52 protein-coding genes and 1 pseudogene are annotated in these 56,304 nt (G+C 64.7%); 33 read left to right on the top strand and 20 right to left on the bottom strand.

The genetic code is table 11. From position 1 onward, the window contains the following. Positions 1–68: 68 nt before the first annotated feature. A pseudogene (locus IVA81_RS31705) lies at positions 69–532 on the bottom strand (nuclear transport factor 2 family protein). Between the two features lie 118 nt (positions 533–650). Beyond that, positions 651–1,565, bottom strand: coding sequence for an alpha/beta hydrolase (locus tag IVA81_RS31700; RefSeq protein WP_247325348.1), 915 nt, complete (start codon positions 1,563–1,565; stop codon positions 651–653). 165 nt (positions 1,566–1,730) lie between these two features. Here IVA81_RS31700 and IVA81_RS31695 point away from each other — a divergent pair, with 165 nt between their 5' ends. The 16 genes from IVA81_RS31695 to IVA81_RS31620 all read left to right on the top strand — a co-directional run bounded on the left by IVA81_RS31695 (position 1,731) and on the right by IVA81_RS31620 (position 15,792). Next, a complete protein-coding gene (locus tag IVA81_RS31695) occupies positions 1,731–2,114 on the top strand; it encodes a hypothetical protein (RefSeq protein WP_247325347.1) in 384 nt (127 codons plus the stop codon). Continuing rightward, positions 2,111–3,193 (top strand): alpha/beta fold hydrolase, encoded by a 1,083-nt coding sequence (locus tag IVA81_RS31690; protein WP_247325346.1) that lies wholly within the window; start codon positions 2,111–2,113, stop codon positions 3,191–3,193. Before IVA81_RS31695 ends, IVA81_RS31690 begins: the two co-directional genes overlap by 4 nt. Further along, positions 3,190–3,783 (top strand): GNAT family N-acetyltransferase, encoded by a 594-nt coding sequence (locus IVA81_RS31685; RefSeq protein WP_247325345.1) that lies wholly within the window; start codon positions 3,190–3,192, stop codon positions 3,781–3,783. The genes IVA81_RS31690 and IVA81_RS31685 overlap by 4 nt, the downstream gene beginning before the upstream one ends. Before the next feature lie 201 nt (positions 3,784–3,984). Continuing rightward, the gene (locus tag IVA81_RS31680; RefSeq protein WP_247325344.1) at positions 3,985–4,440 is read left to right on the top strand and encodes a phasin; all 456 of its coding nucleotides are present in this window, start codon (positions 3,985–3,987) and stop codon (positions 4,438–4,440) included. 228 nt (positions 4,441–4,668) lie between these two features. Next, positions 4,669–5,955: a DUF445 domain-containing protein gene (locus IVA81_RS31675; protein ID WP_247325342.1), complete on the top strand. Its 1,287-nt coding sequence runs from the start codon at positions 4,669–4,671 to the stop codon at positions 5,953–5,955. 200 nt (positions 5,956–6,155) lie between these two features. Continuing rightward, entirely contained in the window at positions 6,156–6,926 is a 771-nt protein-coding gene (locus tag IVA81_RS31670) for an alpha/beta hydrolase (protein ID WP_247325340.1), read from the top strand. Positions 6,927–7,143: 217 nt separating this feature from the next. After that, positions 7,144–8,010 carry a phenylacetic acid degradation operon negative regulatory protein PaaX gene (gene paaX / locus IVA81_RS31665; protein ID WP_247325338.1) on the top strand — a complete coding sequence of 289 codons (867 nt, stop codon included), beginning with the start codon at positions 7,144–7,146 and terminating at the stop codon, positions 8,008–8,010. A 76-nt stretch (positions 8,011–8,086) separates the two neighbouring features. Beyond that, positions 8,087–9,079 (top strand): 1,2-phenylacetyl-CoA epoxidase subunit PaaA, encoded by a 993-nt coding sequence (gene paaA / locus IVA81_RS31660; protein WP_247325333.1) that lies wholly within the window; start codon positions 8,087–8,089, stop codon positions 9,077–9,079. Positions 9,080–9,089: 10 nt separating this feature from the next. Then, complete coding sequence (gene paaB, locus IVA81_RS31655; RefSeq protein WP_092186062.1) at positions 9,090–9,377, top strand: 1,2-phenylacetyl-CoA epoxidase subunit PaaB; 288 nt, start codon at positions 9,090–9,092, stop codon at positions 9,375–9,377. Further along, a complete protein-coding gene (gene paaC, locus IVA81_RS31650) occupies positions 9,377–10,153 on the top strand; it encodes a 1,2-phenylacetyl-CoA epoxidase subunit PaaC (RefSeq protein WP_247325331.1) in 777 nt (258 codons plus the stop codon). The genes paaB and paaC overlap by 1 nt, the downstream gene beginning before the upstream one ends. Next, positions 10,147–10,650, top strand: coding sequence for a 1,2-phenylacetyl-CoA epoxidase subunit PaaD (gene paaD, locus IVA81_RS31645; protein ID WP_247325330.1), 504 nt, complete (start codon positions 10,147–10,149; stop codon positions 10,648–10,650). The genes paaC and paaD overlap by 7 nt, the downstream gene beginning before the upstream one ends. Before the next feature lie 2 nt (positions 10,651–10,652). Then, entirely contained in the window at positions 10,653–11,735 is a 1,083-nt protein-coding gene (paaE, locus tag IVA81_RS31640) for a 1,2-phenylacetyl-CoA epoxidase subunit PaaE (RefSeq protein WP_247325329.1), read from the top strand. 100 nt (positions 11,736–11,835) lie between these two features. After that, positions 11,836–12,285 carry a hydroxyphenylacetyl-CoA thioesterase PaaI gene (gene paaI / locus IVA81_RS31635; protein WP_247325328.1) on the top strand — a complete coding sequence of 150 codons (450 nt, stop codon included), beginning with the start codon at positions 11,836–11,838 and terminating at the stop codon, positions 12,283–12,285. A gap of 46 nt (positions 12,286–12,331) precedes the next feature. Further along, on the top strand, positions 12,332–13,663 hold the full coding sequence (gene paaK, locus IVA81_RS31630; protein WP_247325326.1) for a phenylacetate--CoA ligase PaaK: 1,332 nt from the start codon (positions 12,332–12,334) through the stop codon (positions 13,661–13,663). A 63-nt stretch (positions 13,664–13,726) separates the two neighbouring features. Further along, complete coding sequence (locus IVA81_RS31625) at positions 13,727–14,731, top strand: zinc-binding alcohol dehydrogenase family protein (protein ID WP_247325324.1); 1,005 nt, start codon at positions 13,727–13,729, stop codon at positions 14,729–14,731. A gap of 2 nt (positions 14,732–14,733) precedes the next feature. Continuing rightward, complete coding sequence (locus tag IVA81_RS31620) at positions 14,734–15,792, top strand: YeeE/YedE family protein (protein ID WP_247325323.1); 1,059 nt, start codon at positions 14,734–14,736, stop codon at positions 15,790–15,792. Here the strand turns inward: IVA81_RS31620 and IVA81_RS31615 are convergent. Next, a complete protein-coding gene (locus IVA81_RS31615) occupies positions 15,771–16,685 on the bottom strand; it encodes a DMT family transporter (RefSeq protein ID WP_247325322.1) in 915 nt (304 codons plus the stop codon). The genes IVA81_RS31620 and IVA81_RS31615 overlap by 22 nt on opposite strands. Positions 16,686–16,786: 101 nt before the next feature. On the opposite strand from IVA81_RS31615, the gene IVA81_RS31610 reads away from it, so the two are divergent. After that, the gene (locus tag IVA81_RS31610) at positions 16,787–18,217 is read left to right on the top strand and encodes a PLP-dependent aminotransferase family protein (protein ID WP_247326040.1); all 1,431 of its coding nucleotides are present in this window, start codon (positions 16,787–16,789) and stop codon (positions 18,215–18,217) included. A 9-nt stretch (positions 18,218–18,226) separates the two neighbouring features. On the opposite strand, the gene IVA81_RS31605 is transcribed toward IVA81_RS31610, so the two are convergent. From IVA81_RS31605 to IVA81_RS31585, 5 genes are read right to left on the bottom strand one after another with little or no spacing between them, the layout of a single operon-like run. Beyond that, positions 18,227–19,450: a bifunctional alpha/beta hydrolase/OsmC family protein gene (locus tag IVA81_RS31605; protein ID WP_247325321.1), complete on the bottom strand. Its 1,224-nt coding sequence runs from the start codon at positions 19,448–19,450 to the stop codon at positions 18,227–18,229. Positions 19,451–19,476: 26 nt separating this feature from the next. Further along, positions 19,477–20,136 (bottom strand): sulfite oxidase-like oxidoreductase, encoded by a 660-nt coding sequence (locus tag IVA81_RS31600; RefSeq protein WP_247325320.1) that lies wholly within the window; start codon positions 20,134–20,136, stop codon positions 19,477–19,479. 3 nt (positions 20,137–20,139) lie between these two features. Then, on the bottom strand, positions 20,140–21,462 hold the full coding sequence (locus IVA81_RS31595; protein WP_247325319.1) for an MFS transporter: 1,323 nt from the start codon (positions 21,460–21,462) through the stop codon (positions 20,140–20,142). 28 nt (positions 21,463–21,490) lie between these two features. Beyond that, on the bottom strand, positions 21,491–22,711 hold the full coding sequence (locus IVA81_RS31590) for a cytochrome P450 (protein WP_247325318.1): 1,221 nt from the start codon (positions 22,709–22,711) through the stop codon (positions 21,491–21,493). 60 nt (positions 22,712–22,771) lie between these two features. After that, positions 22,772–22,981 (bottom strand): ferredoxin, encoded by a 210-nt coding sequence (locus IVA81_RS31585; RefSeq protein WP_247325317.1) that lies wholly within the window; start codon positions 22,979–22,981, stop codon positions 22,772–22,774. Between the two features lie 154 nt (positions 22,982–23,135). Between IVA81_RS31585 and IVA81_RS31580 the strand changes: the two genes are divergently transcribed. Continuing rightward, a complete protein-coding gene (locus IVA81_RS31580; protein ID WP_247325316.1) occupies positions 23,136–23,783 on the top strand; it encodes a TetR/AcrR family transcriptional regulator in 648 nt (215 codons plus the stop codon). Here IVA81_RS31580 and IVA81_RS31575 read toward each other — a convergent pair. The 4 genes from IVA81_RS31575 to IVA81_RS31560 form a co-directional block, all read right to left on the bottom strand. Beyond that, positions 23,780–24,430: an aspartate/glutamate racemase family protein gene (locus IVA81_RS31575; RefSeq protein ID WP_247325315.1), complete on the bottom strand. Its 651-nt coding sequence runs from the start codon at positions 24,428–24,430 to the stop codon at positions 23,780–23,782. The genes IVA81_RS31580 and IVA81_RS31575 overlap by 4 nt on opposite strands. 170 nt (positions 24,431–24,600) lie before the next feature. Next, on the bottom strand, positions 24,601–25,614 hold the full coding sequence (locus tag IVA81_RS31570) for an amino acid ABC transporter substrate-binding protein (protein WP_247325314.1): 1,014 nt from the start codon (positions 25,612–25,614) through the stop codon (positions 24,601–24,603). A gap of 12 nt (positions 25,615–25,626) precedes the next feature. Continuing rightward, complete coding sequence (locus IVA81_RS31565; protein ID WP_247325313.1) at positions 25,627–26,976, bottom strand: aspartate aminotransferase family protein; 1,350 nt, start codon at positions 26,974–26,976, stop codon at positions 25,627–25,629. Positions 26,977–26,979: 3 nt separating this feature from the next. Next, complete coding sequence (locus IVA81_RS31560) at positions 26,980–27,852, bottom strand: MurR/RpiR family transcriptional regulator (protein WP_247325312.1); 873 nt, start codon at positions 27,850–27,852, stop codon at positions 26,980–26,982. Positions 27,853–27,939: 87 nt separating this feature from the next. Here IVA81_RS31560 and IVA81_RS31555 point away from each other — a divergent pair, with 87 nt between their 5' ends. Both IVA81_RS31555 and IVA81_RS31550 read left to right on the top strand, forming a co-directional pair. After that, complete coding sequence (locus tag IVA81_RS31555; protein ID WP_247325311.1) at positions 27,940–29,127, top strand: ABC transporter permease subunit; 1,188 nt, start codon at positions 27,940–27,942, stop codon at positions 29,125–29,127. Between the two features lie 2 nt (positions 29,128–29,129). Further along, on the top strand, positions 29,130–30,236 hold the full coding sequence (locus IVA81_RS31550; RefSeq protein ID WP_247325310.1) for an amino acid ABC transporter permease: 1,107 nt from the start codon (positions 29,130–29,132) through the stop codon (positions 30,234–30,236). Between the two features lie 179 nt (positions 30,237–30,415). Here the strand turns inward: IVA81_RS31550 and IVA81_RS31545 are convergent, their stop codons facing one another. After that, positions 30,416–31,834: an amidase family protein gene (locus tag IVA81_RS31545; protein ID WP_247325309.1), complete on the bottom strand. Its 1,419-nt coding sequence runs from the start codon at positions 31,832–31,834 to the stop codon at positions 30,416–30,418. Positions 31,835–31,948: 114 nt separating this feature from the next. After that, positions 31,949–32,725: an SDR family oxidoreductase gene (locus tag IVA81_RS31540; protein WP_247325307.1), complete on the bottom strand. Its 777-nt coding sequence runs from the start codon at positions 32,723–32,725 to the stop codon at positions 31,949–31,951. 155 nt (positions 32,726–32,880) lie between these two features. Here IVA81_RS31540 and IVA81_RS31535 point away from each other — a divergent pair, with 155 nt between their 5' ends. Next, positions 32,881–33,954 carry a tartrate dehydrogenase gene (locus IVA81_RS31535; protein WP_247325299.1) on the top strand — a complete coding sequence of 358 codons (1,074 nt, stop codon included), beginning with the start codon at positions 32,881–32,883 and terminating at the stop codon, positions 33,952–33,954. Positions 33,955–34,165: 211 nt separating this feature from the next. Here IVA81_RS31535 and IVA81_RS31530 read toward each other — a convergent pair whose 3' ends face one another. Genes IVA81_RS31530 through IVA81_RS31515 form a run of 4 tightly spaced genes read right to left on the bottom strand, consistent with a single transcriptional unit; the run spans position 34,166 to position 38,375 of the window. After that, a complete protein-coding gene (locus IVA81_RS31530) occupies positions 34,166–35,239 on the bottom strand; it encodes a malate/lactate/ureidoglycolate dehydrogenase (protein WP_247325297.1) in 1,074 nt (357 codons plus the stop codon). 11 nt (positions 35,240–35,250) lie between these two features. Beyond that, on the bottom strand, positions 35,251–36,162 hold the full coding sequence (locus IVA81_RS31525) for an NAD(P)-dependent oxidoreductase (protein ID WP_247325294.1): 912 nt from the start codon (positions 36,160–36,162) through the stop codon (positions 35,251–35,253). 12 nt (positions 36,163–36,174) lie between these two features. Next, a complete protein-coding gene (locus IVA81_RS31520) occupies positions 36,175–37,425 on the bottom strand; it encodes a Zn-dependent hydrolase (protein WP_247325292.1) in 1,251 nt (416 codons plus the stop codon). A gap of 32 nt (positions 37,426–37,457) precedes the next feature. Next, positions 37,458–38,375, bottom strand: coding sequence for a LysR family transcriptional regulator (locus tag IVA81_RS31515; protein ID WP_247325290.1), 918 nt, complete (start codon positions 38,373–38,375; stop codon positions 37,458–37,460). A 120-nt stretch (positions 38,376–38,495) separates the two neighbouring features. Between IVA81_RS31515 and IVA81_RS31510 the strand changes: the two genes are divergently transcribed. From IVA81_RS31510 to IVA81_RS31485, 6 genes are all read left to right on the top strand, one after another. Then, positions 38,496–39,311 (top strand): putative hydro-lyase, encoded by an 816-nt coding sequence (locus IVA81_RS31510; RefSeq protein WP_247325288.1) that lies wholly within the window; start codon positions 38,496–38,498, stop codon positions 39,309–39,311. A gap of 88 nt (positions 39,312–39,399) precedes the next feature. Continuing rightward, positions 39,400–40,644, top strand: a complete 1,245-nt coding sequence (locus IVA81_RS31505) for an ABC transporter substrate-binding protein (RefSeq protein ID WP_247325287.1) — start codon at positions 39,400–39,402, stop codon at positions 40,642–40,644. A gap of 196 nt (positions 40,645–40,840) precedes the next feature. Then, on the top strand, positions 40,841–41,674 hold the full coding sequence (locus IVA81_RS31500; protein ID WP_247326038.1) for a branched-chain amino acid ABC transporter permease: 834 nt from the start codon (positions 40,841–40,843) through the stop codon (positions 41,672–41,674). Further along, entirely contained in the window at positions 41,674–42,657 is a 984-nt protein-coding gene (locus tag IVA81_RS31495; RefSeq protein WP_247325285.1) for a branched-chain amino acid ABC transporter permease, read from the top strand. The genes IVA81_RS31500 and IVA81_RS31495 overlap by 1 nt, the downstream gene beginning before the upstream one ends. Then, positions 42,654–43,385, top strand: a complete 732-nt coding sequence (locus IVA81_RS31490) for an ABC transporter ATP-binding protein (protein ID WP_247325284.1) — start codon at positions 42,654–42,656, stop codon at positions 43,383–43,385. The genes IVA81_RS31495 and IVA81_RS31490 overlap by 4 nt, the downstream gene beginning before the upstream one ends. Further along, positions 43,369–44,073, top strand: coding sequence for an ABC transporter ATP-binding protein (locus tag IVA81_RS31485; RefSeq protein WP_247325283.1), 705 nt, complete (start codon positions 43,369–43,371; stop codon positions 44,071–44,073). The genes IVA81_RS31490 and IVA81_RS31485 overlap by 17 nt, the downstream gene beginning before the upstream one ends. Before the next feature lie 123 nt (positions 44,074–44,196). On the opposite strand, the gene IVA81_RS31480 is transcribed toward IVA81_RS31485, so the two are convergent. Next, positions 44,197–44,883 carry an aldolase gene (locus IVA81_RS31480; RefSeq protein ID WP_247325281.1) on the bottom strand — a complete coding sequence of 229 codons (687 nt, stop codon included), beginning with the start codon at positions 44,881–44,883 and terminating at the stop codon, positions 44,197–44,199. A gap of 104 nt (positions 44,884–44,987) precedes the next feature. Between IVA81_RS31480 and ltnD the strand changes: the two genes are divergently transcribed. From ltnD to IVA81_RS31450, 6 genes are all read left to right on the top strand, one after another. Further along, positions 44,988–45,905 (top strand): L-threonate dehydrogenase, encoded by a 918-nt coding sequence (gene ltnD, locus IVA81_RS31475; RefSeq protein WP_247325280.1) that lies wholly within the window; start codon positions 44,988–44,990, stop codon positions 45,903–45,905. 11 nt (positions 45,906–45,916) lie between these two features. Then, a complete protein-coding gene (gene otnI, locus IVA81_RS31470; protein WP_247325279.1) occupies positions 45,917–46,699 on the top strand; it encodes a 2-oxo-tetronate isomerase in 783 nt (260 codons plus the stop codon). After that, positions 46,696–47,973, top strand: a complete 1,278-nt coding sequence (gene otnK, locus IVA81_RS31465; RefSeq protein ID WP_247325278.1) for a 3-oxo-tetronate kinase — start codon at positions 46,696–46,698, stop codon at positions 47,971–47,973. Before otnI ends, otnK begins: the two co-directional genes overlap by 4 nt. 166 nt (positions 47,974–48,139) lie before the next feature. Further along, positions 48,140–49,831, top strand: a complete 1,692-nt coding sequence (locus IVA81_RS31460) for a methyl-accepting chemotaxis protein (RefSeq protein WP_247325277.1) — start codon at positions 48,140–48,142, stop codon at positions 49,829–49,831. Positions 49,832–50,079: 248 nt separating this feature from the next. Continuing rightward, positions 50,080–53,259: an efflux RND transporter permease subunit gene (locus tag IVA81_RS31455; RefSeq protein WP_247325270.1), complete on the top strand. Its 3,180-nt coding sequence runs from the start codon at positions 50,080–50,082 to the stop codon at positions 53,257–53,259. Beyond that, the gene (locus IVA81_RS31450) at positions 53,246–54,442 is read left to right on the top strand and encodes an efflux RND transporter periplasmic adaptor subunit (RefSeq protein ID WP_247325268.1); all 1,197 of its coding nucleotides are present in this window, start codon (positions 53,246–53,248) and stop codon (positions 54,440–54,442) included. Before IVA81_RS31455 ends, IVA81_RS31450 begins: the two co-directional genes overlap by 14 nt. Positions 54,443–54,594: 152 nt before the next feature. On the opposite strand, the gene IVA81_RS31445 is transcribed toward IVA81_RS31450, so the two are convergent. Continuing rightward, complete coding sequence (locus tag IVA81_RS31445; RefSeq protein ID WP_247325267.1) at positions 54,595–56,103, bottom strand: acetyl-CoA acetyltransferase; 1,509 nt, start codon at positions 56,101–56,103, stop codon at positions 54,595–54,597. Positions 56,104–56,304 lie beyond the last annotated feature (201 nt).

Genomic DNA, 56,304 nt, shown 5'->3' with positions numbered 1-56,304 from the left:
TTCATCGATTTTGCGGATGTGTGGTGGGCACGGCGGCGGGAAGAGCGCGCCTTTGCCCACCCTACGAGCTAGAACATCGTGTTGCTGTTCGCGGGCGTCTCGGGAATGTCCTGAACGACGTCCCAGTGCTCGACGATCTTGCCGCCTTCCAGCTTGAAGATATCCACGATCGCGCGCCCCTTGCTGCCGGGCTCGCGAACCGCGTGAAGTGCAGGATGACGTAGTCGCCGTCCACGAAGCTGCGCTTGATCTCGCTGTGTGAGTTCGGGAATTTCTCGCGCAGGAAGCCGATGAACTTTCGGAAGCCGTCCGGACCGTCGGCCGCGTTCGGATTGTGCTGGACATATCGATTGCCGACATGGGCGAGAGCCGCATCGGCGTCCTTCTGATTGAGGCCTTTCTCGTAGAAGTCGAGCACGGTCTTGCGATTGGCTTCCTCTTGCGCGCCGCCGGCCATCGCGGGGCCATTGGCCAGCGAGAGCATGAGGATGGCAGCAACGATCATGGCGCCCGGCCGGACGATGGAATGCATGTGAGCTCCGCGAGGCCGCAGCCTCTTTGCGATTGAGGAAGGCCTGTATAGCTTCCGTGCCGGCTTTCGTTAAGGAGTAACCGGCTGCTCACATGGTCACCGTAAGGAGACCTGCGGTCTACGCTGCCTGCGCCGCCGCGCCATGCGCGTGCTTGTCGATCGCGCCGATGATCTCCGGCCAGAACCGCATCGGCAGCGCGTGGCCCATACCTTCGATCATCAGGAGCTTGGCGCCCGGAACTGACTCTGCCGTGTCCTTTCCGCCCTCGGGACGGACCAGGGGATCGACGGTGCCGTGGATCACCAGCGTCGGCGTCTTGACGGCATGCAGCCGTTCCTTGCGGCTGCCCGACGCGAGCACGGCCCGGAGCTGCCGGCCGACGCCGGCCGGATTGAGCCCGCGGGCGAACACACGCTCGGCACGACCGGGGTCCAGCGCTTCCTCCTCGGGAAAATGCCCGGCGCGCAGCACGTTCCAGGTCTGGCCGTAACGGACCATGAACTCCTCCTTGCTGCGCGGCGGCGGCGCCATCAGCATCGCGGCGGCCTCGCGCGACGGGGGCGGGATGCGCGGATTGCCCGTCGTCGACATGATCGAGGTCAGCGAGCGCACGCGCCCGGGAAACGACAGCGTCACCTCCTGCGCGATCATGCCGCCCATGGACGCCCCGACCAGATGCGCCGACTTGATGCCGAGCGCGTCCATCAGACCGACTGTGTCCTTGGCCATGTCGATCAGCTTGTAGGTGGCCGCCACGGGAATCCTGAGGAAGCGAAGTTTCAGCAGCTCGAGCGGCGTCAGGCGCTTGCCGCCTGTCAGATGGCTCGACTTGCCGATGTCGCGATTGTCGAAGCGGATCACGCGGAATCCGCGCGCGGCAAGCTGCTCGCAGAACGCATCGTCCCAGTGGATCATCTGCGCCCCGAGACCCATGATCAGCAGCAGCGGCTCGGCATTGTCGTTGCCAAAGATCTCGTAGCAGATGTCGATGCCATTGGCGCTGACGGTCTGGGGCGGCTGATGGGTGGTCACGGACGCTATCCCTCCTGCTGATCGACGCTGTATCGCACGATTTCCCGCTGCAAAGAAGCGGCGTGCCGAGTGGCGGGTGCGCTTGCCGGTTGACCGGCACCGCGCAACGGTGTGGTATGGCGAGAAAAGAAGGGCATCGCAGCTCTCGATTTCAGGAGGACGCCGATGACCGACAAGACCAACGACCCCGTTGCCATGTGGCAGAAGATGGTCGGCGAGATGGAGAAGGGGTTCAACTCCTTCGCCAACCAGGCCATGTCTTCGCCGGAATTTTCGCAGGCGATGAACCGTGCGGGCGGAGCTGCTGCAGGTGCTCAGAAGCAGCTCGGCGAGCTCATGGAGAAATATCTCGTCACAATGAACCTGCCGAGCCGGGAGCAGGTCACGGGCCTTGCGGAACGGCTCCAGGCCATCGAAGCCCAGATCGGCGAGATGAAGTCGATGCTGAGCCAGATGGCTGCAAGTTCGGGGATCTCGCAAGGCTTCGACAGCGCGCCGCGGCCGCCACGGACGAAACGTCCGCCCTCCGAAGGCGGAGAGCAGACATGAACGCGCCGACGGGACTCGATTTCGCATCTATCCCGGAGCGCATCCAGAGCGAGGTGCAGCGCGCGATCCAGCGCAGCATCAAGGGCGTTGAGTATTTCTCGACCTCGGGCCCTTCGCTCGGCTCGACTCCGAAAGACGTGCTGCATTCGCGCGGCACCATGAATCTCTATCACTACCGGCCGATGTCGGACGAGATCTATCGTGTGCCGGTGCTGATCGTGATGGCCACCACCAACCGCGGCTACATTCTCGACCTCGTTCCTGGGCAGAGCTTCATCGAGTTCCTGCTCAAGCGCGGTTACGACGTCTATATGCTCGACTGGAGCGCGCCGCGGCCGGAGGAGAAGAGCCTGCGGATGGAGGACTATGTCCTCGACTTCATTCCGGACTGCGTCCGCCGGGTGCAGCAGGATTCCGGCGAGCAGGACGTTTCCGTCATCGGCTATTGCTTCGGCGGCGTGCTGTCGCTGCTGTACGGCGCGATCCACAAGGACGGGCCGATGAAGAATTTGATCTGCTTCACCACGCCGATTGACTTCGGCGAGATGAAGCTGTTCTCGAATTTCTCCGATCGCCGCTATTTCGATGTTGACCGTCTCGTCGACAGCGTCGGCAATGTGCCGCCGGAGATGATCCTATCCTCGTTCGAGATGCTGCGCCCGGCCTCGCGCACGGTGAGCCAGATCCAGCTGTGGGAAAACATCTGGAACGACGAGTTCGTCAAGTCGTACCGCATGTTCGACCGCTGGGCGACCGACACGCTGCCATTGGCCGGCGAATATTTCCGCACCATCACCAAGGACCTGATGTGGGACAACAAGCTGTTCAACGACACCATGTCGGTCGGCGGCCGTGCCGCGAAGCTCGAAAACATCAAGGTGCCGATCCTGCATGCGGTCGCCGAGCACGATCACATCGTGCCGTATGAGGCCGCCAAGCACCTGATTGCGAAAATTGGATCTGCGGACAAGGAAGAGGTGATGCTGAAAGGCGGTCACGTCTCGCTCGTCGCGGGCGCCAACGCCGTGAAGCGGCTATGGCCAAAACTGGATTCCTGGCTGGGAAAGAGATCGACATGAGCGAACAGCGTTCCTATCCGCGTCACGTCAAGACCGACGCCGGCGATATCGAGATTCGCCTGATGGCGCCCGCCGATGAAGCCGCGGTGCTCGCCTTCGGCAAGGGCCTGCCGACCCACGATTTGTTGTTTCTGCCGCGCAACATCAGCGAGCCGAAGGTGCTGTCGGCCTGGGTCAAGGAGATCGAGCGTGGTGCGATTTCGAGCCTGCTTGCGGTCAGGGACGGCAAGGTCGTCGGCTGCGGCACGCTGGTGCGCGATCCCCACTCCTGGTCACCCCATGTCGGCGAGATCCGCATGGTGGTCTCGCTCGATGTGCGCGGGAAGGGGGTCGGGCGGGCGCTATCGCAGGAGACCTTTGCCCTCGCGCTTGGCGCCGGCCTTGAAAAACTCTCGGTCCAGATGACCGTCGACCAGCAGGCGGCGATCGCGGTGTTCGAGAGCCTCGGCTTCAAGGCCGAAGCGTTGCTGCGGGACCACGTCCGGGACGTCGATGGCAAGACCCACGACATCGTCGTGCTCGGGCACAACATCTCGCAGGTCCAGGCCCAGATGGAGGCCTACGGGCTGCCGGGCGCGGTGCAGCACTAGGGCCGGCTCATCACCTTGGGAACCTGTCTGGCGAAGGAGGCACCAGACTGCCTCCCGTTGAGGCTATTCACGATTTCGTGATATCGCACCGCAACAAGAATATTGCATCGCACAATTAACTATGCCATATAGATCGGGCCCCGGGCCAATGCGGACGGGGTGAGCCCATAGCTCAGAGCAACGAGGATGGAGAGAACCCCAATGACCACCGAAACCAACACCGCTTTCGAAGGCTTCAAGGACGCATTCAAGAACATCCAGAACCTGGAAGTTCCCGAGGCCGCCCGCGAGTTCGTGAAGAAGTCCGCCAACACCGCCAAGGACCGTGCTGCCGAGGTGTTCGCTGGGTCCGAGCGCGTGACCGCCGCCGTCGAGAGCGCGGTGACCGAGTCCGTCACTGAAGCCGGCAAGATCAGCCGCAACATCCAGCAGGCGATCTATGACGACGCCCAGGCGTTCTTCGCCGGTATCGACAAGCTCGCCTCCGCCAAGTCGGTCAGCGAGGCCGTCGAGATCCAGTCGGGCCTGCTCCGCTCGCGCGGCGAAGTGTTCGTCTCGCGCGCCAAGGCGACCGCCGACTATTTCGGCAAGCTCGCCGCCAACGGCGCGAAGTCCGCTCAGGACAATTTTGCCAAGGTCTACACCAAGACCGCCTGATCTGGCGCCCTGAGTAAAAACTGAAATTTGAGGCCCGCTTCGGCGGGCCTTTTGTTTGTCTCCTGCGTTCCCCGGATGCGGTGCAGCGCGCCGCTCTTGCGGCGTGGTGCACTGCTGATCCGGGGTCCATCTTGCCTTGGACCCTTCCTGGGTCCCGGCTCTGCGGTGCATCGTTGTACGCTGCACCGCGTCCGGGACACGCCGAGATTGACGCGCTAAGTATCCGCCATGAACGCCCCCGCCACCTTTTCCTTCGACACCCCCGGCGATGCCGAACGCGCGGCCGAGCTTCGCCGCGTCAAGGCGCTGGCGACACTGGTGCTGGCGTCGACGCTGGCGCTGTTCGTCGTCGCGAAATGCCTGCTGCCCGTGCATCCCGTGTTCGGCTTCATCGCCGCATTCGCGGAAGCCGCAACCATCGGCGGCCTCGCCGACTGGTATGCCGTGGTTGCACTGTTCAAGCGGCCGCTCGGCCTGCCGATCCCGCATACCGCGATCATCCAGAGCAACCAGGCCCGCATCGCCGACAAGCTCGGCGAATTCATCCAGGTGCATTTCCTCGAGGCCGGCCCGGTCGAGGCCAAGCTGAAGGAGATCGATTTCGGCTCCTTCGTCGCCGACTGGCTGCGCGACCGCAAGCGCAGCGACGACCTGGCGCGTTTTGCGCTGCGCCTGCTGCCGGAGGCCGTTTCTGCGACGGAAAGCTCGGGTCTGATGACCTTCATCATCCGCCGCATGTCCTCGCAGCTCCAGGCGATCGACCTTGCCCCGCTAGCCGCCGGTACGCTGCGCGGCTTCGTCGCGGAGGGACGGCACCAGATCCTGTTCGACGATCTCTTGCGCGTGATGCACGAGACGCTGAACCAGCAAGAGACGATGGGGATGATCCGCGAGAAGGTGCGCGCGGAGTTGCCGACCTTGCTCAGGCTTTATCGCGCCGACAAGTTTCTGGTGAACAAGATCGTGGCGTCCGCCACAGCGTTCTTCAATGAGGTGCGCAGCGATCCCAAGCATCCGTTCCGCGGCGAGTTCGACCGCATGGTGCTAAGCTTCGTCGACCGGCTCGGCAGCGATCAGGCCTATATCGACCGCATCGACGGATTGAAGCGCGATCTGTTGGCGCGGCCCGAGCTTGCCGATCTCGCCCGCACGGTGTGGGCCAATACGCGCTCTTTCATCGAGCGCAGTGCGAGCGGTGAGACGCAAGTGCTGCAGCATCATCTTGCCGGCATGTTCGTCGCGGCGGGCGAAGCGCTCGCCGGCGATGCCGAGCTGCGCGGCGAGATCAACAAGGGTCTGGTGACGGTGTTGCGCAGCTTCGTCGCCGACCAGAAGAGCGGCGTTTCAATCTTCATCTCCGACCAGGTCAAGGCGTGGGACATGGCGCAGCTGATTTCGCTGATCGAAATCAACATCGGGCGCGACCTGCAATACATCCGCTTCAACGGTTCGCTGATCGGCGGTCTCGCCGGGCTCGCGCTCTACTCCGTAGAATTCCTGCTCCGATTGCTGTGACTTTTGCGTCACGGCCGTGAGCATTAACGCGCGGGCCTATTGTCGCCACGCGTCTCTCCCGCTTGAATGTCGGGAACCGGCCGCCTAGCTGATTCATGTTGCGCTGCGGAACGATCAAGAAGCCGGCGTGTTGGAATTGATACCTTTTTCCGGCGTCGCGGCCGGTGGCCTTTTCAGCAATTCTTCCCAGGGGACTATTGATGACCGCTTCTGCCCAGACGTTGCGTCCGCCGTCCAGAACTCTGATGTTTCTGGAAGGGCGGGCGATCCACGAGTTCGGCGCATTCCTCGGCGCGCTGCCGCTGCTGAGCCTCGCGCCGCGCGGCGATGGGCATCCGGTGCTGGTGCTGCCAGGCCTCGTTGCCTCCGACACCTCCACGGGCGCGCTGCGCTCGTTTCTCAGCAGCAAGGGTTATGCGGTGGCTGGTTGGCGCCAAGGCCGCAACTACGGCCTGCGGCCCGGCGTGCAGGATGCGATGCTCGATTTGATCCGGGAGCTCAACGACACCCACGGCCGCAAGATCAGCCTGGTTGGTTGGAGCCTCGGTGGCATCTATGCGCGCCAGCTTGCCAAAATGGTTCCGAATAGCGTGCGCCAGGTGATCACGCTCGGCAGCCCCTTTGCCGGCGATCCGCGCTCGACCAACGCCTGGCGTGTCTACGAATGGGCAAGCGGGCGCAAGGCTGATGAGGTTGATCCGCGTTTCGGCGGCGAGCTTGCCGTGCCGCCGCCGGTGCCGACCACCGCCATCTTCAGCCGCACCGACGGCGTCTGCGCCTGGCAGGGCTGCATGGAGAGGACGGGCGCGCAAACCGAGAGCATCGAGGTCGAGAGCAGCCATTGCGGCATGGGCCATCATCCGGCCGTGGTCTACGCGGTTGCCGACCGCCTCGCGCAGAAGGAAGGCCAGTGGCGTCCCTTCGACCGCAGCGGCTGGCGCAGCGTGGTCTATCCCGATCCGCATCGGTAGATGGGCCTGCATGGTTCTCCCGGCGATGCGAAGCATCGTCCGGAGACGCGCGGCTTTGCCGCGCTCCTCATCATGAGGATTGAGAGCAAGTGCGGCCGCGCGAAAGGGATCGGGCCTCATCCTGAGGAGGCGCGAAGCGTCGTCTCGAAGGATCGAGCCCGGCTCTAGTCGTTTCCGTCCATTGTCGTGCCCGCACCAAACGCGCTATGCCTCGCGCATGGCGCATCCGCTCTCCCGCATCATCGATCAGCTCAAGCGTGAACCGTCGCGCACCGGCTCCATTGTCATCACCGTGTTCGGCGATGCCATCGTGCCGCGTGGCGGCTCCGTGTGGCTGGGTACGCTGCTGGAATTCTTTGAAAGCCTGGATATCGACAGCGGCGTCGTCCGCACCGCGATGTCGCGGCTCGCTGCCGATGGCTGGCTGACGCGCGAAAAAGTCGGCCGCAACAGTTTCTATCGCCTAGCCGAGAAAGGTACTCAGACGTTCGAGGCTGCCACCCGTCACATCTACGATCCGCCGCCGTCCGATTGGACCGGACGCTTCGAACTGCTGCTGATCGGCAATGGGGAGGACCGTGACGCCTCGCGCGAAGCGCTGCGCAACGCCGGTTTTGGCAGTCCGCTGCCGGGCGTCTGGGTCGCGCCGTCGGGCGTGCCGATGCCGGACGAGGCCGCTGGCGCGATCCGTCTCGAAGTCTCGGCGGAGGATGACAGCGGCCGCCGTCTGCTTAGTGCGAGCTGGCCTCTGGAGCGGACCGCGGACGCTTATCAGAAGTTCATGAAGACGTTCGAGCCGCTCCGAGCGGCGATCGCGCGCGGCACGGGTCTGTCTGAGGCCGAGGCCTTCACCGCGCGCATCCTCCTGATCCACTACTACCGCCGCGTCGTGCTGCGCGATCCGCTGCTGCCGGAAAGCCTGCTGCCGGCGGACTGGCCCGGCAGGGCGGCGCGAGAGCTCTGCGGTGAGATCTATCGCGCACTGCTCGTGCCGTCCGAACAATGGCTTGATAGTCATGGAACCAATGAGAAAGGGCCATTGCCGCCAGCGCGAAAACTTCTGGAACGGAGGTTCGGTACCTGATTTTTATGTTACAGAAATATCTTGCATGGAGTAATTCTTGTTATATATTGCCTCCCAATAAAATGGGAGGACGCGCATGTACACCCAGGCGCTGAACACGGCCGAGACCGACGACCGCGGTCTTGAGGACGCGGCCAGGGCCGCGCAGTTCCAGGCCCGCATCGACGCCGAGGAGCGCATCGAGCCGAACGACTGGATGCCGGCGGCCTATCGCAAGACGCTGACCCGCCAGATCTCCCAGCACGCCCATTCCGAAATCGTCGGCATGCTGCCCGAAGGCAATTGGATCACGCGCGCGCCGACCCTGCGCCGCAAGGCTGCGCTGCTCGCCAAGGTGCAGGACGAGTGCGGCCACGGGCTCTATCTCTATGCCGCCGCCGAGACGCTCGGCACCTCGCGCGAGGAGCTGGTCGATGCCATGCTCGCCGGCAAGGCCAAATATTCCTCGATCTTCAACTATCCGGCGCTGACCTGGGCCGACATCGGCACCATCGGCTGGCTGGTCGACGGCGCCGCGATCATGAACCAGATCCCGCTGTGCCGCTGCTCCTATGGTCCCTATGCGCGCGCGATGATCAGGGTCTGCAAGGAGGAGTCCTTCCACCAGCGCCAGGGCTACGAGATCATGCTGACGCTGTGCCGCGGCTCGGACGAGCAGAAGGCGATGGCGCAGGACGCGTTGAACCGCTGGTGGTGGCCGGTGCTGATGATGTTCGGCCCGCCCGATGCCACGAGCCAGCACAGCGACGTCTCCACGAAGTGGAAGATCAAGCGCTTCTCCAACGATGAGTTGCGCCAGAAGTTCGTCGATGCCACGGTGCCGCAGGCGCAATATCTCGGACTCACCATTCCCGATCCCGGCATGATTCAGGATGCGGAGGGGCACTGGCGCTACAGCGAGATCGACTGGACCGAATTCAAGCAGGTGCTCGCGGGTAACGGGCCCTGCAATCGCGACCGCATGGCCGAGCGGCGCGAGGCACATGAAGAGGGCGCCTGGGTGCGCGAGGCGGCAGCCGCTTACGCGGCGAAGCGTGCGCAGCGCCAGACCGCGCAAGCCGCGGAATAGGGGGATCAGGATGACGACGCCGAACACACCGCTGTGGGAAGTCTTCATTCGCAGCCGCAACGGGCTCGCGCACAAGCATGTGGGATCGCTGCATGCGAGCGATGCCACCATGGCCCTGCAGGCTGCACGCGACATCTATACCCGCCGCGGCGAGGGCCTGTCGATCTGGGTCGTGCCGTCCACCGCGATCACCGCGAGCGATCCCGCCGAGAAGGGCATGATGTTCGAGCCGGCGGAATCGAAGATCTACCGGCATCCGACGTTCTATGAAGTCCCCGAAGAAGTGGGACACATGTGATGCCGAGCGCCAACATCCAGGTCTCTGAAACGCCGCTGGTGCTCTACGCGCTGCGCCGCGCCGACGACGCATTGATCCTCGGCCATCGGCTATCGGAATGGTGCGGGCATGCGCCGATGCTGGAAGAGGACATGGCGCTCTCCAACATCGCGCTCGATCTCATCGGCCAGGCGCGCGAACTCTATACCTACGCCGCCAAGGCCGAAGCCAAGGGGAGTGATGAGGACAAGCTCGCCTATCTGCGAGACGTCAGGCAGTACCGGAACTTGTTGCTGGTCGAGCAGCCCAACGGCGATTTTGCGCAGACGCTGGTGCGGCAGTTCTTCTATTCCGCCTTTGCCGATCTCTACTGGCGCGCGATGATGACCTCGCGCGATACGACGCTTGCCGCGATTGCCGCCAAGTCGGAGAAGGAGAGCGCCTATCACCTGCGCCACGCCTCGGAGTGGATCATCCGGCTCGGCGACGGCACCGATGAGAGTCATCGACGGGCACAGGCCGCGATCGATCATCTCTGGACCTTTACCGGCGAGATGTTTGGCGTCGACGAGGGCGAACGCGCCTTGATCCATGCCGGTATTGCCGTCGATCCGGCGAGCCTGCGCGGTCGTTGGTTGACGACGTTGTCTGATATCGCCCGCGAGGCGACACTTGAACTGCCGCAGAACGACTGGATGCAGCAGGGCGGCCGCGTGGGCCGGCACAGCGAGCATCTCGGTCATCTCCTGTCCGAGCTGCAGTCGATGCAGCGCACCTTTCCGGGGCTGACATGGTGACGGTGCTGGAGCGCGATAGCGAGCTGCGCCGGCGCGCCTGGGACGCTGCGGCGAGCGTGGTCGATCCCGAAATTCCGGTGCTGACCATCGCCGATCTCGGCGTGCTGCGCCAGGTTGCGCTCGATGGCGATCATGTCGAGGTCGCGATCACCCCGACCTATTCCGGCTGTCCGGCGATGAACATGATCGCGCTGGAGATCGAGCTGGCGCTGGAGCGCGCAGGCTTCCGCCGTCCCAAGGTCCGTACCGTGCTGTCACCGGCCTGGACCACCGACTGGATGAGCGAAGAGGGTCGCCGCAAGTTGCGCGCCTACGGCATCGCGCCGCCACTGGCCTTAAGCTCGCGCCGTGCATTGTTTGGTGAGCAAGCGGTAGCATGCCCGCAATGCGGTTCTGACAAGACCGAACTCTTGTCCGAATTCGGCTCGACCTCCTGCAAGGCGCTGTGGCGCTGCAAGGCCTGCCGCGAACCTTTTGACTATTTCAAGTGTCATTGATCATGTCAGCCGCCGCACCGCGCTTCCATCGCCTGGCCGTCAGCGACCTCCGCCGCGAGGCGGCCGACGCCTTCTCGATGACCTTCGCCATTCCCGGCGAACTCGCTCGCGATTATGCTTTCACGCCCGGCCAGTATCTCACGCTCCGCACCACGCTGGATGGAGAAGAGGTGCGTCGTTCCTATTCGATCTGCTCCGGCCCTGACGACGGCGAGATCCGCATCGCCGTGAAGAAGGTTGACGGCGGCGCGTTTTCGAACTGGGCGGCGGATGAGCTGAAATGCGGCGACGTGCTCGACGTGATGACGCCGACGGGTCGCTTCGGTACGATCCCTCAGGCGGACGCCGCGCGCATCCATGTCGGCTTTGCCGCAGGCTCCGGCATTACGCCGATCCTGTCGATCGTCAAGGGGACGCTCGCGCGTGAGCCGGGCAGCCGCTTCTTCCTGTTCTACGGCAACCGCACCACCGACAACATCATGTTCCTCGAGGCGCTCGAAGAGCTGAAAGACCGCTTCATCGATCGCCTCTCGATCTTCCACGTCATCTCCGGTGAGGAGCAGGACATCCCGATCCTGCATGGCCGGCTCGACGGCGACAAGGTGAGGGTGCTGTTGCGCTCGCTGGTGCCGGCGGGAAGCGTCGATCATGTCTACATTTGCGGGCCCCTCGGCATGAGCGAGGATATCGAGGCAACCTGCCGCGAGCTCGGCATCGTGCAGGAACGCATTCACGTCGAGCGCTTCGTCTCCGAATTCGGCGGCAAGCCGCGGCCGAAGAAGGTGGTGGCTCCCGACGCGCCGCCGAAGGCGATCGCCTCGCTGATCATCGACGGCAAGCGCCGTGACGTGCCGGTTGCCGAGGACGAGGCGATCCTCGATGCCGCGCTGCGCGCCGGCGTCGATCTGCCCTTCGCCTGCAAGGGCGGCATGTGTTCGACCTGCCGCGCCAAGCTGGTCGAAGGTGAAGCGCCAATGGACATCAATTATTCGCTGGAACCCTGGGAGCTGAAGGCAGGCTTCGTCCTGACCTGCCAGGCGAAACCATCGTCGGAGCGCGTCGTGGTCGATTATGATCATGTCTGAACAGGCGCATCAGACCTGACGATGCAAATGCGTCGCATTATTTGACAGTTTTGGCCAACCAGCAGAACATCATGGGCAAACATCTGGCCGGGAGAAGCGCGTGAACGTCAAGACGGCTCTGTCGCCAGAGTATATTGCCCGCGCCTGCGCTGAGGCGATGTGGGCGGAGGATGATGCCTCCAAGGGTCTCGGCATGGAGATCGTCGAGATCGGTCCGGGCTTCGCAACGCTCGCAATGAATGTGCGGCCGGACATGGTCAATGGCCAGCGCATCGCCCATGGTGGCTTCATCTTCACGCTCGCCGATTCCGCCTTCGCCTTCGCCTGCAACTCGCACAATGATCGCGTCGTTGCCGCGCAAGGACAGATCACCTTCATCAAGCCAGGCAAGCTTGGGGATCGCCTCGTTGCGAAAGCACGCGAGATCACACGCGGGGGGCGTTCCGGCATCTACGACGTGCGTGTCACCACGGGCGACACCGTCATCGCGGAATTCCGCGGGCACTCGCGTGTCATTCCCGGCACGTGGCTGCCGACGCAGGACCAATAAGAGACCAATCAAGAAAAGAATAAATCAATGTTGTGGGGAAGCGAGGATGGCTTTGACGAGGCTCAAGCAAAGCGGCAACGGCTATAGGGCCGAGATGGACGCGCATGAGCGCGCCTCGCGCGACGAGATCATGGCGCTGCAGAAGCAGCGGCTGGCCTGGTCGCTGAAGCACGCCTATGACAACGTCGCACATTATCGCAAGGCCTTCGACGAGGCCGGCGTGCATCCGTCCGACTTTCGCGAGCTGTCCGACCTCGCAAGATTTCCGTTCACGGTGAAGACGGATTTGCGCGACAACTATCCCTTCAACATGTTCGCGGTGCCGCGCGAAAAGTTGGTGCGCGTGCATGCCTCCTCCGGCACGACGGGCAAGCCGATCGTGGTCGGTTACACGCAAGCCGATATCGATACCTGGTCGCAGGTGATGGCGCGCTCGATCCGTGCCGCCGGCGGCCGCACCGGCATGATCATCCACAACGCCTATGGCTACGGTCTCTTCACCGGCGGGCTCGGTGTCCATTACGGCGCCGAGAAGCTCGGTTGCACTGTGGTGCCGATCTCCGGCGGCATGACCGAGCGGCAGGTGCAGCTCATCAACGACTTCCGCCCTGATATCATCACGGTGACGCCGAGCTACATGCTGGCGATCCTCGACGAGTTCAAGCGCCAGAAGCTCGACCCGCGCCAGTGCTCGCTCAAGGTCGGCATCTTCGGTGCCGAGCCCTGGACCAATGCGATGCGCGGCGAGATCGAGGACGCCTTCGACATGGACGCGACCGACATCTATGGCCTCTCTGAGGTGATCGGTCCCGGGGTCGCGCAGGAATGCATCGAGACCAAGGACGGGCTTCATATCTGGGAGGATCATTTCTACCCCGAAGTGATCGACCCCCAGACCGGCGCGGTGCTGCCGGACGGGGAGAAGGGCGAGCTGGTGTTCACCTCGCTCACCAAGGAAGCGTTCCCGGTGATCCGCTATCGCACCCGCGACCTGACGCGGCTTCTCCCCGGCACGGCACGCCCCGGCATGCGGCGCATGGAGAAGGTGACGGGTCGCTCCGATGACATGATCATCCTGCGCGGCGTCAACCTGTTCCCGACTCAGATCGAGGAGGTGCTGCTCGCGACCGATTGGTGCGGCGGCCATTTTATTCTGGAGCTGACCCGCGAAGGCCGCATGGACGAATTGACCATCATCGCTGAAGCGAGGCCGGAAAGCTGGGACGGCCGGGGGCTCATCGATCACGCCGATCGAATCTCGACCCACATCAAGAACACCATCGGCATCAGCTGCAGGGTGCAGGTTGTCGCGCCAGCCACGCTGGAACGCTCGCTGGGCAAGGCCAAGCGCCTCTACGACAAGCGGCCCAAAGACTGACTTGACGGATTGACTTGACCGACCCCAGAGGCGACAAGGCCGCGAGAAGCCACGGGTCTTTCGATGTCGCCAGCCGATACCAAAACCGTCGAAGCGCGCTGCGTGCGCCTGAACTCCAAGGCCGAAAACGCCGCTGCGCTCTCGCCGGTGATTGAGCCTCAGGCGCTCACGCGCGGCCCGGACGATGTCCTGATCGAGGTGAAGGCTGCCGCGGTCAACCCCTCCGACGTCAAGGCCGCGACCGGGCTGATGCCCTATGCCGTGTTCCCGCGCACCCCGGGCCGTGACTATTCCGGCGTGGTGCTCGACGGGCCGGCCGGCACGGTCGGCCGTGAGGTGTTCGGCTCCTCCGGCGATCTCGGCATCCGCCGCGACGGCACGCATGCCAGCCATCTCGTGGTCGAGGCCGATGCCGTGGTGGAGAAGCCGCAGACGGTGTCCTGGGAGGAAGCCGCCGGGATCGGCGTTCCCTTCGTCACGGCGATGGAAGGCTTTCGCCGCGCGGGCTTGCCGAAGAAAGGCGAGACCGTGTTGGTGTTCGGCGTCAATGGCAAGGTCGGTCAGGCCGCGGTGCAGATCGCGACCTGGCAGGGCGCAAGCGTCATCGGCGTGGTACGCAAGGCGGAAGCTTACGAAGGCCACGCCAACGCACCGATCGAGGTGATCGACGCCTCCGCGACGGACGTTGCCGCGCGCGTGCGCGAAGTGACCGGCGGCAAGGGCGCCGACATTGTTTTCAATACGGTGGGCGATCCCTATTTCCAGGCGGCGCACAAGTCGCTCGCATTGCGTGGTCGCCAGATCCTGATCGCCGCGATCGACCGCATCGTGCAATTCAACATTCTCGAGTTCTACCGCGGACAGCACACCTATGTCGGCATCGACACGCTCGGCCTGTCCTCGACCGCAACCGGCGCGGTGCTTCGTGATCTCGGCCCTGGCTTTGCCAGCGGCCACCTGAAACCGTTCCCGATCAAGCCGAGCGCCGTCTATCCGCTGGAGCGAGCCAAGGAGGCCTATGTCGCCGTCGCCGGCTCCTCACGCGACCGGGTGATCCTGAAGCCGTGATCATGGAAGCGTCTGCCCAACTTGTCATCCTCGCCGGTCTCGTGATCGGTCTCGTCTACGGCGCCGTCGGCCTGCTCAGCGGCTTCTGCCTGATGAGCAGCATGCGCGGCTGGCTCGCGGAGGGAGACGGGAGGCTGGTACGGACCTATGCGCTGGCGATCGCGGTAGCGATCGCCGCAAGCCAATTCCTCGCCGGCCGTGACATGGTCGATCTCGGAAAGTCCATCTACCTGCAACAATCCTTCTCAGTGCCGATGCTGTTCCTCGGCGGCCTGCTGTTTGGCTACGGCATGGTGCTGTCGAACGGCTGCGGTTCGCGCGCGCTGGTGCTGCTCGGGCGCGGCAACCTCCGCTCCTTCGTCGTCGTGATCGTGCTCGCCATCGCCGCGCAGATGACGCTCAAGGGCCTGATCGCGCCGGCGCGCATCGCGCTGGTTCATGCCTCGCAAACTACCGTCAGCGCCAATTCGCTGCCGTCATTGCTGGCGACGTTCGGTCTCGCCGAACCTTTCTCTCGCGCGCTGGCTGCGACTGTCATCGTCGCCGCGCTGGTCCTGTTTGCCCTCGCGCATCCGGGGTTCCGCCGCTCGCCGGGCCAGATCGCAGCGGGCGTCATCGTCGGTCTCCTCGTTGCGGCCGGCTGGTTCGTCACCGGCCATCTCGGCGCCGACGATTTCAATCCCGTCGCGGTGACCTCGCTCACGTTCATCGCGCCGATCGCTGATAGCCTGCAATACGCCATGCTCTCGACCGGCTTGACGCTGAATTTCGGCATTGCGACCGTGGCCGGCGTCTTCGCCGGTAGCCTTGCGACGGCGCTGGCAACGGGCCGCTTCAAGCTTGAAGGCTATTCGTCGCCGCGCCACATGCTGCGTTCAAGCGGTGGCGCCGCGCTGATGGGGATTGGCGGTGTGATGGCGTTCGGCTGTTCGATCGGGCAGGGGCTCACCGGCATGTCGACACTCGCACTGAGCTCGTTCGTCGCAGTCGCAGGCATCCTGCTCGGCACGACAGCAGGTCTGCGCGGCGCGCTGCGGGTTCAGCCGCTCGCGGTGGCCTGACCGCGCAACAGCCGGTCGCCGAGTGTCGCAAGCCCGATGCCGGTGACGATCAGTCCGGCCGCGACAGCCAAACTCATGTCGATGGGCTCACCCAGCAGGATCGCAGCACTTGCGATGCCGACGAGCGGCGTCCCAGTGGTGCCAAGCGATGTCGTCAGCGCCGAGATGCTCTTGTTGACCATCGACATCGCCCAATAAGCCAGCGCCGTCCCGATCAGCCCCGAATACAGGAAGAGCGACAAAAGCCTCCATGACCACTCGACTTGCGGCAGCCCGTCGATGGTCATTGCCAGGGTCGAAAGCACCGCCGTGGCCACGAGCACCTGCCAGATTAGGAGCTGGAGCGGAGACGCGATCCAGTGATGCGCGCGGATATAGATGATGTTCGCGGCCCAGGAGATCGCTGCCAGGATGACCATGCCGGCGCCGAGCACGATTCCTGCATTGGTCCAGTCGATCGAGGACGGATTCAGGATGACGGCAAGCCCGATCAGTCCGAGCAGGGCGCCGGCAAGCTTCGGCGCGGTCAGCGTGTCCTTTCCCAGCATGGGCGCGGCGAGCGCGACCCAGAGCGGCGTGGTGTAGCCAAGCACGACGCCCTTGCTGGCAGGCAGAAAGCGAAGGCCGGCGGCAACCAGGATCGAGAACAGCGTCATGTGCAGCAGCGCGACGCTGAGGATGACAGGCACGTCGCGTCGTTCCGGGATCACGAGATTGTTGCTCAGTCCGAGGATAACGGCGAGGCCGATCAGCGCGATCCAGCTCCGGATCGCCGAACTCCACAGCGGCGAGACGAACTGCACCAGTTGCTTCGTCACCGACCAATTCACGCCCCAGGCCAGCACCACGATGAGGAACAGGCCGACGGCGGCGCGAGGTGACAGGGCCTTCATCTCGGATCTCCTTGAAGCAGTCCGGTCCGGCGGATAGCATCCGTCTGGTACTTGAAAAAAGGGCCAGATTGGAGAAGAACAAGGTGCCAGTTTCGGATGATATGATCTCGGCCCTGATCGACCTGAAGCGAGCTGACGACGAGGGGCTGGTGGCGCAGCTGACGAGCCAGCTTAGAAAGCTGATCGCGAGCGGCCGCCTCGGCAGAGACCGCACGCTGCCGTCGAGCCGCCGGCTCGCGCGCGATCTCGGCGTTTCGCGCAACACCGTCACTTATGCGTTCGAGCAGCTTGCTGCCGAGGGTTATCTCGAGGCCTCGCACGGCCGCCGCCCGGTGGTCGCGGTCGACGGCCACGAGCGTGCCGAATGGACGGGCGCTGTCGTATCGAGCGTGCGCTCCGCAAGGCCCCGGCTGTCACCCTGGGCTTCGAGGCTCAAGCAGACCGACTGGCCGATGTCCTATCAGGGGCAGCTGAAGCCGTTGCGACCGGGGCACGGCGATTTCAGGGAGTTTCCGAACGAGGTCTGGGCGCGCTGTCTGCGCCGTAGCGCCCTAGGTGCGGCCAAGCGTGGGCTCGGACCAGTGAACCGAGCGCGCCTGCGTGAGGCGCTGGCGCACTATCTCGCGACCAGCCGGGGCGTCCGCGCCAGCGCGGACCAGATCATGATCCTCCCGAGCGCGCAGGCGGCATTGACCTTGATTGCAGCAACCGTCGTTGCGGCCGATGACGAGGTCTGGGTCGAGGATCCCGGCTATCCCGGTGCTGTGGCTGCCGTCCGGGCCTCCGGCGCGCGCGTGACCGGTATCAGACTGGACGAGCAGGGCATGCAACGGATGCCGGGTCTTGCGGCGCCAAAGTTGATCTTCATGACGCCCTCGCATCAGCATCCGACCGGGCGGCTGATGTCGCTCGCCCGCCGCACCGAGTTTCTCGGCCTGAGCAGGCCCGGCAAGACCTGGATCGTGGAGGACGATTACGACGGCGAATTCCATTATGACAGCCGGCCGGTGCCGGCCTTGCAAGGGCTCGATGCCTATGGCTGCGTGTTCTATGTCGGCACCTTCTCGAAGGTGATGACGTCGGATATCCGGCTTGGCTATCTCGTCGCGCCGCCGGCGCTGGTCAGCACCCTGGAGATCGCGCAGCGCCATATCGGGCTCATCGCCGCCAGCCACGTCCAGGAGGCCCTGGCCGAATTCATCGCCGACGGCCACTTCCTCGCGCATCTGCGCCGGACGCGCCGCCTCTATCGCGCGCGCCGCGATCACCTCGTCGAGGAACTGGAGCGGCAACTGGGTGGAAAGCTCTCGGTCGAAGTGCCCCCGGGCGGCATCCAACTCGTCGCTCGCCTCAAGCGCGGCACTGCGGATCAGGCGGCGGTGAAGCGGCTGGTTGCTGCGGGGGTTGAGACGCGCGCCTTGTCCAGTCTGGCGCTTGGCCGGCCCCGCGATCACGGCCTGCTGCTCGGCTTTGCGGCCTGGCGCGAGAGCGAAATCAGCGCGGCCGTGCGAACGATGGCATCGTGCCTCTAGTGCAAGTGCCTAGTCGGCCGCCTTCGTCACGATGCGGATCTCCGACGTCAGCGTCCGGTGCACCGGGCATTTGTCCGCGATCTCCATCAGCTTCTTGCGCTGCTCGGCATCGAGGGCGCCGTCTACCGTGATGTCGCGCTCGATCTGGTCGAGCATGCCCTCGCGTGTGTCGCACTCCGCGCAGTCCTTGGCGTAGATCTTGGAATGCTTCAGCGTGACGGTGACGCGGTCGAGCGGCAGCGACTTGCGGTCGGCATAGAGCCGCATGGTCATGGAGGTGCAGGCCCCTAAGCCGGCGAGCAGGAAATCGTAGGGCCCGGGGCCGGCGTCCTCTCCGCCGGCGGCGACCGGTTCGTCCGCCACGAGACGATGTGGTCCGACGGTGATGGTCTGGTTGAACTTGCTTTTCCGGGTCTCCTGCACCACCACCTGGCGCGGCGCCTCAGGCAGATCCATCGCCTTCGCTGGCTTTGCGGTGTCGATGTAGCGGCTGGCCCAGGCCGCGATCACGTCGGCCGCATAGAGCGCATCGGCGGGCTTAGTGAGCAGGTGATCGGCATGGTCGAGCGAGACGAAGCTCTTGGAGTGCTTGGCTGCAACGAAGATCTTGGTCGCATTGTCGATGCCGACAGTGTCGTCGACCGGCGAGTGCATCACCAGCAGCGCCTTGTGCAGACCGGTGATGTCTTTCATCAGCTCGTGCTCGGCAATATCGTCGAGGAATTCGCGCTTGATCCGGAACGGGCGTCCAGCAAGCGAGACCTCGACCTCGCCCTGCGCGCGGATATTGTCGACATGCTCCTTGAAGAGGCCGGTCACGTGTGCCGGGTCGGATGGGGCCGCGATGGTCGCGACTGCCCTGGCTTCCGGGATCTGTCCCGCTGCCGCGAGGATCGCGGCGCCGCCGAGGCTGTGGCCGATCAGGATCGACGGCGCCATGCGGACGCTGCGCAGATGATCGGCGGCACGGACGAGATCAGCGACGTTGGAAGAAAACGTCGAATTGGCGAAGTCGCCTTCGCTCGAACCGAGCCCGGTGAAGTCGAAGCGCAGCACCGCGATGCCCTTGGCTGCGAGCGCGACCGCGATGCGCTTGGCCGCGAGCGTGTCCTTGCCGCAGGTGAAGCAGTGCGCAAACAGCGCGTAGGCCGCTGGCTCGCCGTCCGGCAACTCCAGCGCGGCCGCAAGCTGGTGACCGCCTTCGCCGGTGAATTGAAAGCGCTCCGTCGGCATGGGCTTCCCCCGTTCTTGCTTGAGTTCTAATCGTCCGAATAGCGCTGCTCGGCCCAGGGATCGCCGCGGTTATGATAGCCGCGGACTTCCCAAAAGCCTGGCGCGTCCTCGGTCAGGAATTCGATGGACTGGAGCCATTTGGCGCTCTTCCAGAAATACAGATGCGGCACGACCAGCCGCACCGGGCCGCCGTGCTCCTCCGTCAGCGGCTGGCCGGACCAGCTATGGGCGAGCAGCGCATCCTCGGCGGCAAAGTCTTCCAGCGCGAGGTTGGTGGTGTAGCCGTCATGGGAATGCAGCGTTACGAAGCGTGCATCCTCGCGCGGTTGGCAGGCCGCGAGCAGCTCGCGCGTGGCGAGACCTTCCCAGTCATTGTCGTAGCGCGACCAGGTGGTGACGCAATGGATGTCGGAGGTGAATCGGGCCTGCTTCTGCGCAGCGAACTCCGCGAAGGTCCAGAATACGGGGGTCTCGATCGCACCGTAAACGTCGAGCCGCCAGCGCTCGCGTGACACCGGCGGCACGACTCCGAGGTCGAGCACAGGCCAGTCCTTGGTGAGGTGCTGGCCGGGAGGCAGTCTTTGGTCCTCCGGCCGGGTGATCTTCCCGGTGAGAAAGCGGCCCTCGCGCGCCCATTTCTCCTTGGTGCGGGTCAGTTTGCTGTCGGATGGCGTCTCGTCAGCCATGGTCTACTCGTGCCGATGCATTGCAGAGGCGTGCTTGGTGTCACGCATGGTGGAATAGATGATCAGCGACAAGCAGATGATGCCGCTGAGGTAAAAGTAGAACCATTCCTCGTGCCCGATGCTCTTGAAATAGAGCGCGATCGCTGGCGCCGTGCCGCCGAAGATCGACACCGTAATGGCATAGGGCAGGCCGACGCCGAGCGCGCGGACATTGGTCGGGAACAGCTCGGCCTTCACCACGGCGTTGATCGAGGTGTACCCGGCGACGAACAGCCAGGCACAGCAGATCAGGATGAAGGCGACGAAGGGCGACTTGGTCTCTTTCAGGGTCATTAATAACGGCACGGTCGCGAGCGTGCCGGCGACACCGAAGAAGATCAGAAGCGGCTTGCGTCCGATCTTGTCGGAGATCGCGCCGTAGATCGGCTGGAGAATGGTCGCGAAAATCAACGTGCCGAAGATCACGAAAGTGGTCTGGTCCTCAGTCAGCCCGACCGAAAGCTTGACGAAGGTCTGCATGTAGGTGGTGAAGGTGTAGAACGCCGCGGTGCCGCCCGCGGTGAGGCCGACCACCAGCAGCAGCTCACGTGGATAACGCAGCAGGTTGGTGATCGAACCGGTCGGCTTCACCACCTTCCTGGCTTCCTCGAACGCCTCCGTCTCGTGCAGGCCGCGCCGCATCACCGCGGCAAAGATCGCGAGCGCCGCGCCGATCGCGAAGGGGATACGCCAACCCCAATCCTTCAGCTCCTCAGGAGTGAGGAAGACCTTTTGCAGGAGCAGCAGCACGATGATCGCGGTGAGCTGGCCGCCGATCAGGGTCACGTATTGAAAGCTCGAATAAAAGCCGCGGTGCTTGGGATCGGCGACCTCGCTGAGATAGGTGGCGCTGGCGCCATATTCGCCGCCGAGGCTCAGGCCCTCGATGACGCGTGCGAGCGCGAGGATCACCGGCGCAGCGAACCCGATCGTGGCATAGGTCGGCGTCAGCGCGATGATCAGTGAACCAAAGCACATGAAGACGACCGACAGGGTCAGCGAGATGCGCCGTCCGAAATGGTCGGCGAGATAGCCGAAGAACCATCCGCCCAAGGGCCGCATCAGGAACGTCGCCGCGAAAACGACGGCGACGTTCAATTGCTGGACGACGGGGTCATTGCCGGGGAAGAAGGCCGGAGCGAAATAAAGCGCAAACGCCGTGTAGGCGTAGAAATCGTACCATTCGACGAGATTGCCGATCGAGCCGATGAAGATCGCCTTGATCCGCCGTTGGGCGTCGGCAACATCGAAATGCTCGGAGGCCAGTTGGGTCGCTTGCTCAGTCACGTCCGGCCTCTCCATTGTCTGGAAAGACCTACATCGCCTTTCCGAGCAAAAATGGCAACTGGCGCGGGCCTCGTACCGTGCCCTGCGACCAGGTCACCGTGCCTGCCGGATCGAGCCGGAAATCTGGAATGCGCTTCAGCCATTCCTCCAGCGCAACCTGCATCTCCATGCGCGCCAGGTTGGAACCGACGCAGCGGTGAATGCCGAGGCCGAAGGCGGCGTGGCGATTCTCGCGCCGGTCGATCACGACTTTGTCAGCATCCGGAAACATCTTGGGATCGCGGTTCGCGGCTGGGAAGGACAGCAGCACCATGTTGCCCGCCTTGACCGGGCAGCCCGAGATCGTCGTCTCCTTCACCACCTCGCGGGCCATCGTCACCGGCGAGTAGGCGCGCAGCAACTCCTCCACAGCGGTCGGGATCAGTGCGGGCTCGGCGATCAGCCGCTCGCGGTCGGCCGGCGTCTTCGCAAGATGCCAGAGCGAGGAACCGATCGCGCTCCAGGTGGTGTCGATGCCGGCGATCAGAAGCAGGCGTAGCGAGCCAAGGACGTGCGAGTCTTCGAGCGGGTTGCCTTCCTTGTCCCTGGCTTTCATCAGGTAGGAGATGAGATCGTTGGTCGGCTTGTTCTTGCGCTCCTCGATATGCGCGCTGAAATAGGCGCTCATCTCATGCACGGCCTCGAGCAGCTTGCTCTCGTCCTTGATGCCGAGCTCCAGGATCATGTGGATCCAGCGGATGAAGAGATCGCCGTCGCTCTCGGGAATGCCCAGCATATGCGCGATGGCTCGAACCGGGATGTATTTGCTGTAGCGCGCCGCGGCGTCGACCTTGCCGTCGGCGATGAAGCCGTCGATCAGCTCGTTGCAGATCGCGCGCATCCGCGGTTCCAGCTTCTTCATCGCATCCGGCGTGAACGGCGGCAGCAACAACTGCTTGGCCGGCTTGTGCACGGGCGGATCCGAGGTGATCGGCGGAGCGGCGTTCCTCGCGACCTCTGGACGAACGTCGCGCACGATGATGCGGCGTGAGGAGAAATGCTCGGTGTCGTTGGCGATCTCGCGCACAGCCTCGTAGGTCGTCGGCATGTAGCAGCCGAGAAAGCGCTCGGTGTGCACGACCGGGCTCGCGGCGCGCAGCTCGTCCCAGATCGGGAACGGGTCTTCCGTCCACTGCGGATCGGTGTGGTCGAAATCGTTGACCCAGTCGGTGACGGGCGGATGGGCGACAGGCTGGTTGACGTCGGACATGTCGGGGGAATCCTCCAACTGGTAATCGAATCGCGCAGGCGGGCACACAGGAAGGCCGCGCTACTCCTCGATCACGTCGATTGCGATTTCCGGGCAATTGGATTTGGCAAGCCAGGCCTTGTCTTCCAGGCCCGGCGGGACGATGCCGTCGCCGGCTTCGTGCGCATTGCCGTATTCGTCGAGGTCGAACAGCTCGGGCGCGAGAGCCTTACAACGCGCGTGGCCCTGGCATTTGTCGGGATCGACGTGAACCCTCAATCGCTCTGTCATGGCGGTTTCCTCGGTCGTATGCACGCGGCTCGAAGGCGGCGCGTTCCTCTTGTCGACATTGTCGGCGGCATTCGCCGCTTCTTCTAAGTTATATGCTATTACATTCGCGACAGGCTTCCCCTGTCAAGCGCAAACTTATAGGCTTGGCCACAACATGCGCTCCCAACTCGCTCGCAAGCCCGAGAACACCTACCACCATGGCGATCTCCGCGCCGCGCTGATCAAGGCCGCGCTGCGCGAGGCGGAGCAGGGCGGCGCCGAGGCGATCAGCATCAAGGCCCTGGCCAAGCAGCTCGGCGTCTCTCAGCCGGCGCCGTATCGGCACTTTGCCGATCGCGAGGCGCTGCTTGCCGCGGTGACGGCGGAAGCGTTCCGGCAGCTCAGCGCGATCATGCGCGAGGCGATGGCTGGGACGTCGAAGCAATCAAAGCTGTCGCGGCTGGCGCAGGTTACCCTCGATTTCGGTCTGCGCCGCAACGGCATCTACCGCTTGATGTTTGCGTCGCGCACCGTCTCATGCGCGGCCAAGGGCAGCGAGCTGCACGAGGCCACGCGCGAGACCTTTTCGCTCGTGATCGAAGCCCTGGAAGCTCCGGCGGTCGGCTATTTGCGCGAACGGCAAGCGCTCAAGATCTGGGCGGCGCTGCACGGCGTGGTGATGCTGGCCGAGCAGGGCCTGTTCACCGGCGAGGCCGCCCACGCCACGCGCGAGGAGCTGGTCGAGGATTTCGTCAGCGAAACGAAAGCCGCGCTCGCGGCCGCGATCAAGGGCGCGCGGCGTCGAAAGACAACGGGTCCCTAAGCCTTCAACCCCAACATCGCCATCAATTTGTCGACCGCACTGTCTGGCGTGGTCACAACGGGACGTCCGGTCATGTCTGCGACCGACGGTGCCGTCGCTGCGATGCTGAACTGCGCCAGCGCGATGACGTCGCAATCGCGCAGGTCCTTCGACGCTTCGACGATCAGCCGGTCGTGCGTGGCGCGGTCGCCCCGATCGAGCGCCGCCAGCGCGCCCTCGGCAAGCTTCGGCACCACCTGGACCGAGGCCGGAAACTCCGGCGGCATCGAGGCCAGGGTCGGCGGGAAGGTGGAAAGCAGGCCGATGCGCCTGCCCATCTTCACCGCGCGTTCGATCATCGCTTCGTTCGGCTTCAGCACCGGCATTGGCGCATGCGCGCGTGCGACGGCCTCGATGCAAGGTCCGAATGCCGAGCAGGTAAACAGGATCCCGTTCGCTCCGGTCGCCGCCGCATAGTCGCCGAGCGCAAGGAAACGCTCGGTCATGGCATCGTTGAGGGCGCCGTTGCGGGCCAGATCCGCCGACAGGCTGTCGTCGAGCAGGTTCATCAGCCGCGCCTCCGGCCACGCCTTCGCAAACGCGGCCTCGATCGGGGCGATGGAATGTTTGAGGGCGTGGATGAGGGCGATGCGAGGGGGCGTCGTCATTGGAGGTGATTACCTGCTAGGTCTCGTGCCCCGGACGCAGCGCAATGCGGAGTATTGCGCTGCAGAGCCGGGGCCCATCGTGGCCGCTGGGTCCCGGCTCCGCGCAGCAGCGGACCGCACGATGCTTCGCCTCGCCGGGAGCTGCAGCGCGTCCGGGACACGCGAGACGTTTACTTGAACGGCACCGCGTACATCAAGCCGCCCTTGCTCCAGAGGCCGTTGAGGCCGCGGTCGAGCTTGAGCGGGCTCGCCTTGCCGACGTTGCGCTCGTAGATCTCGCCGTAATTGCCGGTGGCCTTGATCGCGGTCACCAGCCATTTGTTGTCGAGCCCGAGCCGGGAGCCGAGATCGCCGGAGGCGCCTAACAGGCGCTGGATCGCCGGCGTCTGCGATTTCGCCATCTCGTCGACATTGCCTTGCGTGACGCCGAGCTCTTCGGCCTCGATCAGGCCGTAATGCAGCCAGGTGATGATGTCGCTCCAGACCTCGTCACCGTTGCGGGTGAAGGGGCCGAGCGGCTCCTTGCTGATGGTCTGCGGCAGCACGACGTAGTCGGCCGGGTTCGGCGCGGCGGTCGTCACGGCGCCGGCGAGCGCGGAGGCGTCCTGGGTCATCGCATCGCAGCGGCCGCCGAAGAAGGTCTGATACATGGTGTCGACGCGGTCGAACACCAGCGGCTTCCAGTCGATGCCGTTGGCGCGGCCGTAATCGCCGAGCGTGACTTCGTGCGTGGTGCCCTGAGCCACGCAGACGGTGGCGCCTTTGAGATCCTTGATCTCTTTTACGCCCAGATCCTTCTTCACGACGAAGCCCTGACCGTCGTAGAAGTTGATCGGGCCTTGCCGCAAGCCCAGCGTCACACCGCGCAAGTATGTCTGCGTCGAGTTGCGGTAGAGCACGTCGATCTCGCCCGATTGCAGGGCGGTGAAGCGGTTCTGCGCGGTCAGCGAGACGTAGCGCACCTTGCTGGCGTCACCCAGCACGCCGGCGGCGAGCGCACGGCAATAGTCGACGTCGAGACCCCGGTAGTTGCCTTGCGAGTCCGGCGCCGAGAAGCCGGCAAAGCCGGCACTGACGCCGCACACCAGCGTGCCACGGCTCTTCACCGTGTCGAGCGTTGCCGCCGACGCGACAGCCGTCGATGCCGCGAGCATGCTCGCTGCGATAACCACTTTCCTCATCATGCTACTCTCCCCTCAGTGATTGACACTACGCAACACGTTGTCGACGGCCGTGCCGAGCTTGTCGACGATCAAGTCGATCTCGTCCGCGGAGGCGATATAGGGCGGCGCCAGCAGCACATGGTCGCCGCGCACCCCGTCCACGGTGCCGCCGCCCGGATAGCAGCCGAGCCCATTGGCGAAGGCCTCCGCCTTGATCTTCTGATTGAGCCTGAGCGCGGGATCGAACGAGGTGCGGCTGGCGCGATCGGCGACCAGCTCGATCGCCCAGAATAGGCCGCGGCCCCTGATGTCGCCGACATGGCGATGATTGCCGAAGCGCTCGGTCAGGCGCTGTTCGAGCTGCTTGCCGCGCTCCCTCACGCGGTCGAGCAGGCGATCCTCGCGGATCACCTCCTGCACCGCCAAAGCGGCTGCGCAGGCGAGGGGATGCGCGAGATAAGTATGACCGTGCTGAAAGGCGCCAGAGCCGGCGCGGATGGTGTCGATGATCTTGCCGCTCGCGAGCATCGCGCCGATCGGCTGATAGCCGCCGCCGAGCCCCTTTGCGATGGCCTGGATATCAGGCGCGATGCCTTCCTGCTCCCAGGCGTGCGTGGTGCCCGTGCGGCCCATGCCACACATGACCTCGTCGAGGATGAGCAGCGCACCGTGGCGGTCGCAGATCTCGCGCACGGCCCTGAAGTAGCCGTCCGGTGCCGCCACGGCGCCGGCGGTGGCGCCGACGACCGGCTCGGCGAGGAACGCCGCCACGGTATCGGGGCCACGCCGCTGGAACTCGGATTCCAACTCGGCGGCCAACCGTGCCACGAATTGCGCATCGGATTCACCGTCGTGCTTGTCGTGATAGGCAAAGGCCGGCGTCACATGGCTGAAGGCGGCCGAGAGCAGCGGCGCATAGGGCGCGCGTCGCCAGGCGTTGCCGCCGGCGGCGAGCGCGCCAAGTGTGTTGCCGTGGTAGCTCTGTCGCCGCGCGATGAAGTGCTGTCGTTGTGGTTCGCCGCGCTCGATGAAATATTGCCGAGCGAGCTTGATGCTGGCTTCGATCGCCTCCGATCCGCCGCTCACGAAATAGGCGTAGGCGAGGCCGCCCGGCTCCTGCCCGACCAGCGTTTCGGCCAGCGCCTCTGCCGGCTCCGACGAGAAGAATGCCGTGTGGGCATAGGCCAGCGTCGAAGCCTGCTTCGCCATCGCCGCGATCACGCGGGGATGCTGATGGCCGAGGCATGAGACGGCCGCGCCGCCGGAGGCGTCGATCACGCGCCGTCCATCTTCTGCGAACAGATAGACGCCTTCGCCGCCGATCGCCTTGGGCGGCGTTTCGCGGAGCGAGCGGTGCAGCACGCGGCTGGTGCGGGCGGCCATGGATCAACCTTTCTCTGAAACGTAGGTGGAGGCAGCAGTGAGCCGCGCCTCGGTATTCTCCAGGCGCTTCTTCGCGACGACACCGCCGAGCGAGAACGTCACTGCGGCCAGCGACTGCGCGATCGCGATCGCGCCGGTGAGACTCGGGAAGAAGCCGGGAGAGGAGGCCGCCTCGAACAGCAGCACGTGGTCCGCGCCCTCGGCCATCGGTGCGGCGAGGCTGTCCGCAATCGCGATCAGGGTTGCGCCGCTGCGATGAGCGGCCTGCGCGACGCGGACGCTTGCATGTGTGTAAGGCAGGAAGCCGACGACAATGACGGCTTCGCCAGGACGGAACGCGCCGAGATCGAGATCGTCGGGACCGGATGCGCCGACGAGCTGCACCTGCTCGGGCCGGAATAGTCTCAGCTCGTAGTTCAGAAGTTCCGCGACGCTGCGGCAGCTACGATAACCCGCGATCCAGATCCGCTTTGCGTCGTGCAGCGCGCGGGCGGCTTCCGCGATCGGCTGTGCCGGGATTCGCGGAAGGCCGGCGGCCTCGGCCACGAGCTTGTCGGTGACGAGCGCGACATCGGAATTCGGGCCGTGCAGGTGGCTCTTGGCGCGGCCGGAGAATGGCGAAGTCTGCGATGGTCGCCGCGCCTCGGTCAGTGCCGCGCGCAATTCGTCCCAGCCCGAATAGCCGATCGCCTTGGCGAGGCGCGTGAACGCGGCAGGATCGGCGCCCGCTTCCGCTGCGAGGTCGCGCATCGAACGGGTGGTGGCGTCGTAATCGTTGGCGGCGACGAAACGTCCGACTTGCTGCAGCCGCATCGGGAGCGATGGCAATGCAATGCGCAGTTCGCTCAGCGGCGAGGATTTCGCGGGCTCGGCCATGAAACATTTGTTGCATGAAATGGAGATCGGTGCAACAGTTGACGTGCGCTGCCGGAAATCGTCGCTGTTGGGAAGGATTTTTGCGCTGTGACCACGGACGCTCCGAGACCGCCGCCGCGCCGCCGCCTGTTCGGCGCGTGGGGACGCCGCGAGCTCCAAGGCCTGTTCTGGCAGGTGCTGGTCGTCGGCATTGCGCTCGCGGTGATCGGCTTCCTCTGGTCCAACACCGTCACCAACCTCTCGGCTCGTCGCATCACGACCGGCTTTGCCTTCCTCGGCCGCGAGGCCGGCATGCCCATCGCCGACAGCCTGTTCGCCTATAATCCGAGAGACACGTATCTCTGGGCCTTCGTCGTCGGGGTCGGCAACACCCTGCGCGTCGCCGTGATCGGGATCGTGCTCGCGACCATCCTGGGAACGCTGATCGGCATCTCGCGACTGTCGGCCAACTGGCTGCTGTCACGACTTGCCGCCGTCTATGTCGAAACGCTCCGCGATATCCCGCTGCTGCTTCAACTCCTGTTCTGGTATGTGCTGATGCAGGCGCTGCCGGCCGCGCGCGCGGCATGGCGGCCGATCGAGGGCGTGTTCCTCTCCAATCGCGGCCTGATCCTGCCGGCAGTTCCGCTTGGCCCGCTGCAACTCTGGGTGCTCGGCACCGCCGTGCTCGGGTTTGTCGTGTTCTATCTCGTCAGGAGGCGGCTCATCGCGCAGCAGATGCGCGACGGCAAGCCGCGCCCAGCCTGGCCGTTTGCGCTTGCCCTGATCGTCGCGTTGCCCGCGATGATGTCCGTGCTGCTCGGCGTGTCCTGGAAGGTCGAATGGCCGGAGCTGCGCGGCTTCAACTTCGTCGGGGGACTGACACTCGCGCCGGAATACTTCGCGCTGCTGATCGCGCTCGTCACCTACACCTCGGCCTTCATTGCCGAGATCGTTCGCAGCGGCATCCAGTCCGTGCCGCGCGGACAGTGGGACGCCGCCAATGCGCTTGGCCTGCGCCGCAGCTTCATGCTGCGACAGATCATCCTGCCGCAGGCGCTACGCGTCATCGTGCCGCCGATGACGAGCCAGTATCTCAACCTGACCAAGAATTCCTCGCTCGCGGTCGCGATCGGCTATCAGGACGTGGTTTCGATCGCCAACACCACGCTGAACCAGACCGGGCAGGCGATCGAGGCCATCGCGCTGATCATGGCGGTGTTCCTGACCATCAGCCTTTCCATCAGCTTCTTCATGAACTGGTACAATGCGCGCATCGCGCTGGTGGAGCGCTGATCATGACTGTGATCGCCGATAGTCCGGACACACCGCGCGCCGCCCGCCGCCCGCAGATCGGCAACCCGGTGTTGCGATGGCTGCGCACCAATCTGTTCTCGTCGATCCCGAATGGCATCCTCTCGGTCGTGCTGCTGGCGGTGCTCGCCAAGGGCATCTTCAGCTTCGCTCAGTGGGGCATCGCGAATGCAGTGTGGCTGACCCCAGCGAACGATTCCAGTGCCTGCCGGGCGGCGCGTGGCGTCGGCGCCTGTTGGGCGATAATTCCCGAAAAGTACCGCTTCATCCTGTTCGGCACCTATCCATTCGACGAGCAGTGGCGGCCGGCGTTGTCGGTGCTGCTGTTCATCGCGCTGTTCTATCTCTCCACCCGCCGCGCCCTGTGGCGGCGCGAACTGGTCCTTCTCTGGATCGGTGCGCTCGCGCTGATCAGCGTGCTGATGTGGGGCGGCGTGTTCGGGCTCGCCTTCGTCTCGCAGGATCGCTGGGGCGGTCTGCCGGTGACCCTGATCCTGGCGACGTTCGGATTGGCTTTCGGGTTTCCGCTCGGCATCCTCGTCGCACTCGGCCGGCGCTCAAAGCTGCCGGCGATCCGCTCGCTCAGCGTGCTCTATGTCGAGCTGATCCGCGGCGTGCCGCTGGTGAGCCTGTTGTTCATGGCGAGCGTGATGTTTCCGCTGTTCATGCCTGCCGGCTTCAACATCGACAAGCTCTTGCGGGCGCAGATCGCGATCATCCTGTTCGCGGGCGCCTACCTTGCCGAGGTCATCCGCGGCGGCCTCCAGGCCGTGCCGCGCGGACAATACGAGGCTGCGGATGCGCTCGGGCTGTCCTACTGGCGCAAGAACCGGCTGATCGTCCTGCCGCAGGCGATCCGCCATGTCATTCCGCCGCTGGTCAATACCTTCATCGCCTTCTTCAAGGATACCAGCCTTGTTCTCATCATCGGCATCTTCGACCTGCTGACGACGGCGAAGACCGCGATCATCGATCCCGCGTGGCAGCAGTTCTCGGTCGAGGTCTACATCTTCGTCGCTGCGATCTATTTCGTCTTCTGCTTCGCGATGTCGCGCTATAGCCGCGGCCTGGAAGCGACGAGCGGAAGGTGATCTTCCTTCTCCCCTTGTGGGAGAAGGTGGCGCGAAGCGCCGGATGAGGGGTTGCTTCAGCGAACTCCCACGATGAGATTTCAGCGCGGAGAGATACCCCTCACCCGTCTCGCCGCTATGCGGCGAGCCACCCTCTCCCACAAGGGGAGAGGGGTACCGCGCTAGCATTATGGATCGCGCTACTTGCTCCCCTTCGGCTCGATCGGCGTCGTGCCGCGCAGGCCCAAAATATCCTCCAGAACCTTCGCGCCCGCGAGCACGTCGGCGTCGCTTCGCGGTGCGCCGACGACCTGCACGCCGACCGGCAGGCCCGACGCTGTGAAGCCGCAGGGCAGCGACAGCGAGGGGCAGCAGGCCAGCGTGATGGCGTAGACGATGCCGAGCCATTCGACGTAATTGTCGAATCTCTTGCCGGCGCATTCGGCGACATAGCGGTGCTCGATCGGGAAAGGCGGCACGATCGTGGTGGGGGTCAGCAGCAGATCGTAGGTCTTGAAGAACTCGACCGCCCGCGCGGTCATGCCGACGCGCTGGGCCTCGGCCCGCTCGAGCTGATCCACGGTGAGCTTGAGGCCTTCCTCGATATTCCAGATCACTTCGGGCTTGAGCAGATCGCGCTTGGTTCTCAGCAATTGCGCCTTGCTGATCGCGAAATCGAAGGCGCGCAGCACGTGGAAGCATTCATGCGCCTCGCGCCAGTCCGGATGCGCCTCCTCGACGATGGCGCCAGCCTCGGCAAAGCGTTCCGCTGCCTTGCGGGTGATCGCCTTCACCTCGGGATCGACAGGCGTGATGCCGAGATCGGGCGAATAGGCGATGCGCTTCGGCTTCCTGCCTGACTGTGCCGCCGACAGGAACGAGGTCACGGGCGCCGGCAGCGACAGCGGATCGTCCGCGTAGTCGCCGCTCATGGCATCGAGCAGCAGCGCGAGATCCTCGACATTGCGCGCCATCGGGCCCTGTACGCCGAGATTGCGATCGATGCCCGCCTTCGGCGTATGCGCGACGCGGCCGATGCTCGGCCGCATGCCGACGATGCCGCAGAAGCTCGCGGGGCTGCGCAAGCTGCCGCCCATGTCGGAGCCCTGCGCGAGCCAGGCCATGCCGGTGGCGAGCGCCACTGCCGCGCCGCCGGAGGAGCCTGCCGCGGATTTCGAAATATCCCAGGGATTGAGCGTCGCGCCGAACACCTCGTTGAAGGTGTTGGCGCCGGCGCCGAATTCCGGCGTGTTGGATTTTGCGTAGACGACCGCGCCATTGGCTTCGAGATTCTCGACCATGAGGTCGGACTTGGCGGGGATATTGTCCTTGAAGATCGGCGAGCCCTGCGTGTTCAATACGCCCGCGACGTCGGTCAGATCCTTGATCGGCACCGGCAGGCCCGCGAGCAGCCCCCGTGCGCCGGCCGGCTTCCGCATCAGCGCCTTGGCGCTGTCCCGCGCGCGATCGAAGCACAGTATCGGCAGCGCATTGACCTTGCCGTCGACCTCACCGATGCGCTTCTCCACCACATCCAGCAGTTCGAGCGGCGAGACGTCGCCGGAGCGCAGCTTGTCGACGACGGCGCATGCGGTTTCGCGGATCAGGTCTTGAGACAACTATTTCACTCCTGTGCTTACTGTGTCGTCATTGTGAGCGCAGCGAAGCAATCCAGACTGTTACCCGCGGATACATTCCTGGATTGCTTCGCTGCGCTCGCAATGACGGAAAAATTAACCCCACCCGGCGCTGATGCCGCCGTCGACCGTATAGATCACGCCCGACGTATACCCGGCGCGGTCCGACGCCAGGAACGCCATGAGATCGCCGATCTCGCGCGCATGCGCAGGGCGGCCGAGCGGCAGGCTCTTCTGGAATTCCTTGTAGCGGCTCTCGTCGCCGAACTGGTGCTTGGCCCGCGTCTTGAGCAGGGTGACGTGGCGATCGGTGCCGACGGGGCCGGGATTGATGCCGACCACGCGGATGTTGTCGGCAAGACTCTTGCCGCCGAGCGCACGGGTGAAGGCCATCAGCGCGGCGTTGCCGGCACTGCCGCAGATGTAGTTGGCGTCGAACTTTTCGCCGGCAGCCCCAATGTCGTTGACGATGACGCCGCCGCCCTTCGCCTTCATCTGCGCGTAGATCTGCCGCGTGAGATTGATGTAACCGAAGACTTTCAATTCCCAGGCGTGGCGCCAGGTCGCCTCGTCGATCTTGTCGATCGAGCCGCCGGGGATGTCGCCGGCATTGTTGACGAGCACGTCGATGTCGGCGGCTTCCCTGGCGAGCCGCGCCACGTCCTCCGCCTTGCGCAGATCGACGATGCTCGTTGCGGCATCGATCTGGTGTGCGGAACGCAATCGGTCGGCCAGCGCCTTGAGCTGGTCGCCGCTGCGGGCGGCGAGCAGGAGGTGCGCGCCTTCCTCGGCAAACGCCTCGGCGGCGGCAGCGCCAATGCCCTTGGACGCGCCCGTGATCAGGACACGCTTGCCACGCAGATGCAGATCCATGAGGGGTACTCGCAGAATAGGAACAGGATAAAATCAGTAGGCGCTTGGCCGCGCCATGGTCAACATTGCAGTGCAGCGTTGCACTGCCGACGCGTTTGGTCCATTGCAGTGCGGTCAAAAGGCGGCGGCTGCCGGACCAACCAGGGACGTTCTCGATGAGCAAGAAACAATACCGGATCGCAGTCATTCCCGGCGACGGCATCGGCAAGGAAGTGATGCCTGAGGGCCTGCGCGTCTTGGAGGCGGCAGCGAAGAAGCACGGGGTTTCCCTGCATTTCGACCATTTCGACTTCTCGTCGTGGGACTACTACGAGAAGCACGGCCAGATGATGCCGGATGACTGGAAGGAGAAGATCGGCAAGCACGATGCGATCTATTTCGGCGCGGTCGGCTGGCCGGCCAAGATTCCGGATCACGTCTCGCTGTGGGGCTCGCTGATCAAGTTTCGCCGCGAGTTCGACCAATATGTGAACCTGCGCCCGGTGCGGCTGATGCCCGGCGTGCCGTCGCCGTTGGCGGGGCGCAAGCCCGGCGATATCGATTTCTGGGTGGTGCGCGAGAACACGGAAGGCGAATATTCCTCCGTCGGCGGCCGCATGTTCCCGGACACCGACCGCGAGTTCGTGACGCAGCAGACGGTGATGACCCGCACCGGCGTCGATCGCATCCTGAAGTTCGCCTTCGAGCTCGCGCAGTCGCGGCCGAAGAAGCATTTGACCTCGGCGACCAAGTCCAACGGCATCTCCATCACCATGCCCTATTGGGACGAGCGCGTGGAGGCGATGGCCAAGAAGTTTCCCGGCGTGAAGTGGGACAAGTACCACATCGACATTTTGACAGCGAACTTCGTGCTGCATCCGGACTGGTTCGACGTCGTGGTCGGCTCGAATCTGTTCGGCGACATCCTCTCCGATCTCGGCCCGGCCTGCACCGGCACCATCGGCATCGCGCCGTCAGGCAACATCAATCCCGACGGCGATTTCCCCTCGGTGTTTGAGCCGGTGCACGGCTCGGCGCCCGACATCGCAGGGCAGGGCATCGCCAACCCGATCGGCGCGATCTGGTCGGGCGCGATGATGCTCGAGCATCTCGGCGAGAAAGAAGCCGGCAAGTCGATCGTCGATGCGATCGAGCGTACGCTGGCCGAACGCACGCTGCGCACGAAGGATCTCGGCGGCAACGCGGATACGACAGCGTGCGGCAAGGCGGTTGCGGATATGGTGGATTGACGTGCTCCTTTCCCTCTCCCCCTTGTGGGAGAGGGTGGCTCGCCGCGTAGCGGCGAGACGGGTGAGGGGTATCTCTCCGCGGAGACAAACCTCTCAGAAGATTATTTGCGGCACGAACCCCTCATACGGCGCTTCGCGCCACCTTCTCCCACAAGGGGAGAAGGGAAGACAGCACGCAATTGGCTTGTCCGTTCGTGCCCAGCGGTAGCGCCTAGCCTGCGATCTTCTCGATCGCCGCCTGATCTAGCCCGAACTTCTTCCCGGCGTCCAAAATCTCCTGCCACGTGGTCGGATCGACCGGAATGCCCTCGGCCAGTCGCTTCTTCTTGGTCTCGCGCTCGGGGTCGCCGGCAATCTTCACCTTGTCGACGCCGGGGGCAGGCGGCGAGCCGGTGTGCCAGGCGACGAAGCTCTCGACTTCGCGCGCGAGGTTTTCGCCGGTGCCGAGCTTGCTCGGGTCGATGACGATCGAGAGCATACCGTTGAGGACGTTGTACTTGCCGTCGGACGGGCCCTTGACCACCTGCCCGCCGGAGAGCGCGCCGCCGAGGATTTCGCACACCAGCGCGAGCCCCGAACCCTTGTGCTCGCCGAACGGCAGGATCGCGCCATGCGGCGGGATCACGGTGTAGCGCGGGTTGGTGGTGGGCTTGCCTTCATTGTCGATGATGGTGCCGCCCTCAAGCTCGACGCCCTTGTTGTGGGCGACGCGGGTCTTGCCCTGCGCGATCCTGCTGGTGGCGAAGTCGAGCACGATCGGCTCCTTGCCCCTGCGCGGGATGCCGACGCAGAACGGGTTGGTGCCGTGACGTGCGTCGCTGCCGCCCCAGGGCGCCACGATCGGGCGCGAGATCACATTGACGAAGTGGATCGAGACCAGCCCATGGTCGATGCACTGCTCAGCCCAGTGGCCGATGCGGCCGATATGGTGCGAGTTTGAGAGGCCGACGAGGCACACGCCGTTTTGCTTGGCGCGCTCGGCCGCGAGCTCCATCGCTTCATGGCCGATCACCTGGCCGTAGCCGGTGAGGCCGTCGAGGGTAAGGAGCGGCCCGGTGTCGAGCACGATCTTGACGTGCGCGTTCACGGCGAGGCCGCCGTTGGTGACGCTCTGGACATAGCGCGGGATCATGCCGACGCCGTGGGAGTCGTGGCCTTTGAGATTGGCCTCGACGAGATTGGTGGACACGAGCTCGGCCTCGCGGTCCGAGGAGCCGCCGGCCTTGACAATGGCGCGGATGGCGTTGGTGAGCGGCTCTGCCTTGATGGTGCGATAGTCGGCCATTGTTGGTGCTCTTATGCCTTCACGATCCGGCGGCAATGGACCCATGCCGCTTCAATCAGGTTTTCGCTGGCCTCCGGCGTGCGGAAGGCCGAGTGCGCCGACAGGGTCACGTTCGAAATCTTCGTCAGCGGATGATCGCCGGGCAGGGGCTCGGTGTTGAAGACGTCAAGGCCGGCATGACGGATATGGCCTGACTTCAGCGCCTCGATCATCGCCTGCTCGTCGACGATCGCGGCGCGGGCAGTGTTGACGAGGATCACGCCAGGCTTCATCGCAAATATCTTCTCGCGCGTGATCATGCCGCGCGTCTCGTCGTTGAGCAGCAGATGCAGCGAAACGACGTCGCTCCTGGCCAGCAGTGTGTCGAGATCGGTGAACTCCACGCCGGGATGGCTCTTCGGCGAGCGGTTCCAGGCGATCACCTTCATGCCGCTGCCCGACGCGATGCGCGCGACCTCTGCGGCGATGCCGCCGAACCCGATCAGCCCGAGGGTCTTGCCGGTGAGCTGCATGCCGTCCTCGCGCAGCCAGTTGCCGCCGCGCATCTCGCGATCCATCATCGCGATGACGCGGGCAGAGGCCCACATCAGCGCGATCGCGGATTCGGCGACCGCAGTGTCGCCGTAACCCTTGATCAGATGCACGGAGATGCCGAGCTGGCTGAGCTCCTCCGGGTTCATGTAGCTGCGCGCGCCGGTGCCAAGGAAAACGACGTGCTTCAGTCCGGTGCACTTCTTCGCCACGTCGGTCGGCAGCGCGGTGTGATCGACGATCGCGATCTCGGCGCCGTCGAGGATCTCGGGATATTGCTCGGGCTTGATGTCGGGATTCCTGTGAATCCGTACCTTGGGATCATCAGGCTGCTCCAGCCGCTCCATGATCGCGGCCAAGGTTTCATTGGCGTCGACGAATACTCCGCGCATGGCTCTCTCCGGTCAGGACGCGACGCCGGCGATCGCCAGCACGGTATGCATGAGAACGTTGGTGCCTGCGGCGCAGTCCGGCTGCGTGGCGTCCTCGAGCTCGTTGTGGCTGATGCCGTCCTTGCAGGGCACGAACACCATCGCGGCAGGCATGACGGTATTGAGGTTGCAGGCGTCGTGGCCGGCGCCGGAGGTGATGCGGCGAGAGGAATAGCCGAGCGTCTTCGCCGCGTTCTCGACCGCCGCGATGAGCTTGGGGTCGAAATGCGTCGGTGGCTTGCGCCAGACCAGATCGATCTTGACCTCGACCTTGCGGCGCGCGGCAATCTCGGCAATCGCGGCGCGCAGGTCGCGATCGAGCGCATCCATGATGGCGCCGTCCGCGCTGCGGCAATCCATGGTGAAGGCGATCTCGCCGGGAATGACGTTGCGCGAGGGACTTGCGATGACGGCTTCGCCAATGGTGCCTACGGCGTTCGGCCCGTGCTTCTTCGCGATGGACTCCATCGCCAGAACGATCTCCGACAGCGTCGCGAGCGCATCGCGCCGCAGCGGCATCGGCGTCGAGCCCGCGTGGCTCTCGAAGCCGGAAATCTTGCCGTCGTACCAGAGCACGCCCTGGCCGGAATCGACAACGCCGATGGTCTTTCCTTCGGCCTCCAAGATAGGGCCTTGCTCGATGTGCAACTCGACGAAGCAGCCGAGCTTCTGAAAGCCGACCGGCTTGTCGCCGCGATAGCCGATGCTGTCGAGCGCTTGGCCGACGGTCGTGCCCTCGACGTCCTTGCGCGACAAGATGTCGTCGGTGGTGAAGTCGCCGACGTAAGCCGCGGAGGCCATCATCGCAGGTGCGAAACGCGATCCTTCCTCATTGGTCCAGTTGACGACGCAGATCGGCGCTTCGGTTTCGATACCGGCATCGTTCAGCGTGCGGATCACCTCCAGCGCGCCGAGCGTGCCCAGGATGCCGTCATACTTGCCGCCGGTCGGCTGCGTGTCGAGATGCGAGCCGATGCCGACAGGCGGCTTCGACATGTCGCGGCCCTTGCGCAGGCCGAACTGCGATCCGAGCGCGTCGACGTGGACTTCGAGCCCGGCGTCTTCGCAGGCCTTGCGGAACCAGTCGCGCACCTGCTTGTCTTCGCTGCTCAGCGTCAGCCGCCGCACGCCGCCTTTGGCCGTCGCGCCAAACTGCGCGGTCTCGTGGATGGAGCCCCAGAGACGGGCGGAATCGATTTGCAGATTGGTGGCGGCTCGGCTCATGCGGTCGTTCTCTCTTTTGTCCGGCGCCTGTTTCAATGACGCGCCAGCGCGGGCGCGTCAACCGCGAGGCTGCTCTGCGCAATCTGCCGAGCCAGCTCGGCGACGCGCTCCACGGCGACGACGTCGGGTGAGGCGAGCCAGCTCGCAGTGAAGGTCAGCGGTGCGATCGCAAGATCGGTGTCGAGCAGTTGCAGCCGCCCGTCGGCAATCTCGTTCTCCACAATGGCGTCGGGGATCACGGCGACGCCGAGCCCTTCCACCGCCATGTGGATCACGGTCGCAAGCGAGGCGGAGGCGTGCAGCCGGATCGGCGGCAGCTCGGGGCGGTCGAATACCTCGCGCACGACCTCGTAAGGCTTGGTCTTGCGCGGGAAGGTGATGATCGGAAACCGCGCGAGCTCCGCCGGCGTCACCGGGCCATTGCCAAGGCCGAGCGAGGGACTTGCGAGGAAGCCGATTGGGTAATCGGCAAGCACACGATTGTGCACGCCGGAAGCGGACAGAGGGCCGACGACGAAGGCAAGCTCGATCTCCTGTGCGAGGAGGCGCGCAGTGAGGTTCGGCGTGATGTCGACTTCGATCTCCAGCGACAGGTTTGGATAGACCTGGTTCACGCTCTTCACCAAGCGCGGCAGCCAGGTGTGCACGATGGTCTCGGCGACGCCGAGCCGCATCACCCCGCGCATTGCCGAGCGGTCGCCGATCTCCGCCATCATCTGAGCGCGCAGGCCGATCAACTTCTCCGCATAGACCATCATCTGCCGGCCGCTTGGGGTCGGAGAGGCCACGCGGTGATCGCGGTTGAGGAGCTTTACGCCCATCTCGCGCTCGAGCTGGGCGATGCGCTGGGAGATCGCCGGCTGGGTCGTGTTGAGCCGTTGGGCGGCGCCGCGGAAGCTGCCGAGCTTCACAACCCAAAGGAATGTCTCGATCGACCTGAAGTCCAGCATTGGAAGGATTTTCCCAATCGATAAATTGGATTTATCGAGATTGATTAGAAACGACGATTAGACTTTATAGCACGCTTGGTGTTGGCTTGTCCTTGTCGAGTTTATAGGCAGGTCGATTACATGACTGTTTTGGTGGCAGCGCAGCAATCTGAAACGCCCGACGCCCTTCCGAGCCGCAAGGCCCGCCTCGCCTATCGCGAGGGGCTGGTCGCTTCCACCGCCGGGGTCGCCCCCGGTTTCGTCCAGGGCAATCTGGCGATCCTGCCTGCGGAATATGCCGGCGCCTTTCACCGCTTCTGCCAGCTCAATCCAAAGCCGTGCCCGATCATCGGCATGTCCGATGTCGGCAGTCCGCACATCCCCTCGCTCGGCGCCGACCTCGACATTCGCACCGACGTGCCGCGCTACCGCGTCTGGCGCGACGGGGAGGTCGTGGACGAGCCGACCGACGTGACGAAGCATTGGCGCGACGATCTCGTCACCTTCGTGCTCGGCTGCTCCTTCTCGTTCGAAGAAGCGCTGCTTGACGAGGGTATGCCGATCCGCCACATCGAGAAGAACGTGCGCGTGCCGATGTATCGCACCAGCATCGCCTGCGGCGAGGCCGGGCCGTTTGCCGGCCCCATGGTGGTCTCGATGCGCCCGTTCAAGCCGGCTGACGCGATCCGTGCGGTGCAGATCACCTCGCGCTACCCGGCCGTGCACGGTGCGCCCGTGCATCTCGGACATCCGCATCTGATCGGCATCAAGGACATCGCCAAGCCCGACTATGGCGATCCGGTGCCCGTCGCCGACGACGAGATTCCGGTGTTTTGGGCCTGCGGCGTGACGCCGCAATCAGTGATCAACGCCGCCAAGCTGCCGTTCGCCATCACGCATTCGCCCGGCCTGATGCTGGTGACGGATCTCAAGAACAGGACCATGGCCGTGATATAGTAGGCAGCATCTGCTGCTTGTTCGGGCTTTACCGCATCCATCGGTCGCTTCATTCGATCAGCCAAATTCAATAACAGGGGACTTTGCCATGACGATCACTCGCCGCGACGTGTTGTTAGGTGCCACCGCCACCGCTGCGCTGGTGCCCCTCGCTGCACGCGCACAGACTTCGGAAGTCGTGATCGGCGTAATCTATCCGTTCTCCGGCGGCAGCGCGCAGCAGGGCGTCGACGCGCAGAAGGCCTATGAGACCGCGCTCGAGGTCATCAACAAGGACACCGATTTCGACCTGCCGCTGGCCAAGGGCGAGGGCCTGCCGGGCCTCGGCGGCGCCAAGGTCCGCCTCGTGTTCGCCGACCACCAGGCCGATCCGCAAAAGGGCCGCGCCGAAGCCGAGCGCCTGATCACGCAGGAGAAAGTCAGCGCCATCATCGGCACCTATCAGAGCGCCGTCGCCGTCACGGTCAGCCAGATCTGCGAGCGCTACCAGGTCCCGTTCGTCTCCGCCGACAACTCCTCGCCGAGCCTGCATCGCCGCGGCCTCAAATATTACTTCCGCGCCGCGCCGCATGACGAGATGTACTCGGCCGCAATGTTCGACTTCTTCGATGCCATGAAGAAGAAGGGCACCAAGATCGAGACGCTGTCGCTGTTCCACGAGGACACCATCTTCGGCACCGATTCCGGCAACGCCCAGGCCAAGATCGCCGGCGAACGCGGCTACAAGATCGTCACCGACATCAAGTATCGCGCCAACTCGCCCTCGCTCTCGGCCGAGGTGCAGCAGCTCAAGTCTGCGAATGCCGACGTGTTGATGCCCTCGAGCTACACCACCGACGGCATTTTGCTGGTCAAGACCATGGCCGAGCTCGGCTACAAGCCGAACGCGATCGTGGCGCAGGACGCCGGCTTCTCCGAGAAGGCGCTCTATGATGCCGTCGGCGACAAGCTCCAAGGCGTGATTTCGCGCGGCACCTTCTCGCTCGACCTCGCGCAGAAGCGCCCGATGGTCGGCAAGATCAATGACATGTTCAAGACGCGGTCGGGCAAGGACTTCAACGATCTCACCTCGCGCCAGTTCATGGGCCTGATCATCCTCGCCGACGCCATCAGCCGCGCCAAGTCGACGGACGGCGAGAAGATCCGCGATGCGCTGGCGGCGACCGACATCCCGGGCGATCAGACCATCATGCCCTGGAAGCGCGTCAAGTTCGACGAGATGGGCCAGAACAACGACGCCGACCCGGTGCTGCTGCAATATGTCGGCGGCAAGTTCGTTACCATCTTCCCGCCGCAGGCCGCGATCGCCGAGGCGATCTGGCCGATGAAGTAAGCGTTTCGGAGAGCGGGAGCCAGACTTAGCTCCCGCCCTCATCCTGAGGAGCGGGCGTAGCCCGCGTCTCGAAGGACGAGGGTGGGCCCATCCTTCGAGACGCGCGCTGCGGAGCGCTCCTCAGGATGAGGGCATATTGTGGGGGACGACTTTGACAGCCCAAGCCATTATCCAGAGTCTCGCAAGCGGTCTCCTCATGGGCCTGCTCTACGGACTGATCGCGGTCGGCCTCGCGCTGATCTTCGGCCTGATGGACGTCACGAACTTCGCCCATGGCGAGTTCCTGATGATCGCGATGTACCTGTCCTTCTTCCTGTTCGCGTTCTTCGCCATCGACCCCTTGCTGTCGGCGCCACTGGTCGCCGCGGGGCTCTTCATCTTCGGGGCGGTGATCTATCTCTTGATTGTACGCTTCGCCATGCGGGCCAAGGCCAATGCCGGCATGGTGCAGATCTTCACGACCTTTGGCCTTGCCATCGTCATGCGCGGCCTCGCGCAGTTCTTCTTCACGCCGGACTATCGCAGCATTCCGCAGTCCTGGCTCGGCGGTAAAACCATCTCGATTGCCGGCATCTTCCTGCCGGAGCCGCAGCTGGTCGGTGCGCTGGTGTCGATCGCGGCCTTTGCCGGCCTCTACTTCTTCATCCACCGCACCGATTTCGGCCGCGCGATCGAAGCCACCCGCGAGGATCCCGGCGCGGTCGCACTGGTTGGCATCGACAAGAACCGCGTCTTCGCGTTCGGCTGGGGCCTTGGCGCTGCGCTCGTCGGCCTCGCCGGTGCGATCATGGCGAGCTTCTTCTATATTTATCCTGATGTCGGCGCGTCCTTTGCCCTGATCGCCTATGTCACCGTGGCGCTCGGCGGCTTCGGTAGCGTGTTCGGCGCCTTTGCCGGTGGCATCATCGTCGGCCTCGTCGAAGCCACCACCGCCCTGGTGCTGCCGCCGTCGCTGAAATCGGTCGGCATTTACGCGGTCTATCTGCTGGTCGTCTTCATCCGGCCGCGCGGCCTGTTCGGATCGATATGATGGACAAGGATTTTGCAGCGCGGCGCCGCCGCGACCTCATCATCGCCGCGGTGCTTGCCGCGATCGCCGCGCTCACGCCATTGTTCGTGAAGGACGTCGTCGTCCAGAACATCCTGATCCTGACGCTGATGTATGCGGGACTGTCACAGAGCTGGAACATCCTGTCCGGCTATTGCGGGCAGATCTCGCTCGGGCACGCGCTGTATTTCGGCCTGGGTGCCTACACCACCGAGCTGCTGTTCACCAAGTTCGGCGTACTGCCCTGGTTCGGCATGCTGGCGGGCGGCGTGGTGTCGGCGCTGATCGCGATGGGGCTCGGTTATCCCTTCTTCCGCCTGCGTGGCCATTACTTCGTGATCGCCACCATCGTCATCGCCGAGATCGGCCTGCTTCTGTTCCATAACTGGGAATGGGCCGGCGCGGCGATGGGCATCACCATTCCGATCCGCGGCGACAGCTGGCTGAAATTCCAATTCCTGCGCACCAAGCTGCCGTATTTCTATTTCGCGCTGGCGCTGTGCTGCCTCGCCTGGTTCGTCACCTGGTGGCTGGAAAACTCCAAATGGGGATTCTGGTGGCGCGCGGTGAAGGACAATCCGGACGCGGCCGAGAGTCTCGGTGTTGACGTGTTCAATTCAAAGATGGGCGCGGCCGCCGTCTCCGCCTTCCTGGTTGCTGTCGGCGGCAGCTTCTACGCCCAGTTCGTCTCCTACATCGATCCCGAAAGCGTCATGGGCTTCCAGTTTTCGCTGCTGATGGCGCTGCCCGCCGTGCTCGGCGGCATCGGCACCCTGTGGGGGCCGGTGTTAGGGGCCGCCATTCTGATCCCGCTGACTGAGCTGACGCGCTTCAAGTTCGGCGGCTCGGGGCGCGGTGTCGATCTCATTGTCTACGGTACGCTGATCGTCCTGATCTCGCTGGCCTTGCCGAGGGGACTGCTGAGCCTGTTTTCGCGACCGAAGAAGACGGGAGCCGCACGATGACGCCGCTTCTCGAAACCCGCGGCGTCTGGCAGCGCTTCGGCGGCCTCGTCGCCAACAGCGACGTCTCGATCTCGGTCGGCCGCGGCGAGATCGTCGGCCTGATCGGTCCCAACGGCGCCGGCAAGTCGACGCTGTTCAATCTGATCGCCGGTGTCTTGCCGCCCACCCAGGGATCGATCTGGTTCGACGGCGAGGACGTCACCCGCATGCCGGCGGCGGAGCGCTGCCAGCGCGGCGTCGGTCGCACGTTCCAGGTGGTCAAGAGCTTTGAGACCATGACTGTGATCGACAATGTCATCGTCGGTGCGCTCGTGCGCAACACGGTGATGCGCGAGGCCCGCCGCAAGGCGCATGAGGTGCTGGAATTTACCGGCCTTGCCGCCCGTGCTGACGTGCTCGCGAGCGATCTCGTGCCGGCCGAGAAGCGCCGCCTCGAAGTCGCCCGTGCGCTTGCGACCGAACCGAAGCTGCTGCTGCTCGACGAAGTCCTCACCGGCCTCACGCCGACCGAGGCACAGACCGGGGTCGCGCTGGTGCGCAAGGTGCGCGATGCCGGCATCACCGTTTTGATGGTCGAGCACGTCATGGAAATCGTGATGCCGCTGGTCGACCGCGCCATCGTGCTCGACCTCGGCAAGGTGCTGGTCGAGGGCAAACCCGCCGATGTCGTCCGCGATCCCAAGGTGATCAGCGCATATCTGGGAGATCGTCATGCTCAGCGTGCGTGAAGTCACGACCGCCTATCAGGGCCTGGTCGCGATCTCCGCGGTCTCGATCGAGGTCCAGAAGGGCGAGATCGTCTGCGTGGCCGGCGCCAACGGCGCGGGCAAGTCGACGCTGCTCAAATCCATCGCCGGTGCCGAACGCCCGCGTTCGGGCACCGTGACGTTCGACGGCAAGCGCCTCGACGGCATGGCGCAGCATCACATCACCGCCACCGGCATCGCCTATGTCCCGGAGAACCGCCGCCTGTTTCCGCGCCTGTCGGTGCGCGACAATCTCCGCCTCGGCAGCTATCTCTACCGTGGTGATGCGGACCGCGAGGGGCCGCTCGATCTCGTCTTCCAGCTGTTTCCGCGCCTGTCCGAACGCCTTGAGCAGCGCGCCGAGACACTGAGCGGCGGCGAGCAGCAGATGCTGGCGATCGGCCGTGCGCTGATGACGCGTCCGCGGCTTCTGATGCTGGACGAGCCCTCGCAGGGCATCATGCCAAAACTGGTCGACGAAATCTTCCAGGCGGTGAAGCGCATCCGCGACGCCGGCATGACCGTCTTGATCGTCGAGCAGCGCATGGCCGAGTGCCTGGAGATCGCCGACCGCGCCTACATCCTGCAAACCGGCCGCGTGCTGATGCAGGGCGCAGCGAGCGAGATCAAGGGCAATCCGGACGTGCGCAAGGCGTATCTGGGGCTGTAACGGCAGGAAAGATTTCGTAGGGTGGGCAAAGCGAAGCGTGCCCACGCCTTCCAAAGACGTGGGCACGGCGCTGCCGCGCCTTTGCCCACCCTACGGCATTGTCGCAACGGTGATGTACGTGGCTCAGTGCCCGTGCCCATGCTCCGGCAGCGCCACTCCGAATACCTTCACCAGATCCGTCACCTGCTCCGGCGACAGATACCGCGGGTTCATCCCGCGGAGCAGAAGATACAGCTTCGCCGTCTCCTCCAGTTCCTCGGTCGCGAACACCGCGGCTTCCAGCGTGTCGCCGGCGACAACAGGGCCGTGATTGGCGAGCAGCACCGATGAATATTTCCCCGCCAGTCCCTTGATCGCGTCCGCGACCGCGGGATCGCCGGGGCGGTAATAGGGCACGAGCGCGGTGGCGCCGCATTTCATCAGGTAATAGGCCGTCATCGGCGGCAGCGCGGCGCGCGGGTCGATCTCGGGCAGCATCGAGAGCGCGACCGAGTGGGTGGAATGCAGATGCACGATCGCCCTCGCACTCCCACGCGTGTCGTAGAGCGCATTGTGCAGCGGAACTTCCTTGGTCGGCGCATCGCCCGAAACCAGCCGGCCCTGATCGTCGAGCCGCGACAGCTTTGCGGGATCGAGGAAGCCGAGCGAGGCATTGGTCGGTGTCACCAGCCAGCCGCCGCGGTCCAGCCTGACGCTGATGTTGCCGGAGGATCCTGGCGTCAGTCCGCGCTCGAACAGGGACCGTCCGAAGCGGCAGATGTCCTCGCGCAGCCGGGTCTCGTTGCTGTTTTCAGTCCTCATGGCCGTCATGTCCGCTTGTCTCACGCTTTGGCAGCGCGGCCAAGCCGTGTTATCGGTTCGGCGAGCCGCTGCAAAGGGCGGCCGTCCGGGAAACGTTCGCAAGGATCAGTTGCATGTCCGCCTCCACGCCACAAAATCAGCGCATCGCCGTCGTCGGGCTCGGCTCGATGGGATTCGGTATGGCGACCTCGCTGAAGCGCGCCGGTCATGCCGTCACCGGCTGCGACGTCTCGGCGGATGCCGTCGCGCGCTTCGTGAAGGATGGCGGCGCGGGTGCGAAGACCCCGGCCGAAGCGGCCAAGGATGCCGATATCGTCGTCAGCGTTGTCGTCAATGCGGCGCAGACCGAGACGATCCTGTTCGGCAAGGACGGTGCCGCCGAGACCATGCCCGCAGGCGGCGTCTTCTTGTCCTCCGCCACCATGGATCCCGACGTGGCGCGACGTCTTGCCAAGCAGCTCGAGGCGACAGGCCGGCATTATCTGGACGCGCCGATCTCCGGCGGGGCGCAGCGCGCCGCGCAAGGCGAGCTGACGATCCTGGCCTCCGGCAGTCCTGCCGCGTTTGCAAAAGCACGCCCCGCGCTCGATGCCATGGCCGCAAAGCTCTACGAGCTCGGCGATGCCGCCGGCCAGGGCGCCGCCTTCAAGATGATCAACCAGTTGCTCGCCGGCGTGCACATCGCCGCCGCCAGCGAAGCGATGGCGTTCGCTGCCAAGCAGGGCCTCGACATCCGGAAAGTGTACGAGGTGATCACGGCCTCGGCCGGCAATTCATGGATGTTCGAGAACCGCATGCCGCACGTGCTCGACGGTGACTATACGCCGCGCAGCGCAGTCGAGATCTTCGTCAAGGATCTCGGCATCATCCAGGACATGGCGCGCAGCGCCAGATTCCCGGTGCCGGTCTCCGCTGCCGCGCTCCAGATGTTCTTGATGACGGCCGCCGCCGGCATGGGCCGCGACGACGACGCGTCGGTGGCGCGCATGTATGCGCAGGTCACCGGCGTCAAGCTGCCCGGCGACAAGTAAGGGGGACTCCGATGCCGCGTTTTGCCGCCAATCTCTCGATGATGTTCACCGAGGTGCCGTTCCTCGATCGCTTCGATGCCGCTGCGCAAGCCGGCTTCACCGCGGTCGAGTTTCTCTTTCCCTACGATCATCCGGCCGAGGCGGTTGGCGAGCGGCTCAAGCGCAATGGGCTGACGCAGGCGCTGTTCAACCTGCCGCCGGGCGACTGGAATGCCGGCGAGAAGGGCTTTGCCGCGCTCCCTTCGCGCTTCTCCGATCTCAAGGCGAGCCTGGAGACCGCGCTGCCTTACGCCAAGGCGACCGGCGTCAAGCGCCTGCATCTGATGGCCGGCATCGCCAACCGCGGCGAGCGCGCCGCGATCGAGGCGTTCTACAAGTCGGTGGCGTGGGCCGCCGAATTCTTCGCACCCCACGGCATCGATATCGTGATCGAGCCGATCAATGCACGCAACGTGCCCGGCTACTTCCTCAACGATTTCGGTTTCGCGCGCGACCTGATCCAGGAGCTGAGACTTGCGAACCTGAAGCTCCAGTTCGACATCTATCACTGCGGGATCATTCACGGCGACGTCACCATGCGCCTGCGCGAGATGATGCCGATCATCGGCCACATCCAGATCGCCAGCATCCCCTCGCGCAACGAGCCTGACGGCGAGGAGCTGAACTATCCGTTCCTGTTCACCGAACTCGATCGTCTCGGCTATACCGGCTTCGTCGGCTGCGAATACAACCCGCGCGGCAAGACCACCGACGGTCTTGCCTGGTTCAAGCCTTACGCTGGAGTGAAGCCGTGACACTTGCGTTGGGCTGCATCGCCGACGATTACACCGGCGCCTCCGATCTCGCCAACACGTTGACGCGCGCGGGTCTGCGCACCGTGCAGACCATCGGCGTGCCCGCGGACGATCTGGCACTGCCCGAGGTCGACGCCGTCGTGGTGTCGCTGAAAAGCCGCTCGATCGAGGCGGGCCTTGCCGTGTCGCGCTCACGCGCGGCGGAGACATGGCTGCGCGGCCGCGGCGCGGGCCACGTGCTGTTCAAGATCTGCTCGACCTTCGATTCCACAGATGCCGGCAATATCGGCCCGGTGATGGACGCGCTGCGCGCCGACTGCGGCGAAGCTGCCGTTCTGGTGACGCCGGCGTTCCCGGAGACCGGCCGCACCGTCTATCAGGGTAACCTCTTCGTCGGCGCCCTACCGCTCAACGAGAGCCCGCTGAAGGACCATCCGCTGAACCCGATGCATGATTCCAACCTGGTGCGCGTGCTCGCGCGCCAGAGCAGGACGCAGATCGGTCTCGTCGACCTCGCCACCGTCGCACGCGGCGCGGATGCCGTGCGGGCGCGGCTGGCCGAACTCGCGAGCAAGGGCATCGGCGCCGCCATCATCGACGCCGTGTTCGACCGCGACCTCGAGACCATCGGTCTCGTGGCCGGCGAACATCGCTTGTCGGTCGGTGCCTCCGGCATCGGCCTCGGGCTTGCGCGCGCGCTGGTGTCGACGGGCAAGGTCAAATCGGCTGCTGCGAGCAGCGTGGCAGGCGCGGCGGTCGGCGGACCGGCGGCCTGCCTTGCCGGAAGCTGCTCGCAGGCGACGCTTCAGCAGATCGCCAATGCCGAACGCGTCATGCCGGTGTTACATCTCGACCCGGAGCAGATTGTCTCAGGCCGGGGCGAAGCGCCGCGCGCGCTCGCCTGGGCCCGGCCGCTTCTGGCGGATGGTCCTGTTCTGATCGCTTCGAGCGCGACACCGGAAGCCGTTGCCGCGGTTCAGGCACGCCACGGCCGCGATGCGGCCGGGCATGCGATCGAGCAGGCCATGGCCGACATCGCCGAAGGCCTGGTGCAGGCCGGCGTCCGGCGCCTGATCGTCGCGGGTGGCGAGACGTCTGGTGCCGTGGTCGACCGGTTGAAGATTCCTGGATTTCTCGTCGGAGTAGAGATCGCCCCGGGTGTCCCGGTCTTGCGCGCGGTCGGTGCGGACGCGGGCGAGATGTTGCTTGCCCTCAAATCGGGCAATTTCGGCGGCGCGGAGTTTTTCACGGACGCGCTTGGCCTCATGCGCTGAGCGCAGGGCATTCTTAGCTGCCCGTTCATTTGTTTCTGGCTTCCGTACTCGTACGGAGTCTTAGTTAACATCTGCTCAGGTGCTCTGGTGTTGGATGTCGGCGCTGCTCCTTTTGGTTGATTCGTAATTCCCGGACCCACGCCGGCTCCAGCACAAAGAGACAACTATGCTCGCCACCATTTCCATCCGCGCCAAGATCATCAGTGTCGTGGCGTTCCTGCTGGTCGCGATGGCCGGCATGGGTCTGCTCGCCGTCATGAAAATGCGGTCGATGAATGCCAACACCGTCGACATAACCACTAGTTGGATGCCGAGCGTCCGGGTGCTGGGCGATCTTCGCGCCGGCGTGATCACCTACCGCAATGTGATCCGCGAGCACATGCTGTCGGAGACTCTCGAAGAGAAGCTCGCGTCGGAAAAGACGCTGGCAACGGTGATCGAAGCCAACACCAAGTTCCGTCAAGCCTACGAGCCCCTGATTACCTCGCCTGAAGAGCGGGCGCTTTACAGCGAGTGGTCGAAGCTGTGGGACGAGTACAAGAAAGGCACCCAGGAAGTCATGGCGCTCTCGCGCAAGGAGGCCGGCAAGGTCCCGCACGAGGCGCATGAGTTGAATACCAAGACCGTCAACAAGATCGGGCTGCAAGCCGATGAGGTCTTGCGCAAGGACATCGAGCTCAACACCAAGGGCGGCGAACAGGCCGCTCTGGATGCCGCCGACAGCTACGCCTATGCCTTTATGCTGGTTTCGGTCATTCTCGGCGTCGCTGTCGTGATCGGCATTGGTCTCAGCTTCTATCTTGTCCGCGACGTCTCAAACGGCATCAATTCCATCACCGAGCCGATGCAGGCGCTGGGTAAGGGCGACCTTTCGGCCGAAGTCCCGCATCGCGGCGAGAAGACGGAGATCGGCGCCATGGCCGACGTGCTCCAGATTTTCAAGGAGGCGCTGATCGCCAAGAAGGCCGCGGACGAGGCTGCGGCCGCGGATGCCGAAGCCAAGATCGAGCGCGGCCGCCGCGTCGACAACATCACCCGCGAATTCGAAACCATGATCGGCGAGATCGTCCAGACCGTGTCGTCGGCTTCGACCCAGCTGGAGGCCTCCGCCTCGACGCTGACATCGACCGCCGACCGCTCCCAGAGGCTGGCGACCACCGTTGCCGGCGCTTCGGAGGAAGCCTCGACCAACGTGCAGTCGGTGGCCTCGGCGACCGAGGAGATGGCCTCGTCGGTCGGCGAGATCAGCCGTCAGGTGCAGGAATCGGCGCGGATGGCGGGCGATGCCGTCGGCCAGGCGCGCGCCACCACCGAGCGCGTCAGCGAGCTGTCGAAGGCAGCATCCCGCATCGGCGACGTCGTCGAGCTGATCAACACCATCGCCGGCCAGACCAATCTGTTGGCGTTGAACGCGACCATCGAAGCCGCACGTGCCGGTGAAGCCGGCCGCGGCTTCGCGGTGGTGGCCTCCGAGGTCAAGGCGCTCGCCGAGCAGACCGCGAAGGCGACCGGCGAGATCGGCCAGCAGATCGCCGGCATCCAGGCGGCGACCAACGATTCGGTCGGTGCCATCAAGGAGATCTCCTCGACCATCGAGCGTCTCTCGGAGATATCGTCGGCGATCGCTGCGGCGGTGGAAGAGCAGGGCGCGGCGACGCAGGAGATCGCCCGCAACGTGCAGCAGGCCGCGCAGGGCACCCAGCAGGTCTCCTCCAACATCACCGACGTGCAACGCGGCGCAACCGAGACTGGCACGGCCTCTTCGCAGGTGCTATCGGCGGCGCAAATGCTGTCGAATGACTCGGGCCGGCTGAAAAACGAGGTCAGCAGATTCCTGACCAACGTGCGCGCGGCGTAATCGAACACCATCGTTGCAAAAAACGAGCGGCGCCAGAAGCGCCGCTCGTTTTTCTTTCTCTGAACGCGGTCCGTGCGGCCTGACATCGACCGCGCATAGCTGCGATGTCGATTTCGCAGTGCGGTAGCAGGGAAGTGAATGCGGGATAGCCGCGAGTCATTAGCGTTTCCTGCAGTGCTCAGGTAAAGGGGAAAGGGATCCCCGCGGGGGCGGATTCCTTCCTTGCTTGACCTGGATTTGCCTGGCGCATGATTGCTCTGGTCCGTATTGCTCTGAGCCGGCCCTATACGTTCGTCGTGCTCGCGCTTCTGCTGCTGATCATCGGACCGCTCGCGGCGCTGCGGACCCCGACCGACATTTTCCCGGACATCCGCATTCCCGTGATCGGCGTGGTCTGGCAGTACACCGGCCTGCCGCCCGATCAGATGTCCGGCCGTATCACGACGCCATTTCAGCGCGCGCTGACGACGACGGTCAACGACATCGAGCACATCACGGCCAATTCCTACAACGGCTTTGGCATCATCAAGATCTTCTTCCAGCCCAACGTCGACATCCGCACCGCCAACGCGCAGGTCACCGCGATCTCGCAGACGCTGCTCAAGCAGATGCCGCCGGGCGCGACGCCGCCCTTGATCCTGAACTACTCGGCGTCCACCGTGCCGATCATCCAGGTGGCGTTGTCGGGTGATGGCCTCACCGAGCAGAACCTTGCCGATATCGGCATCAACCAGCTCCGCACGCCGCTGGTCACCGTGCCCGGCGCCGCGATTCCCTATCCGTTCGGCGGCAAGCAGCGCCAGGTCCAGATTGATCTCGATCCCACCGCGCTCCAGGCCCGCGGCCTGTCCGGCCAGGATGTCGCCAACGCGCTCGCGGCCCAGAACCTGATCACGCCGGTCGGCACCCAGAAGATCGGCCAGTTCGAGTACAACATCCAGCTCAACAACTCGCCGCTCAGGATCGAGGAGCTCGGCAATCTGCCGATCCGGACTGTTAACGGCGCGATGGTCTATGTGCGCGATGTCGCCACCGTCCGCGACGGCAATCCGCCGCAAACGAACATCGTCCATGTCGACGGCAACCGCTCCGTGCTGATGATGGTGCTGAAAGCGGGCGCGACCTCGACGCTCGATATCATCGCCGGCATCAAGCAGAAGGTCATCGACGTCAAGGACCAGCTCCCCGACGCGCTCAAGATCGGCTTCATCGGTGACCAGTCGGTGTTCGTCCGTGGCGCGATTCAAGGCGTCGCGGTCGAGGGCGTGATCGCGGCGCTGCTCACCAGCGTCATGATCCTGTTGTTCCTCGGCAGCTGGCGCTCGACCATCATCATCGCGGTCTCGATCCCGCTGTCGGTGCTGGGCGCCATCATCATGCTGTCGGCGATCGGAGAGACGCTGAACATCATGACGCTCGGCGGGCTCGCGCTCGCGGTCGGCATCCTCGTCGACGACGCCACCGTGACGATCGAGAACATCAACTACCATCTGGAGCAGGGCAAGCCGGTCGAGCAGTCGATCCTCGACGGCGCCAACCAGATCGTGACGCCGGCTTTCGTGTCGCTGCTCTGCATCTGTATCGTGTTCGTGCCGATGTTCTTCCTCACGGGCGTTGCGCGCTTCCTGTTCGTGCCGATGGCGGAAGCCGTGATGTTCGCGATGATCTGGTCGTTCATCCTGTCGCGCACGCTGGTGCCGACCATGGCGAATTACCTCTTGCAGGCGCATGTCCATCACGAGGGTGGGCCGCCGAGATCACGCAATCCTTTGGTCTGGTTCCAGCGTGGCTTCGAGGCGCGGTTCGAGCGTATCCGCGGCGGCTACCATGACTTCCTTCGGCTCGCGCTGGGGCACCGTGCGGTGTTCGTGATCGGCTTCATCTGTGTCGTCGGCGCGTCCTTCGCGCTGGTGCCGTTCCTCGGGCGCAACTTCTTTCCCGCCGTCGATGCCGGTAACATCCTGATGCATGTCCGCACGCAAGTCGGCACCCGCGTCGAGGAGACCGCGAACCAGCTCGCCGACGTGCAAAAGGCGGTCCGCAAGCTGATCCCGGGCGAGATCGAGACCATGACCGACAACATCGGCATGCCGATCTCCGGCATCAACATGACCTACAACAACACCGGCGTGATCGGCCCGCAGGACGGCGATATCCAGATCAAGCTCAAGGAAGGTCACAAGCCGACCGAAGAGCATGTGCGCGTGCTGCGCGAGCAATTGCCGCGGCTGTTCCCCGGCGTCAGTTTCGCGTTCCTGCCGGCCGACATCGTCAGCCAGATCCTGAACTTCGGTGCGCCGGCGCCGATCGACCTGCAGATCCGCGGCGCCAATCTCAGCGCGAATTTTGCCTACGCCAACAATCTGCTGGCCAAGGTCCGCAAAATTCCCGGCGTTGCCGATGCGCGCATCCAGCAATCGCCGAACGCCCCGACCTTCAACATCGACGTCGACCGCACCCGCGCGCAATATGTCGGCCTGACCGAGCGCGACGTCACCAACAGCCTCGTGGTCAATCTCGCGGGCTCCTCGCAGGTGGCGCCGACCTACTATCTCAACCCCGACAACGGCGTGTCCTACTCGATCGTGATGCAGACGCCGCAATACCAGATCGACTCGCTCAGCGCGCTGCAGACGCTGCCGATCACCGCCGCCGGCAATGCGCAGTCGCCGATCCTTGGCGGCATCGCCGACATCAAGCGTTCGTCCTCGAGCGCGGTGGTCTCGCAATACGACATCCAGTCGATGGTGCAGATCTTCGCGACGACCTCAGGCCGCGATCTCGGCGCGGTCGCCGCCGATATCCGCCAGGTGATCGCCGACACCGCCAAGGAGGTGCCGAAGGGCTCCTCGGTGGTGCTGCTCGGCCAGGTGCAGACCATGAACAGCGCCTTCACTGGCCTGTTGTTCGGCCTATTGGGCGCCGTCGTGCTGATCTACTTCCTGATCGTCGTAAACTTCCAGTCCTGGTCCGATCCGTTCGTGATCATCACCGCCCTGCCGGCCGCGCTCGCCGGCATTGTCTGGATGCTGTTCACGACCGGGACCACGCTGTCGGTCCCCGCGCTGACCGGCGCCATCATGTGCATGGGCGTTGCCACCGCCAACAGCGTGCTCGTGATCTCCTTCGCGCGCGAGCGCTACGAGGCGCTCGGCGATCCCGTCGCGGCCGCGCTGGAAGCCGGCTTCGTCCGGTTCCGCCCGGTGCTGATGACCGCGCTCGCCATGATCATCGGCATGGCGCCCATGGCTTTGGGCCTCGGCGAGGGCGGCGAGCAGAACGCGCCGCTCGGCCGTGCCGTGATCGGCGGCCTGGTCTTTGCAACCTTCGCCACGCTGATGTTTGTCCCCGTGGTGTTCAGCATGGTACACAAGAAACAAGGCGCCACAGCCGCCGCCCCATTGGAGACTTCGCATGTCGCCCACTGAACCCCGCTCCCCGGTCTCGCACCGGAAACTGGGCATCTTCGGCGTGGTGGTGCTGATTGCGGCCGGTCTCGTCGTCGGCACCGGCATCCGCGCCCGCGAGGAGCAGGGCTCCAGGCTAAAGGAATGGACCGATGATCAGGCCGTTCCCAGTGTCGCGGTGACCCAGCCCAGCGCCAAGGCGCTCAACGCCACCATCGATCTGCCGGGCCGGCTGGAAGCCTATTATCGCGCCCCGATCTTCTCGCGCGTGTCGGGTTATCTCAAGAGCTGGAGCGCCGACATCGGCGCCCGCGTCAAGGCAGGGCAGGTGATCGCCGAGATCGAGGCGCCGGACCTCGATCAGCAGCTCTTGCAGGCCCGCGCCGACCTCGCCAGCCAGCAGGCCAGCGCAAGGCTGTCGGAGGCAACGCTGAACCGCCGCAAGACGCTGGTCGCCTCCAATTTCGTATCGGCGCAGGAGATCGACGAGCGCACCGCCGACCTCTCCAACAAGAACGCCGCCGTCAATTCGGGCAAGGCCAATGTCGAGCGGCTGGAAGCGCTGGCCGGCTACAAGAAGATCACGGCGCCGTTCGACGGCGTCGTCACCGCGCGCGACACCGACGTCGGTGCGCTGATCAATGCCGGCGGCGGCTCGGGCCCGGCGATGTTCGTGGTCTCCGACATCACCAAGCTGCGCGTCTACGTCAACGTTCCCCAGAATTACGTGCCGGCGATCAAGATCGGCGCCAAGGCGACGATCGCACTGCCGGAATATCCGAACCGGACCTTCCAGGCGACGGTGGAAGCCTCCTCCCAGGCTGTCGATGTTGCCTCCGGCACCACGCGCATGCAGCTCGGGCTCGACAATTCCAGTGGCGAGCTGATGCCCGGCGGCTATGCCAGCGTGAAGCTGAATCTCCAGCGCGACTCCGCACCGCTCAGCATCCCCGCCAGCGCCCTGATCTTCAACAGCAACGGCCTGCGTGTTGCCACCGTCGGGCCGGACGACAAGGTGTTGTTCAAGCCCGTGACCATCGCCCGCGATCTCGGCCGCGAGATCGAGCTGGCGTCGGGGATCGCAGCGGATGACCGCGTCATCACCGCACCGCCGGACGGCCTCTCCGACGGCGATGCGGTGCGCGTGGTTGGCGCCAAGGCCAAGCCGGCGACCGCATCTGAGAAGCAGGCGCCGAAGGGCTAGGGGAGTCTCGTGCCCCGGATGCAGCGCAGCATGGAATGATGCGCTGCTGAACCGGGGCCCATCTCTCCTAGCGGTACACGTTGCTGCTTTCTGGGTCCCGGCTCTGCGGAGCGGCATTGCATGCCGCACCGCGTCCGGGACACGAGAGCGAGCTACGCCACCCGCCACTCCGGCACGCCGTCCGCAGCCATCGCGATGTCGCCGAGCGAACCCACCGGTGTGCGATCCATGTCGAGCAGACGCCCCAGCGTCGCGCTGTCGCCGGCCGGGATCCGCGCCAGCGTGCGCCGGTCGTCCTCCGTCCGCAGCATCACCACGCCGTGCTCGACATCGCCGCCGCGGCCATAGAGCACCGTAAAGCTCTCGACCTTGCCCTTGCCCGAGGCCTCGTTAACGAACTCCGGCACCGCGCGCTTGTTACGGTCGGCCTCTGCCTGCACACTGGTCTCCTGCGCCAGCGCCTCGCGCGGCGGCGCCTTCGACACCACCAGCGCGTGATGCTTGGTGACGAAACCGCCCTGGCCGTAAAGCAGGCCCAGCTTGGCGCCGTCGCGTACACGCCGCACCATCGCGCAGGCTGCATGCGTCATGTAGGTGTTGAGCGGCGCGCCGAAGAAGGTGAGGCCGCCGGTCACGGTCGGCTGCACGTCGGCACCAAGCCCAAGCGTCCGCCGCGCCATCTTGGGCACGCACGGGAAGCAGCTGTAGAGCTCGATCGCGTCGAACCTCTTGCCGTCGCCGCCGGCGAGATCCATCACGGCCTTGAGCACCGCGTTCTGCGGATGGCTCTCGTAGAACTGGTCGCGCAGCAGATAGTCGCGGGGCTCTTCCGCCGAGGCGCCGCCGAGCGGATAGACTAATTTGTCTTCCGCAATGCCGGCCGCGCGCGCCTTGGCGAGGCTGGTGAGCAGCAGCGCGCCTCCCATGTTGACGCTCGGGTTGGCAACCATGAGCTTGTTGTAAGGCCATGCGATCAGACGATTGTCCGCGGTCGGCGTCGTGATCTCCTCAGGCGCATAGCGCCGCTTCAGCCAGGCGTTGGGATTCTGCGCGGCGGCCTCCGAATAGCGCGACCACAGCGTGCCGGATTCCGCCATCGCCTCGCGCGGCGGCTGGCCCCAATGCGCCGAGGAGGCCGCCTCATAGAAGGGATAGACCGTGACGGGCCGGAATACGCCGAGCTTCACCGCCAGCGGCTTCTGGAATGCCGCGCCGCGCTTGGGCTCCTCGACGTCATGTGCGAACGGGGTCCATGGCAGCTTCGCGCCCGCGCGTTCGGCTTTGGTCGCAGTCGACTGCGCCTCGGCGCCGCAGATGGCGGCGACGGTGCATTCGCCGCGCGCGATGCGCTTGGCCGCTTCGTGGATGTAGCGGATCGGGCTCTCGCCGCCGACCGGGCCGTAATAGCAATGCGAGGGCGAGATGCCGAGGCGTTGTGCCAACAGCCTCTCCGGATCGCGATAGCGCCAGCTCAGGAAGTTGACGACGTCGAGCGACTGCACCTCACTAAGCAGCTTTGCGCCGGCATCAGCCTCTGCGCGCCGCAGCGCCTGCTCGAGCAGGTCGAGCGGCTCGAGGCCGTCGGTGATCTCCTTCGGGCGGTCGACGATCTCGCCGACGCCGACGATGACGGGGATGCGATCTTCTCGTGTATCGGTCATTTCTTCTTGCTTTACTTTCTAGGTCTTTGGCACGCCGTCGCCCTTCGAGGGCCGCTGAAGAAGCGGCCACCTCAGGGTGACGGCTACAGATACAGCGTCATCCTGAGAGCTTGTGACCCTATGAGTTGCGGGCGCGCTATTTGGCTCGGTGGGACGATAGCAATCGGGCGGTAGGCCTCAAGGTTGGTGGGATTTGCTCAC

Source organism: Bradyrhizobium sp. 141 (assembly GCF_023074055.1).
Taxonomy (GTDB): Bacteria; Pseudomonadota; Alphaproteobacteria; order Rhizobiales; family Xanthobacteraceae; genus Bradyrhizobium.
This window is presented reverse-complemented; position numbering and strand designations above follow the sequence as displayed.

What these genes read in the sequence shown, in the direction of transcription:
- IVA81_RS31610 (WP_247326040.1), top strand. Translation starts at nt 16,787, where the DNA reads ATGATCTCGGCCCTGATCGACCTGAAGCGAGCTGACGACGAGGGGCTG.
- IVA81_RS31680 (WP_247325344.1), top strand. Translation starts at nt 3,985, where the DNA reads ATGACCACCGAAACCAACACCGCTTTCGAAGGCTTCAAGGACGCATTC.
- IVA81_RS31485 (WP_247325283.1), top strand. Translation starts at nt 43,369, where the DNA reads ATGCTCAGCGTGCGTGAAGTCACGACCGCCTATCAGGGCCTGGTCGCG.
- IVA81_RS31490 (WP_247325284.1), top strand. Translation starts at nt 42,654, where the DNA reads ATGACGCCGCTTCTCGAAACCCGCGGCGTCTGGCAGCGCTTCGGCGGC.
- IVA81_RS31690 (WP_247325346.1), top strand. Translation starts at nt 2,111, where the DNA reads ATGAACGCGCCGACGGGACTCGATTTCGCATCTATCCCGGAGCGCATC.
- paaK (WP_247325326.1), top strand. Translation starts at nt 12,332, where the DNA reads ATGGCTTTGACGAGGCTCAAGCAAAGCGGCAACGGCTATAGGGCCGAG.
- paaX (WP_247325338.1), top strand. Translation starts at nt 7,144, where the DNA reads ATGGCGCATCCGCTCTCCCGCATCATCGATCAGCTCAAGCGTGAACCG.
- IVA81_RS31500 (WP_247326038.1), top strand. Translation starts at nt 40,841, where the DNA reads ATGGGCCTGCTCTACGGACTGATCGCGGTCGGCCTCGCGCTGATCTTC.
- IVA81_RS31695 (WP_247325347.1), top strand. Translation starts at nt 1,731, where the DNA reads ATGACCGACAAGACCAACGACCCCGTTGCCATGTGGCAGAAGATGGTC.
- otnI (WP_247325279.1), top strand. Translation starts at nt 45,917, where the DNA reads ATGCCGCGTTTTGCCGCCAATCTCTCGATGATGTTCACCGAGGTGCCG.
- IVA81_RS31600 (WP_247325320.1), bottom strand. Translation starts at nt 20,136, where the DNA reads ATGGCTGACGAGACGCCATCCGACAGCAAACTGACCCGCACCAAGGAG.
- IVA81_RS31535 (WP_247325299.1), top strand. Translation starts at nt 32,881, where the DNA reads ATGAGCAAGAAACAATACCGGATCGCAGTCATTCCCGGCGACGGCATC.
- IVA81_RS31590 (WP_247325318.1), bottom strand. Translation starts at nt 22,711, where the DNA reads ATGTCCGACGTCAACCAGCCTGTCGCCCATCCGCCCGTCACCGACTGG.
- IVA81_RS31455 (WP_247325270.1), top strand. Translation starts at nt 50,080, where the DNA reads ATGATTGCTCTGGTCCGTATTGCTCTGAGCCGGCCCTATACGTTCGTC.
- IVA81_RS31675 (WP_247325342.1), top strand. Translation starts at nt 4,669, where the DNA reads ATGAACGCCCCCGCCACCTTTTCCTTCGACACCCCCGGCGATGCCGAA.
- paaB (WP_092186062.1), top strand. Translation starts at nt 9,090, where the DNA reads ATGACGACGCCGAACACACCGCTGTGGGAAGTCTTCATTCGCAGCCGC.
- IVA81_RS31445 (WP_247325267.1), bottom strand. Translation starts at nt 56,103, where the DNA reads ATGACCGATACACGAGAAGATCGCATCCCCGTCATCGTCGGCGTCGGC.
- IVA81_RS31520 (WP_247325292.1), bottom strand. Translation starts at nt 37,425, where the DNA reads ATGAGCCGAGCCGCCACCAATCTGCAAATCGATTCCGCCCGTCTCTGG.
- paaC (WP_247325331.1), top strand. Translation starts at nt 9,377, where the DNA reads ATGCCGAGCGCCAACATCCAGGTCTCTGAAACGCCGCTGGTGCTCTAC.
- IVA81_RS31560 (WP_247325312.1), bottom strand. Translation starts at nt 27,852, where the DNA reads ATGGCCGAGCCCGCGAAATCCTCGCCGCTGAGCGAACTGCGCATTGCA.
- IVA81_RS31580 (WP_247325316.1), top strand. Translation starts at nt 23,136, where the DNA reads ATGCGCTCCCAACTCGCTCGCAAGCCCGAGAACACCTACCACCATGGC.
- IVA81_RS31620 (WP_247325323.1), top strand. Translation starts at nt 14,734, where the DNA reads ATGGAAGCGTCTGCCCAACTTGTCATCCTCGCCGGTCTCGTGATCGGT.
- IVA81_RS31565 (WP_247325313.1), bottom strand. Translation starts at nt 26,976, where the DNA reads ATGGCCGCCCGCACCAGCCGCGTGCTGCACCGCTCGCTCCGCGAAACG.
- IVA81_RS31670 (WP_247325340.1), top strand. Translation starts at nt 6,156, where the DNA reads ATGACCGCTTCTGCCCAGACGTTGCGTCCGCCGTCCAGAACTCTGATG.
- IVA81_RS31510 (WP_247325288.1), top strand. Translation starts at nt 38,496, where the DNA reads ATGACTGTTTTGGTGGCAGCGCAGCAATCTGAAACGCCCGACGCCCTT.
- IVA81_RS31605 (WP_247325321.1), bottom strand. Translation starts at nt 19,450, where the DNA reads ATGCCGACGGAGCGCTTTCAATTCACCGGCGAAGGCGGTCACCAGCTT.
- IVA81_RS31585 (WP_247325317.1), bottom strand. Translation starts at nt 22,981, where the DNA reads ATGACAGAGCGATTGAGGGTTCACGTCGATCCCGACAAATGCCAGGGC.
- IVA81_RS31550 (WP_247325310.1), top strand. Translation starts at nt 29,130, where the DNA reads ATGACTGTGATCGCCGATAGTCCGGACACACCGCGCGCCGCCCGCCGC.
- IVA81_RS31570 (WP_247325314.1), bottom strand. Translation starts at nt 25,614, where the DNA reads ATGATGAGGAAAGTGGTTATCGCAGCGAGCATGCTCGCGGCATCGACG.
- paaD (WP_247325330.1), top strand. Translation starts at nt 10,147, where the DNA reads ATGGTGACGGTGCTGGAGCGCGATAGCGAGCTGCGCCGGCGCGCCTGG.
- IVA81_RS31615 (WP_247325322.1), bottom strand. Translation starts at nt 16,685, where the DNA reads ATGAAGGCCCTGTCACCTCGCGCCGCCGTCGGCCTGTTCCTCATCGTG.
- IVA81_RS31480 (WP_247325281.1), bottom strand. Translation starts at nt 44,883, where the DNA reads ATGACGGCCATGAGGACTGAAAACAGCAACGAGACCCGGCTGCGCGAG.
- IVA81_RS31540 (WP_247325307.1), bottom strand. Translation starts at nt 32,725, where the DNA reads ATGGATCTGCATCTGCGTGGCAAGCGTGTCCTGATCACGGGCGCGTCC.
- IVA81_RS31495 (WP_247325285.1), top strand. Translation starts at nt 41,674, where the DNA reads ATGGACAAGGATTTTGCAGCGCGGCGCCGCCGCGACCTCATCATCGCC.
- IVA81_RS31525 (WP_247325294.1), bottom strand. Translation starts at nt 36,162, where the DNA reads ATGCGCGGAGTATTCGTCGACGCCAATGAAACCTTGGCCGCGATCATG.
- IVA81_RS31625 (WP_247325324.1), top strand. Translation starts at nt 13,727, where the DNA reads ATGTCGCCAGCCGATACCAAAACCGTCGAAGCGCGCTGCGTGCGCCTG.
- paaE (WP_247325329.1), top strand. Translation starts at nt 10,653, where the DNA reads ATGTCAGCCGCCGCACCGCGCTTCCATCGCCTGGCCGTCAGCGACCTC.
- IVA81_RS31450 (WP_247325268.1), top strand. Translation starts at nt 53,246, where the DNA reads ATGTCGCCCACTGAACCCCGCTCCCCGGTCTCGCACCGGAAACTGGGC.
- paaA (WP_247325333.1), top strand. Translation starts at nt 8,087, where the DNA reads ATGTACACCCAGGCGCTGAACACGGCCGAGACCGACGACCGCGGTCTT.
- IVA81_RS31460 (WP_247325277.1), top strand. Translation starts at nt 48,140, where the DNA reads ATGCTCGCCACCATTTCCATCCGCGCCAAGATCATCAGTGTCGTGGCG.
- IVA81_RS31515 (WP_247325290.1), bottom strand. Translation starts at nt 38,375, where the DNA reads ATGCTGGACTTCAGGTCGATCGAGACATTCCTTTGGGTTGTGAAGCTC.
- IVA81_RS31575 (WP_247325315.1), bottom strand. Translation starts at nt 24,430, where the DNA reads ATGACGACGCCCCCTCGCATCGCCCTCATCCACGCCCTCAAACATTCC.
- ltnD (WP_247325280.1), top strand. Translation starts at nt 44,988, where the DNA reads ATGTCCGCCTCCACGCCACAAAATCAGCGCATCGCCGTCGTCGGGCTC.
- IVA81_RS31530 (WP_247325297.1), bottom strand. Translation starts at nt 35,239, where the DNA reads ATGGCCGACTATCGCACCATCAAGGCAGAGCCGCTCACCAACGCCATC.
- IVA81_RS31505 (WP_247325287.1), top strand. Translation starts at nt 39,400, where the DNA reads ATGACGATCACTCGCCGCGACGTGTTGTTAGGTGCCACCGCCACCGCT.
- IVA81_RS31685 (WP_247325345.1), top strand. Translation starts at nt 3,190, where the DNA reads ATGAGCGAACAGCGTTCCTATCCGCGTCACGTCAAGACCGACGCCGGC.